The sequence below is a fragment of the Streptomyces sp. NPDC007808 genome, from assembly GCF_042868655.1.
Taxonomy (GTDB): Bacteria; Actinomycetota; Actinomycetes; order Streptomycetales; family Streptomycetaceae; genus Streptomyces.
Genome location: NZ_JBIAEQ010000002.1, coordinates 31334 through 89004, shown reverse-complemented (window position 1 = coordinate 89004; position 57671 = coordinate 31334). Strand labels below are relative to the sequence as shown.

52 protein-coding genes and 1 pseudogene (1 of these 53 cut by a window edge) are annotated in these 57671 nt (G+C 71.5%); 36 read left to right on the top strand and 17 right to left on the bottom strand.

Annotated features, from left to right (window positions below; translation table 11 throughout):
• Positions 1–345, bottom strand: the 5' portion of a protein-coding gene (locus tag ACFYNL_RS06635; RefSeq protein WP_388797703.1) for a DUF2252 domain-containing protein. Its footprint begins 981 nt before the window's first position; only the first 345 of its 1326 coding nucleotides appear in the window; the start codon lies at positions 343–345; its stop codon lies off the left edge, out of view.
• Positions 346–580: 235 nt separating this feature from the next.
• On the opposite strand from ACFYNL_RS06635, the gene dnaE reads away from it, so the two are divergent.
• On the top strand, positions 581–4120 hold the full coding sequence (gene dnaE / locus ACFYNL_RS06630) for a DNA polymerase III subunit alpha (RefSeq protein WP_388797700.1): 3540 nt from the start codon (positions 581–583) through the stop codon (positions 4118–4120).
• Positions 4121–4211: 91 nt separating this feature from the next.
• Here dnaE and ACFYNL_RS06625 read toward each other — a convergent pair whose 3' ends face one another.
• The gene (locus tag ACFYNL_RS06625; protein ID WP_388797697.1) at positions 4212–4379 is read right to left on the bottom strand and encodes a hypothetical protein; all 168 of its coding nucleotides are present in this window, start codon (positions 4377–4379) and stop codon (positions 4212–4214) included.
• A gap of 245 nt (positions 4380–4624) precedes the next feature.
• On the opposite strand from ACFYNL_RS06625, the gene ACFYNL_RS06620 reads away from it, so the two are divergent.
• The 4 genes from ACFYNL_RS06620 to ACFYNL_RS06605 all read left to right on the top strand — a co-directional run bounded on the left by ACFYNL_RS06620 (position 4625) and on the right by ACFYNL_RS06605 (position 8653).
• Positions 4625–5848 carry an NYN domain-containing protein gene (locus ACFYNL_RS06620; protein WP_388797694.1) on the top strand — a complete coding sequence of 408 codons (1224 nt, stop codon included), beginning with the start codon at positions 4625–4627 and terminating at the stop codon, positions 5846–5848.
• 127 nt (positions 5849–5975) lie between these two features.
• The gene (locus tag ACFYNL_RS06615; protein WP_388800469.1) at positions 5976–6950 is read left to right on the top strand and encodes an ABC transporter ATP-binding protein; all 975 of its coding nucleotides are present in this window, start codon (positions 5976–5978) and stop codon (positions 6948–6950) included.
• A 106-nt stretch (positions 6951–7056) separates the two neighbouring features.
• Entirely contained in the window at positions 7057–7881 is an 825-nt protein-coding gene (locus tag ACFYNL_RS06610) for an ABC transporter permease (RefSeq protein ID WP_388797691.1), read from the top strand.
• Positions 7882–7915: 34 nt separating this feature from the next.
• The gene (locus ACFYNL_RS06605) at positions 7916–8653 is read left to right on the top strand and encodes an AAA family ATPase (protein WP_388797688.1); all 738 of its coding nucleotides are present in this window, start codon (positions 7916–7918) and stop codon (positions 8651–8653) included.
• A gap of 194 nt (positions 8654–8847) precedes the next feature.
• Here ACFYNL_RS06605 and ybaK read toward each other — a convergent pair whose 3' ends face one another.
• The 4 genes from ybaK to ACFYNL_RS06585 all read right to left on the bottom strand — a co-directional run bounded on the left by ybaK (position 8848) and on the right by ACFYNL_RS06585 (position 12955).
• Positions 8848–9354: a Cys-tRNA(Pro) deacylase gene (gene ybaK / locus ACFYNL_RS06600; protein WP_019755795.1), complete on the bottom strand. Its 507-nt coding sequence runs from the start codon at positions 9352–9354 to the stop codon at positions 8848–8850.
• Between the two features lie 73 nt (positions 9355–9427).
• Positions 9428–10165, bottom strand: a complete 738-nt coding sequence (locus tag ACFYNL_RS06595; protein WP_388797683.1) for an LON peptidase substrate-binding domain-containing protein — start codon at positions 10163–10165, stop codon at positions 9428–9430.
• A gap of 11 nt (positions 10166–10176) precedes the next feature.
• Positions 10177–11217 carry a hypothetical protein gene (locus ACFYNL_RS06590; protein WP_388797680.1) on the bottom strand — a complete coding sequence of 347 codons (1041 nt, stop codon included), beginning with the start codon at positions 11215–11217 and terminating at the stop codon, positions 10177–10179.
• 160 nt (positions 11218–11377) lie between these two features.
• Positions 11378–12955 carry an oxidoreductase gene (locus tag ACFYNL_RS06585; protein ID WP_388797677.1) on the bottom strand — a complete coding sequence of 526 codons (1578 nt, stop codon included), beginning with the start codon at positions 12953–12955 and terminating at the stop codon, positions 11378–11380.
• A 177-nt stretch (positions 12956–13132) separates the two neighbouring features.
• On the opposite strand from ACFYNL_RS06585, the gene hisD reads away from it, so the two are divergent.
• The 10 genes from hisD to ACFYNL_RS06535 all read left to right on the top strand — a co-directional run bounded on the left by hisD (position 13133) and on the right by ACFYNL_RS06535 (position 20932).
• Positions 13133–14455: a histidinol dehydrogenase gene (hisD, locus tag ACFYNL_RS06580; RefSeq protein WP_388797674.1), complete on the top strand. Its 1323-nt coding sequence runs from the start codon at positions 13133–13135 to the stop codon at positions 14453–14455.
• Positions 14452–15561, top strand: coding sequence for a histidinol-phosphate transaminase (locus ACFYNL_RS06575; protein ID WP_388797671.1), 1110 nt, complete (start codon positions 14452–14454; stop codon positions 15559–15561). Before hisD ends, ACFYNL_RS06575 begins: the two co-directional genes overlap by 4 nt.
• On the top strand, positions 15558–16151 hold the full coding sequence (gene hisB / locus ACFYNL_RS06570; RefSeq protein WP_015661105.1) for an imidazoleglycerol-phosphate dehydratase HisB: 594 nt from the start codon (positions 15558–15560) through the stop codon (positions 16149–16151). The genes ACFYNL_RS06575 and hisB overlap by 4 nt, the downstream gene beginning before the upstream one ends.
• A gap of 88 nt (positions 16152–16239) precedes the next feature.
• Positions 16240–16404, top strand: a complete 165-nt coding sequence (locus ACFYNL_RS06565; RefSeq protein ID WP_388797667.1) for a hypothetical protein — start codon at positions 16240–16242, stop codon at positions 16402–16404.
• A complete protein-coding gene (gene hisH, locus ACFYNL_RS06560) occupies positions 16401–17039 on the top strand; it encodes an imidazole glycerol phosphate synthase subunit HisH (RefSeq protein ID WP_388797664.1) in 639 nt (212 codons plus the stop codon). The genes ACFYNL_RS06565 and hisH overlap by 4 nt, the downstream gene beginning before the upstream one ends.
• 4 nt (positions 17040–17043) lie before the next feature.
• The gene (gene priA, locus ACFYNL_RS06555; protein WP_388797661.1) at positions 17044–17769 is read left to right on the top strand and encodes a bifunctional 1-(5-phosphoribosyl)-5-((5-phosphoribosylamino)methylideneamino)imidazole-4-carboxamide isomerase/phosphoribosylanthranilate isomerase PriA; all 726 of its coding nucleotides are present in this window, start codon (positions 17044–17046) and stop codon (positions 17767–17769) included.
• On the top strand, positions 17766–18161 hold the full coding sequence (locus ACFYNL_RS06550) for a RidA family protein (RefSeq protein WP_388797658.1): 396 nt from the start codon (positions 17766–17768) through the stop codon (positions 18159–18161). Before priA ends, ACFYNL_RS06550 begins: the two co-directional genes overlap by 4 nt.
• 15 nt (positions 18162–18176) lie before the next feature.
• Positions 18177–18932 carry an imidazole glycerol phosphate synthase subunit HisF gene (gene hisF, locus ACFYNL_RS06545; protein ID WP_388797655.1) on the top strand — a complete coding sequence of 252 codons (756 nt, stop codon included), beginning with the start codon at positions 18177–18179 and terminating at the stop codon, positions 18930–18932.
• Between the two features lie 135 nt (positions 18933–19067).
• Positions 19068–19658, top strand: a complete 591-nt coding sequence (locus ACFYNL_RS06540) for an ArsR/SmtB family transcription factor (protein ID WP_388797653.1) — start codon at positions 19068–19070, stop codon at positions 19656–19658.
• A gap of 23 nt (positions 19659–19681) precedes the next feature.
• Entirely contained in the window at positions 19682–20932 is a 1251-nt protein-coding gene (locus tag ACFYNL_RS06535) for an MFS transporter (protein WP_388797650.1), read from the top strand.
• 4 nt (positions 20933–20936) lie between these two features.
• Here the strand turns inward: ACFYNL_RS06535 and ACFYNL_RS06530 are convergent, their stop codons facing one another.
• Positions 20937–21572: a TIGR03085 family metal-binding protein gene (locus ACFYNL_RS06530; RefSeq protein WP_388797647.1), complete on the bottom strand. Its 636-nt coding sequence runs from the start codon at positions 21570–21572 to the stop codon at positions 20937–20939.
• A gap of 74 nt (positions 21573–21646) precedes the next feature.
• Here ACFYNL_RS06530 and hisI point away from each other — a divergent pair, with 74 nt between their 5' ends.
• The 11 genes from hisI to lgt all read left to right on the top strand — a co-directional run bounded on the left by hisI (position 21647) and on the right by lgt (position 30626).
• Positions 21647–22054 carry a phosphoribosyl-AMP cyclohydrolase gene (hisI, locus tag ACFYNL_RS06525; protein ID WP_388797644.1) on the top strand — a complete coding sequence of 136 codons (408 nt, stop codon included), beginning with the start codon at positions 21647–21649 and terminating at the stop codon, positions 22052–22054.
• Positions 22055–22065: 11 nt separating this feature from the next.
• Positions 22066–23562, top strand: coding sequence for an anthranilate synthase component I (locus ACFYNL_RS06520; protein WP_388797641.1), 1497 nt, complete (start codon positions 22066–22068; stop codon positions 23560–23562).
• 174 nt (positions 23563–23736) lie between these two features.
• Positions 23737–24378, top strand: coding sequence for a TIGR02234 family membrane protein (locus ACFYNL_RS06515; protein ID WP_388797638.1), 642 nt, complete (start codon positions 23737–23739; stop codon positions 24376–24378).
• 113 nt (positions 24379–24491) lie between these two features.
• Positions 24492–24743, top strand: coding sequence for an HGxxPAAW family protein (locus tag ACFYNL_RS06510; protein WP_388797635.1), 252 nt, complete (start codon positions 24492–24494; stop codon positions 24741–24743).
• A 92-nt stretch (positions 24744–24835) separates the two neighbouring features.
• Entirely contained in the window at positions 24836–25282 is a 447-nt protein-coding gene (locus tag ACFYNL_RS06505) for a DUF2752 domain-containing protein (protein WP_388797632.1), read from the top strand.
• A 135-nt stretch (positions 25283–25417) separates the two neighbouring features.
• Entirely contained in the window at positions 25418–26227 is an 810-nt protein-coding gene (gene trpC, locus ACFYNL_RS06500) for an indole-3-glycerol phosphate synthase TrpC (RefSeq protein WP_388797629.1), read from the top strand.
• Positions 26228–26247: 20 nt separating this feature from the next.
• On the top strand, positions 26248–26454 hold the full coding sequence (gene trpM, locus ACFYNL_RS06495; protein WP_388797625.1) for a tryptophan biosynthesis modulator TrpM: 207 nt from the start codon (positions 26248–26250) through the stop codon (positions 26452–26454).
• Positions 26455–26523: 69 nt separating this feature from the next.
• Positions 26524–27810 (top strand): tryptophan synthase subunit beta, encoded by a 1287-nt coding sequence (gene trpB, locus ACFYNL_RS06490; RefSeq protein WP_388797622.1) that lies wholly within the window; start codon positions 26524–26526, stop codon positions 27808–27810.
• Positions 27807–28625: a tryptophan synthase subunit alpha gene (trpA, locus tag ACFYNL_RS06485; RefSeq protein ID WP_388797619.1), complete on the top strand. Its 819-nt coding sequence runs from the start codon at positions 27807–27809 to the stop codon at positions 28623–28625. Before trpB ends, trpA begins: the two co-directional genes overlap by 4 nt.
• A gap of 121 nt (positions 28626–28746) precedes the next feature.
• A complete protein-coding gene (locus ACFYNL_RS06480) occupies positions 28747–29523 on the top strand; it encodes a DsbA family protein (RefSeq protein WP_388797616.1) in 777 nt (258 codons plus the stop codon).
• A 101-nt stretch (positions 29524–29624) separates the two neighbouring features.
• Positions 29625–30626, top strand: coding sequence for a prolipoprotein diacylglyceryl transferase (gene lgt, locus ACFYNL_RS06475; protein ID WP_388797613.1), 1002 nt, complete (start codon positions 29625–29627; stop codon positions 30624–30626).
• A 79-nt stretch (positions 30627–30705) separates the two neighbouring features.
• On the opposite strand, the gene ACFYNL_RS06470 is transcribed toward lgt, so the two are convergent.
• The 7 genes from ACFYNL_RS06470 to ACFYNL_RS06440 are packed head-to-tail and all read right to left on the bottom strand — an operon-like array spanning position 30706 to position 38645.
• Positions 30706–31536 carry an HpcH/HpaI aldolase/citrate lyase family protein gene (locus tag ACFYNL_RS06470; protein WP_388797610.1) on the bottom strand — a complete coding sequence of 277 codons (831 nt, stop codon included), beginning with the start codon at positions 31534–31536 and terminating at the stop codon, positions 30706–30708.
• Positions 31533–32771, bottom strand: coding sequence for a CaiB/BaiF CoA transferase family protein (locus ACFYNL_RS06465; RefSeq protein WP_388797605.1), 1239 nt, complete (start codon positions 32769–32771; stop codon positions 31533–31535). The genes ACFYNL_RS06470 and ACFYNL_RS06465 overlap by 4 nt, the downstream gene beginning before the upstream one ends.
• Entirely contained in the window at positions 32768–33661 is an 894-nt protein-coding gene (gene rbsK, locus ACFYNL_RS06460; RefSeq protein ID WP_388797602.1) for a ribokinase, read from the bottom strand. The genes ACFYNL_RS06465 and rbsK overlap by 4 nt, the downstream gene beginning before the upstream one ends.
• On the bottom strand, positions 33658–35061 hold the full coding sequence (locus ACFYNL_RS06455) for an ADP-ribosylglycohydrolase family protein (RefSeq protein WP_388797599.1): 1404 nt from the start codon (positions 35059–35061) through the stop codon (positions 33658–33660). Before ACFYNL_RS06455 ends, rbsK begins: the two co-directional genes overlap by 4 nt.
• The gene (locus ACFYNL_RS06450) at positions 35049–36224 is read right to left on the bottom strand and encodes an ADP-ribosylglycohydrolase family protein (RefSeq protein WP_388797596.1); all 1176 of its coding nucleotides are present in this window, start codon (positions 36222–36224) and stop codon (positions 35049–35051) included. Before ACFYNL_RS06450 ends, ACFYNL_RS06455 begins: the two co-directional genes overlap by 13 nt.
• 7 nt (positions 36225–36231) lie before the next feature.
• Complete coding sequence (locus ACFYNL_RS06445) at positions 36232–37536, bottom strand: ADP-ribosylglycohydrolase family protein (RefSeq protein ID WP_388797593.1); 1305 nt, start codon at positions 37534–37536, stop codon at positions 36232–36234.
• Complete coding sequence (locus ACFYNL_RS06440) at positions 37533–38645, bottom strand: ADP-ribosylglycohydrolase family protein (protein ID WP_388797590.1); 1113 nt, start codon at positions 38643–38645, stop codon at positions 37533–37535. The genes ACFYNL_RS06445 and ACFYNL_RS06440 overlap by 4 nt, the downstream gene beginning before the upstream one ends.
• Positions 38646–38916: 271 nt before the next feature.
• Here ACFYNL_RS06440 and ACFYNL_RS06435 point away from each other — a divergent pair, with 271 nt between their 5' ends.
• From ACFYNL_RS06435 to ACFYNL_RS06425, 3 genes are all read left to right on the top strand, one after another.
• Positions 38917–39648 carry a VIT1/CCC1 transporter family protein gene (locus ACFYNL_RS06435; protein WP_388797587.1) on the top strand — a complete coding sequence of 244 codons (732 nt, stop codon included), beginning with the start codon at positions 38917–38919 and terminating at the stop codon, positions 39646–39648.
• Between the two features lie 371 nt (positions 39649–40019).
• Positions 40020–44615, top strand: a complete 4596-nt coding sequence (gene gltB / locus ACFYNL_RS06430) for a glutamate synthase large subunit (RefSeq protein ID WP_388800466.1) — start codon at positions 40020–40022, stop codon at positions 44613–44615.
• The gene (locus ACFYNL_RS06425; protein WP_388797584.1) at positions 44608–46071 is read left to right on the top strand and encodes a glutamate synthase subunit beta; all 1464 of its coding nucleotides are present in this window, start codon (positions 44608–44610) and stop codon (positions 46069–46071) included. Before gltB ends, ACFYNL_RS06425 begins: the two co-directional genes overlap by 8 nt.
• Before the next feature lie 109 nt (positions 46072–46180).
• Here the strand turns inward: ACFYNL_RS06425 and ACFYNL_RS06420 are convergent, their stop codons facing one another.
• Positions 46181–47089, bottom strand: coding sequence for a chitosanase (locus ACFYNL_RS06420; protein ID WP_388797581.1), 909 nt, complete (start codon positions 47087–47089; stop codon positions 46181–46183).
• The gene (locus tag ACFYNL_RS06415; RefSeq protein WP_388797579.1) at positions 47086–48033 is read right to left on the bottom strand and encodes a rhomboid family intramembrane serine protease; all 948 of its coding nucleotides are present in this window, start codon (positions 48031–48033) and stop codon (positions 47086–47088) included. The genes ACFYNL_RS06420 and ACFYNL_RS06415 overlap by 4 nt, the downstream gene beginning before the upstream one ends.
• A gap of 143 nt (positions 48034–48176) precedes the next feature.
• Between ACFYNL_RS06415 and ACFYNL_RS06410 the strand changes: the two genes are divergently transcribed.
• Together ACFYNL_RS06410 and ACFYNL_RS06405 are read left to right on the top strand one after the other, a co-directional pair.
• Positions 48177–48899: a vWA domain-containing protein gene (locus tag ACFYNL_RS06410; RefSeq protein ID WP_388797576.1), complete on the top strand. Its 723-nt coding sequence runs from the start codon at positions 48177–48179 to the stop codon at positions 48897–48899.
• Positions 48900–49008: 109 nt separating this feature from the next.
• Positions 49009–50655 carry a cytochrome bc complex cytochrome b subunit gene (locus ACFYNL_RS06405; protein WP_388797573.1) on the top strand — a complete coding sequence of 549 codons (1647 nt, stop codon included), beginning with the start codon at positions 49009–49011 and terminating at the stop codon, positions 50653–50655.
• A gap of 120 nt (positions 50656–50775) precedes the next feature.
• Here the strand turns inward: ACFYNL_RS06405 and ACFYNL_RS06400 are convergent, their stop codons facing one another.
• Complete coding sequence (locus tag ACFYNL_RS06400) at positions 50776–51675, bottom strand: hypothetical protein (RefSeq protein ID WP_388797570.1); 900 nt, start codon at positions 51673–51675, stop codon at positions 50776–50778.
• A 160-nt stretch (positions 51676–51835) separates the two neighbouring features.
• Between ACFYNL_RS06400 and ACFYNL_RS06395 the strand changes: the two genes are divergently transcribed.
• From ACFYNL_RS06395 to ACFYNL_RS06375, 5 genes and pseudogenes are all read left to right on the top strand, one after another.
• On the top strand, positions 51836–52633 hold the full coding sequence (locus ACFYNL_RS06395) for a S1 family peptidase (RefSeq protein WP_388797567.1): 798 nt from the start codon (positions 51836–51838) through the stop codon (positions 52631–52633).
• A gap of 509 nt (positions 52634–53142) precedes the next feature.
• A complete protein-coding gene (locus ACFYNL_RS06390) occupies positions 53143–53493 on the top strand; it encodes a chorismate mutase (protein WP_388797564.1) in 351 nt (116 codons plus the stop codon).
• Between the two features lie 140 nt (positions 53494–53633).
• Positions 53634–54179, top strand: a complete 546-nt coding sequence (locus tag ACFYNL_RS06385; protein ID WP_388797561.1) for a two-component system response regulator — start codon at positions 53634–53636, stop codon at positions 54177–54179.
• Between the two features lie 56 nt (positions 54180–54235).
• Positions 54236–56749 carry an aminopeptidase N gene (pepN, locus tag ACFYNL_RS06380; RefSeq protein WP_388797558.1) on the top strand — a complete coding sequence of 838 codons (2514 nt, stop codon included), beginning with the start codon at positions 54236–54238 and terminating at the stop codon, positions 56747–56749.
• 219 nt (positions 56750–56968) lie between these two features.
• A pseudogene (locus tag ACFYNL_RS06375) lies at positions 56969–57671 on the top strand (aspartate aminotransferase family protein); the annotation flags it as partial.

Here is a 57671-nt window from a genome sequence, read left to right as displayed (position 1 = left end):
CCAGGTGAAGGGGCCGACGTAGGCCTCGTCGAAGTCGTTGACGTTGAAGATCAGCCGGCCGTTGGCGTCCATGTACGTGCCGAAGTTCTCCGCGTGCAGGTCGCCGTGGATCCACACGCGCGAGGTGCGCTCGTCCAGGTACGGGCCGCCCCGCTTCTCGGCGTCCAGGTCGTGGTAGAAGAGGCACGCCGTACCGCGGTAGAACGCGAAGGCCGAGGCCGCCATCTTCCGGAACTTCACGCGGAACGCGGCCGGGTCGGCGGCCAGGAGCTCGCCGAAGGCGGTGTCGAAGACGGCGAGGATCTCGTCGCCGCGCTGCTCGTCGTTGAGCTGGGGGACCGACATCGCTGGGTGCCTCCTGGTGCAGGTGGTGCATGACATGGGGGGCGGAGCCTCCCCACTTCGGCAACGTACGGACGTGCGAGGGAGTGCCCGCCTGCTTCGCATGAAGGTACGCGGGGAAGCGGGCCGAGTGTCAGTGCCGAGGCATAGACTTCGACGCTGTCCCCCAGACTGTCCGCACTCCGTCGGTATCTGGTCCGGATCACGTCGAGAACTGTTCGCCTTGGAGGCCGCAACCGTGTCGAAGCCGCCGTTCACGCACCTGCACGTCCACACCCAGTACTCGCTGCTGGACGGTGCCGCGCGGCTGAAGGACATGTTCAACGCGTGCAACGAGATGGGCATGACGCACATCGCCATGTCCGACCACGGCAACCTCCACGGCGCGTACGACTTCTTCCACTCCGCGCAGAAGGCCGGAATCACCCCGATCATCGGGATCGAGGCGTATGTCGCCCCCGAGTCCCGGCGCAACAAGCGCAAGATCCAGTGGGGCCAGCCGCACCAGAAGCGGGACGACGTCTCCGGTTCCGGTGGCTACACCCACAAGACGATGTGGGCCGTGAACAGGACGGGTCTGCACAACCTCTTCCGGCTGTCCTCGGACGCCTACGCCGAGGGCTGGCTCCAGAAGTGGCCTCGCATGGACAAGGAGACGATCGCCCAGTGGTCCGAGGGCATCGTCGCCTCCACGGGCTGCCCCTCGGGCGAGGTGCAGACACGGCTGCGCCTGGGGCAGGAGGAGGAGGCCCTGAAGGCCGCCGCCGACTACCAGGACATCTTCGGCAAGGACAAGTACTTCCTGGAGCTGATGGACCACGGCATCGAGATCGAGCACCGGGTCCGCGAGGGCCTGCTGAAGATCGGCAAGAAGCTCGGCATCCCGCCGCTGGTCACCAACGACTCGCACTACACGTACGCGCACGAGGCGAGCGCCCACGACGCGCTGCTGTGCATCCAGACCGGCAAGAACCTCTCCGACCCCGACCGCTTCAAGTTCGACGGCACCGGCTACTACCTGAAGTCCACGGACGAGATGTACGCCATCGACTCCTCGGACGCCTGGCAGCAGGGCTGCGCCAACACGCTGCTGATCGCCGAGATGGTCGACACCACGGGCATGTTCGAGAAGCGCGACCTGATGCCCAAGTTCGACATCCCGGAGGGCTACACCGAGGTCACCTGGTTCAAGGAGGAGGTCCGCCGCGGCATGGAGCGCCGCTTCCCGGGCGGCATCCCCGAGGACCGCCAGAAGCAGGCCGAGTACGAGATGGACACCATCATCTCGATGGGCTTCCCCGGCTACTTCCTCGTCGTCGCCGACTTCATCATGTGGGCCAAGAAGCAGGGCATCGCGGTCGGCCCCGGCCGAGGCTCCGCGGCCGGCTCGATCGTCGCCTACGCCATGGGCATCACCGACCTCGACCCCATCCCGCACGGCCTGATCTTCGAGCGGTTCCTCAACCCCGAGCGCATCTCGATGCCCGATGTCGACATCGACTTCGACGAGCGCCGGCGCGTCGAGGTGATCCGGTACGTGACCGAGAAGTACGGCGCCGACAAGGTCGCCATGATCGGTACGTACGGCACCATCAAGGCCAAGAACGCGATCAAGGACTCCGCGCGCGTGCTGGGCTACCCGTACGCGATGGGCGACCGCATCACCAAGGCCATGCCGGCCGACGTCCTCGGCAAGGGCATTCCGCTCTCCGGCATCACCGACCCCAGCCACCCGCGCTACAGCGAGGCCGGCGAGGTCCGCGGGATGTACGAGAACGAACCGGATGTGAAGAAGGTCATCGACACCGCGCGCGGCGTGGAGGGCCTGGTCCGGCAGATGGGCGTGCACGCCGCCGGCGTGATCATGTCCAGCGAGACCATCACCGAGCACGTCCCCGTCTGGGTCAGGCACACCGACGGCGTGACCATCACACAGTGGGACTACCCGAGCTGCGAGTCGCTCGGCCTGCTGAAGATGGACTTCCTCGGCCTGCGCAACCTGACGATCATGGACGACGCCGTCAAGATGGTGAAGTCCAACAAGGGGATCGACATCGATCTCCTCAGCCTCCCGCTGGACGACCCCACGACCTTCGAACTGCTCCAGCGCGGCGACACCCTCGGCGTCTTCCAGTTCGACGGCGGCCCCATGCGCTCGCTGCTGCGGCTGATGAAGCCGGACAACTTCGAAGACATCTCCGCCGTGTCGGCCCTGTACCGCCCGGGCCCGATGGGCATGAACTCCCACACCAACTACGCCCTTCGAAAGAACGGCCAGCAGGAGATCACGCCGATCCACAAGGAGCTCGAAGAGCCCCTCAAGGAGGTCCTGGACGTCACCTACGGCCTGATCGTCTACCAGGAGCAGGTGCAGAAGGCCGCCCAGATCATCGCCGGCTACTCGCTCGGCGAGGCCGACATCCTCCGGCGTGTGATGGGCAAGAAGAAGCCCGAGGAGCTGGAGAAGAACTTCGTCATCTTCCAGGGCGGCGCCCGCAAGAACGGCTACAGCGACGAGGCCATCCAGGCCCTGTGGGACGTGCTGGTCCCCTTCGCCGGCTACGCCTTCAACAAGGCGCACTCGGCCGCGTACGGCCTGGTCTCCTACTGGACCGCCTACCTGAAGGCGAACCACCCCGCCGAGTACATGGCCGCGCTGCTGACGTCCGTCAAGGACGACAAGGACAAGTCGGCGATCTACCTCAACGAGTGCCGCCGCATGGGCATCCGGGTGCTCCCGCCGAACGTCAACGAGTCGGTGCACAACTTCGCCGCCCAGGGCGACGACGTGATCCTCTTCGGCCTCGAAGCCGTCCGTAACGTCGGTACGAACGTCGTCGAGTCGATCATCAAGGCCCGCAAGGCCAAGGGGAAGTACGCCTCCTTCCCCGACTACCTCGACAAGATCGACGCCGCCGCCTGCAACAAGCGCACCACCGAGTCGCTGATCAAGGCGGGCGCGTTCGACACGCTGGGCCACACCCGCAAGGGCCTCACCGCCCAGTACGAGCCGATGATCGACAACGTGGTCGCGGTCAAGCGCAAGGAGGCCGAAGGCCAGTTCGACCTCTTCGGCGGCATGGGCGAGGAGGAGAGCAACGAGCCCGGCTTCGGGCTCGACGTGCAATTCACCGACGAGGAGTGGGACAAGACCTATCTGCTCGCCCAGGAGCGGGAGATGCTCGGTCTGTACGTCTCCGACCACCCGCTCTTCGGTCTGGAGCACGTCCTGTCCGACAAGGCCGACGCGGGCATCGCCCAGCTGACCGGCGGCGAGCACGCGGACGGTGCCGTGGTGACCATCGGCGGCATCATCTCCGGCCTCCAGCGCAAGATGACCAAACAGGGCAACGCCTGGGCGATCGCCACCGTCGAGGACCTCGCCGGATCCATCGAGTGCATGTTCTTCCCGGCGACGTACCAGCTCGTGTCGACCCAACTCGTCGAGGACGCCGTGGTGTTCGTCAAGGGACGCCTGGACAAGCGTGAGGACGTGCCGCGGCTGGTCGCGATGGAGCTCCAGGTCCCCGACCTGTCCAACGCCGGCACCAACGCGCCCGTCGTCCTCACCATCCCGGCCACCCGGGTCACCCCGCCGATGGTCAGCCGCCTCGGCGAGATCCTCAGCCACCACAAGGGCGAGAGCGAGGTCCGCATCAGGCTCCAGGGTCCGACCAAGACCACGGTCCTGCGGCTGGACCGGCACCGGGTGAAGCCCGACCCGGCGTTGTTCGGTGACCTGAAGGTGCTGCTCGGGCCGTCCTGCCTGGCCGGCTGAGCGACGGCGCGGCACCCACGCGCAAGGGGCGCACCCGCACGGGTGCGCCCCTCTTCGTGTGCCTGGGTCTCAACAACCCGTTATGCAGATGTCAGTTGTGACCGAAGCGCTTCTGCCGGCCCTTGCGGGCCATGTCGCCGGGAGTCACCGGCGTGGCGTGCTGCTCGGGCTGCGGCTCCAGCATGGTCTGCTGGGCGGCCTGCTGCCCGCCACGTTCGGACTGCGGCTGCTTCCGGTCCTGCTTCTTGTTCTTGGCCATGGTGATGCCTCCTGTGGGGGATCTAGGGGCCAGGGCCGGGACCAGATTCACATAGGCTGACAAAGAGTGCATTTCGGATAATTACCGTGTGTAACGCCGGTTGTCGGGGCGCGAGGCATGGCGCGCCGTGGCGGCGATGCCCCGAAACGCCACGCCGAAGATCGAGTTCGGCCCGTTAACCCCCGCGCGGTCGGGCAGACTCGAAGGAAGCCCGAAGCAAACCTCCCAGGAAGAGGGTGAGTCGCGTGGACCGCTGCATCGTCCTGGTGGACGCCGGGTATCTGCTGGGGGCCGCCGCCAGCCTCCTCGCCGGGGAGCCCTCCCGGTCGCGGATCACTGTCGACCACACCGCCCTCATCCAGGGCCTGCGTGAACGCGCCGAGTCCGACACCCAGCAGCCCCTGCTGCGCATCTACTGGTTCGACGGCGCCCCCGACCGCGTCCCCCAGCCCGAGCACCGCAGGCTCCGCGTGATGCCCCGGGTCACCGTCCGGCTCGGCGCCCTGACCCGCAGCGACGGCCGCTGGGCGCAGAAGGGCGTGGACGCCGCGATGCACGCCGAGCTCACCGAGCTGGCCCGCAACCGCGCCTGCTCGGACGTGGTGCTGGTGACCGGCGACGGGGATCTGCTGCCGGGGATGATGGCGGCCAAGGAGCACGGTGTCGCCGTACACCTGTGGGCCGTGCAGGCCGCCGACGGTGACTACAACCAGTCCGAGGACCTGGTCGCCGAAGCCGACGAGCGGCGCGTGCTGGACCGCACGTGGATCACCAAGGCCGTACGCGCCAAGGAGCTCACCGGGGTGTGCGCGCCGCCGCCCGCGCCCCGGCCCGAGATCGCCGCGATCCTGTCCGCGCCGCTGCCCGACTCCGCGCTCGCCTCGGCGCCCGAGCGGACCGCCGAGGAGGGCGAGCACGCCCCGGCGGTCGCCGCCTCCGGCAACGGCAGCACGCAGGAGCGGGTGCCCTCGCCCAAGGGCGTGCCCACCCCGAAGGACCTCGCAGCCCTGCGCGCGCCCGGTGTCCAGCACGCCCAGCCCCCGGCGAGCGCGACGCTGCGCTGGTCCTCCGACAAGGGATGGGTCGACCGGCCCGGGGTCGCGGGCGAGTCGCCCGAGGCGGCCTCCATGCCGACGCTCGCGCAGCTGACCACGGCGGAGCAGCGGTGGGCCGACCGGGAGGAGGACATCACGACGGTCGGCGGCGATCCGTACGAGGTGGGCCAGGTCTTCGCGCGGCGCTGGATGGAGCGGCTGAGCGACCAGAGCCATCTGCAGCGGCTGTCCGGGATGTATCCCCGCATCCCCCATCGCATCGACGGAGAGCTGCTCAGGTACGCGGCTCGGTTCGGGTTGCTCGCGCACAAGGACGACCAGATCGACGAGCACGACCGGTACGCGATCCGGGCCGGGTTCTGGCGGGAGATCGATGTGCGGACGGCGGCGGAGCACGCGTCCGCCGGGGACTGAGCGCCAGGCGAGCGGTCGAATTGTGCCGACTGGTCGGACCCGAGGACGGCCGCGGGTTCCGGACCCCGTAGTCTCGTTCCTTGTGAGTACGCGCGTGACACAGGCACATCGGCACAGTGGTGATGTCGTGTGCGCCGTGCGCGGGCTGACGAAGACCTATCCGGCCGTACGGGGGCGGCGCGGGGCGCCGGGAACGCCCGAGGTCCGGGCCACCGACGACGTACGGCTGGACATCCGGCGCGGCGAGATCTTCGGGCTGCTCGGCCCGAACGGCGCAGGCAAGACCACCCTCGTCCGGCAGCTCACCGGGCTGATGCGGCCCGACACCGGGAGCGTCGAGATCCTCGGGCACGACATCGTCCGGCACCCGGAGCGGGCCGCACGCATCCTGGCCTACCTCGGGCAGGAGTCGACCGCGCTCGACGAGCTGACCGTCTCGCTCGCCGCCGAGACCACCGGGCGGCTGCGAGGCCTGGACGTACGGCAGGCGCGGGACGAGCGGGACGCCGTACTCGACGAACTGGGGCTCACACCGCTCGCCGGGCGGCCCCTGAGGAAGCTGTCCGGCGGGCAGCGGCGGCTGGCCTGCTTCGCCGCCGCCCTGGTCGGTGAGCGTCCGCTGCTGGTGCTCGACGAGCCGACGACCGCGATGGACCCGGTCGCACGGCGTGCCGTGTGGTCGGCCGTGGACCGGCGGCGCGCCGAGCACGGCACGACCGTGCTGCTCGTCACCCACAACGTCATCGAGGCCGAGACCGTGCTCGACCGGGTCGCGGTGCTCGACCGGGGCCGCGTCATCGCCTGCGACACGCCGTCCGGGCTCAAGGAAAGGGTCGCCGGCGAGGTGCGGGTCGACCTGCTGTGGCGGGACCGGGCACCCCTGGACGTGCCCGAGGTGGCCGCGCTGCGGGACCGGGTCGTGGAGTCCGGGCGGCGCTGGACGCTGCGGCTGGCCCCCGAGGAGGCCCGCGCGGTCGTCGCCACCGTCACCGGCGGGGCCGCCTTCGCCGCACTGGACGACTTCACGCTCGCCACGCCCAGCCTGGAGGACGTGTACCTGGCGCTGGGCGGGGCCGCGCAGCAGGGGCTGGTGAAGGCTTGAGCACGCAGACATCCGTATCCGTATCCGTGTCCGTGCGGAACAGGGCCACCCGACGGATCAGGGCCGTCTCCCCAGTGATCCCCCGTGTGAAAGGGAGCAGCGCCACGTGAGTGTCGTACCCGCCGAGGTTCTGCCGGGCAGCGCCCTGGCCGTGGACGAGTCGACCCGCCCGGTCGCGGCCGAGCTCGGCCCGCGCGCGCGGCTGTGGCCGTCGCTGTGCGCCGTGTACCGGGCGCAGCTGTCCCGGGCCCGGGTGGCGCGTATCCCGCTGCTGTTCGTGGCGACCTTCCAGTCGATCGGGATCATGATCCTGATGCGCGGGGTCGTGGACGGCGGTGCCGAGGCGCAGGCCGTGGTCGCCGGGTCCGCGGTCCTCGTGGTCGCCTTCGTCGCGCTGAACCTGCTCGCGCAGTACTTCGGGCAGCTGCGGGCCAGTGGCGGGCTCGACCACTACGCCACGCTGCCGGTGCCGCCCGCCGCGGTGGTGCTCGGGGCGGCGGGGGCGTACGCCTCCTTCACCGTGCCGGGGACCGTGGTGACGGCCGTCTTCGGGTGCGTGCTGTTCGGGTTGCCGATGGCGCATCTGTGGGTTCTCGTCGCGGTGATCCCGCTCGCCGGAGCGGCGCTCGCGGGGCTGGGGGCGGCGCTCGGGCTGCTCGCGCCCCGGCCGGAACTGGCCACCCTGCTCGGGCAGTTGGGGATGTCGGCCGCGCTGCTGCTGGGCGTGCTGCCGGCCGACCGGATGCCGGGCGTGGTGCGCTTCGCGCGGGATCTGCTGCCGTCGACGTACGGCGTGGAGGCCTTCGCGCGGACCTTCGGGGAGCGGCCCGACTGGGCTTTCGTCCTCGGTGACCTGGCGGTGTGCGGGGTGGTCGGCGTGGTCTCGCTGGCCGTCGCCACCTGGGCGTACCGCCGGGCGGCCGTCCGGTGACGCGCCGCACAAGGCGGTTTGGCACGATGGCAGGGTGACCGCTCCGCTGACTCCTCCTCCGCCGCCGCGTGACCAGTCCTCGAACCAGGCCTGGCGGCCGCCCGGCGCCGGGCACACGGCTTCCGCACCGGACCCGTACGGCGGGCCCGGCCCGCACGGCTCCCCCGACGCGTACGGCATATCCGGCTCGTACGGACAGGACGGTCCCGGTATGAAGACCGAAGTACGCGAAGCCGCCGTGGTCGGGGTGCTGGTCGCCCTGGGCGGGGCGCTGCTCGGGGTGCTGTGGTGGTGGCTGGCGCCGAGCGTGCCGCTGGTCGGGGACGTCGTCGGCAAGAGCTGGGTCGTCTACTTCAAGGAGACCGAGGGGGAGCAGGCGATCGGGGTGGACGGAACGTTCACCTTGCTCGCGCTCGCGTTCGGGCTGGTCAGCGCGGTCGCGGTGTTCCTCTGGCGGCGGCGCGGGGGCGTGCCGTTGGTGGTCGCGCTGGCCGTCGGGGGCTTTCTCGGGTCGTTGCTGGCCTGGCGGGTCGGGGTGTGGCTCGGGCCCACCGGGGATGTGATCGCCCACGCCAAGGACGTGGGCAGGGGAGTCACGTTCTCCGCCCCGCTGAAGCTGGGGGCCAAGGGGGCATGGCTGGCGTGGCCGCTGGCCGCCCTGATGGTGCACCTGGGGCTGACCGGGTTGTTCGGGCCCCGCGAGGTGGATCCGTATCAGCAGCATCCGCAGGGGCAGCCGCAGCAGGGGCCGTACGGGCCGCCGCCGGCGTAGGGATCGCGCCGCGTCACGCGCCGGCACCGTCGGCCGGGCCCTGCCAGGGGGCGGTGCCCCCTGGAGGCGGCCGGTGATCTATGCCGGGCGGCGTCCGTGGTTCGAGCGGCCCTTCTTGATGCGCCACTTGCGTTTCCGCGTCTTCTTCGACATGTCCCTGGTACTTAACCGAGGGCACGGGGTTCGTCGAGGGGTCACGCACGCCCGATGGGGGCCAGGGTCGCGTCGGTGAGCGCGCTGAGGTCGGTGGGGGAGAGCTCCACCTCCAGGCCGCGACGGCCCGCCGAGACACAGATCGTGGGGTGGGCCAGGGCCGACGCGTCCAGGACCGTCGGGAGCTTCTTGCGTTGGCCCAGGGGGGAGATGCCGCCCCGGACGTAGCCCGTGGTGCGTTCGGCCAGCGCCGGGTCGGCCATGGTCGCCCGCTTGCCGCCGACCGCCGCAGCGAGGGCCTTGAGGTCCAGTTGGCCGGCGACCGGTACCACCGCCACGGTCAGCTTCCCGTCCACGTCCGCCACCAGGGTCTTGAACACCCGGTCCGGTGACACCCCCATCGCCTCGGCCGCCTCCTCGCCGTAGGACGGGTGGGCGGGGTCGTGGTCGTAGGAGTGGGTCGTGTACGCGACGCCCGCCGCCGTGAGGGCGACCGTCGCGGGCGTGCCGCCCGACTGCTGCTGTTGCTTCTTCGACTTCTTCGCCATGCCCGCCAACTCCGCCGACCCTCTGACTTCGACTTCCCCGACTCCGCCCCCGTGTCCCGCGTGCGCCGGCCGCTCAGTTGAGGCTCGTGGGCCCGCGCGTGAGGTCGGACGCCGGCAGCGACGGCAGCGTACGGATGATCGAGGTCTCGGCGCGAAGGAGTTTCAGTTCGTCGCGCAGCCGGGACGCGGTGTCCGGTGCCTGGAGCAGGCGCTGCTTGGTCGGCGTGTCCAGCATCATCGCGGCCGCCACCAGGTAGGAGACGACCGCGGGCTGGTCCGGGAGGTCGGCCGTGGTGGACAGGGAGCGCTCGCGGGCACCCGCCAGGCGCTTCTGGTACTGGCGGAACGCGCGCAGCACCCCCTCCGCCAGAGCCCCCGCCTCGTCGCCTGGCTCCTCCGGCAGCTCCTCGAACTCCGCGGTGAGGAACGGGCCCGACGCGTCCACCGAGAGCAGACGCACGCGGGTCGTCCCCGTGGCCAGCACCTCGAAGGTGCCGTCGGCCCGCTCCCGGATCGTGGCCGCGTCCGCCACACACCCCACCTGGTGGAACGCCTTGACCGGGTCCTGGCCGAAGCCGGCGGCGGGGCCGCGTTCGGGCACGGCAGTGGGGTCCGGCATGCCGGGGGCGCTCGGGGCCACTTCGTGGCCGTCGCGGATCGCGAGCACGGCGAAACGGCGCGGTTCCTCCTCGGGTGTCTTCAGCAGTTCGCGCATCATGGCGCGATACCGCTCCTCGAAGACGTTCAGCGGCAGCACGAGTCCCGGGAACAGCACCGAGCTCAGGGGAAAGAGCGGAAGGCGGACGGTCACGGCGCCAAAGCCTAGTGGTCACCGAGGTGAACGCGTTCGGCGAGCCCATGTCGTGGATGGTCGGCACCTGCTCCGCCCGCTCGCGTCGCGCGGAGCCGCACCTCCTCGCGCACCTGAAGGAACCCGTCGAGCGGGTCCTGCGAGAAGCGGTTCCACGGGAAGGACGTGGCGTACGGGCCGATGAGGCGCAGCTGCTCCAGGGCGTCCTCCCAGCGGCCCAGCCGCACCAGGACGTACGTCAGCTTGTTGCGGACCCCGGCCGGCCACAGGTCGGCCGCCGGGAAGCGGGCGGACAGCGCGATCGCACGGTCGGCCGCCTCGTCCAGGCGCTCCGGCGGCACGCCCGGACCGCAGCCGTCGGTGAGGTAGGCGAAGGCGGCCCGGGTGGGCAGCGCCTGCACGAGGGAGTCGGCGGGGGCGTCCTGTGCGGCCCGGTCGGCGAAGTCGAAGCACTCCCGGTGGGAGCCGTGCCAGGACGAGGCCAGATAGCGCAGGGCCGCCACATGGCAGCCGTAGTGCAGCGGGGCCCGGCGCAGCGCCGCCTCCCACACCTCCCCGAAGTAGGTGTGCCCGGCGCGCGAGCCGCGGGCGTGGTCCAGCGCGATCCGCCAGGGCACCGGGTCGCGGTCGTCGGCGCGGGCGGCGGCCGTGATCAGAGGGCTCAGGCCGCGCAGCAGTTCGGCCCGGGCCGGCGACTGCCAGGCGCGGTCCACCGCGAGCTGGGCCTTGACCAGCAGCGCGTCCGGGTCGTGCGGGGCGGCCGCGCTCCAGCTCTGCAGCCACTCCGGCCGCGAGTGCGCGAAGGCGGCGAGGCGCAGTACATATCCGTCCCGGCACTCCCACTGCGAACGGAGCCGGGTGGCGGCGAGAAGTTCGGCGGCGGCGTCGTACGCGCCCCGTCCGGCCGCGACCAGCGCGGGCCCCAGGTGGTCGTCGGGCGCGTCGAGGAGCACCTCGGAGTCGGCGGGAAGCCCGTCGGCCGGGTGATCTACGGTCCTTGGCGTCCGGGGGGTGCGGCCGAACGGGAGCAGCAGAGCCATGGTGCCGACCATTGAAGGACGGGTGGTCGGGCCCGCGCCAGAGGGAACGGGCAACCCATGAAAAGTTGTATCCGGATGGGTCAAGAAGCAGTAAAGGTAAAGTGTTCAACCACTGTCGGACATTCATGAGTTCAGCCCGGCTGCGTCACCGGTTCTTCACGACCCGGCGGTGTCAGCTCCGTCGCAGCAGCCGCGTCGCCCCCGCCGCCACGGTGGTCGCCAGTATCCAGCCGAGCAGGATCATCGCCGCGGCCAGCCACTGCCGGCCGCCGCTCAGCTGCCAGAACCCGACCTGGCCCAGGTCGATCACCGGGAGCAGCAGATCCAGGGTGAACAGGGCCGGGCTCCAGGCCGGATGCTCGCCGCCCTTGAGCGGCGGAGGCTGGGCGCGCGCGAACGCCAGCGATCCCGCCGCCCACAGCACCGCCATCCACACCGCCGCGCGGCCCGGCCGATAGCCGTAGGCGACCGTCCAGTCCTGTGCGTAGCCCCACAGCTTCGCCGCGAGCGGCAGGGTCTCGCGGCGGCGGCGCTGCTTGGCGAGCAGGACCTCGCGCGCGTCCTCGTCCTCGCCGCCGGCCCGCAGCACGGTGGCCAGCAGCTCGTACGGCTCCGGGGTGTACTCGGCGGTCGCGGCGGACACCCACTCCAGCCGCTGCTCCAGCGGGAACGGGCCGCGCGGCACCAGGTTCTCGTAGGTGAAGCCGCCCATGTGCAGCCGGCCGGGGCCCGGCCAGGCGTCCGCCCGGTCCATCAGGTTGACGACCCGTGCCCCCGACAGCACCACCCCGCCGCGCTCCGGCCGCTCCCCGAGGAAACGCAGCTCGGGCGTCTGGATGCGGCGCAGCGACAGCTCCTGCTCGTCGGTGAAGGCGAACCGGGCCCGCTCCAGGTCGACCGCGTCGCCGAACCGCCCGTCGTCCAGTCGCACCCCGCCCTGGCACTCGAAGCGCTGGATGCGCGTCCCGCGCGCCGGGGTGCGGCCGCTCAGCATCGGACTGCCGACACCGGCCGGCGTCAGATACAGCGTGCGCCCGACGGTCAGCTGGGGGGCGTTGAGCGCGAGCCGTGTGTACGGGTTGACGAGCCTCGCGCCCCGCATGCTCAGCGACACGCCGATGGTGGCGGCGCGCAGACTCAGCTCGCCGTGCGACTCCAGCATCTCGGCCTGCAGGTCCTGCCCCACGGTGATGCCGTCCGCGGCGATCGAGCGACCGCTGCGGTCGCGGTAGACGATCGCCTGGTTGAGCAGCAGGTCGGTGCCGATCTGGGCGTCGGTGAGCCGTACCCCGTTGTGGAAGCGGCAGCGCGGCAGATGCAGGTCGCCCTCGGTGTGCACCCGGGCGGCCTCCAGACGCGGCACCGCGCAGTCCACCATCCGTACGGTCGTGAAGCGGGCCTCCGGCAGCCGGACCTCTTTGTCGAAGCGGCAGCCGCGCATCTCGACGTACGGCACCACGGTGCCGCCCGCGAGGTCCATCGTGCCGCTGATCCGCACGCCGACCAGCTTCAGCGAGGACACCCGGCCCGCGAGGGCGGGCGGCCCGTCCAGCAGCAGCCAGCACACGATCCGGGCGCGTACGGTCCGCTCGTCGCCCCAGGGGTGTCCGCCGTGCGGATCGTCGACGACCGTGTCCCCGCTGCTCAGGTCGTACACGCTGCCGTTGCGGAAGGCCTGCCACATGCCGGCCTCCGCCGCGCTCAGGCCGTCCGGCAGATCCCCGCACGGGATGCCGGCCCCCTCGGTCACGGTTTTCCCTTCCTCCCCGGCTACTCGCGAGTCGTTGCCTCGTACACCTGTTCATGCCCGCTGGGTAACGCCCCGAACACTAGACGTGAAGCGGATCTTCCGGGTTCCGCGAGCGCCGCGTATCAGCCATTGGAACGCGCGGACGGTCCACGACCCGCGTCTGAGAGAATTGAGTCCGTGATCTCCCGAATCGATCTGCGCGGCGACGCCCTCCCCGAGGGCCCCGCCCTGCGCGACCTGCTGCCCCGAGCCGACTTCGACGTCTCGGCCGCCCTGGAGAAGGTGCGTCCGATCTGCGAGGCCGTGCATCATCGGGGCGACGCGGCGCTGATCGACTTCGCCGAGAAGTTCGACGGCGTCAGGCTCGACCAGGTGCGGGTGCCCCCCGCGGCGCTCACGCGCGCCCTGGAGGAACTCGACCCGGCCGTACGCGCGGCCCTGGAGGAGTCCATCCGCCGCGCCCGGCTCGTCCACCGCGAGCAGCGCCGTACGACGCACACCACGCAGGTCGTGCCGGGCGGGTCGGTCACCGAGAAGTGGGTGCCCGTCGACCGGGTCGGGCTGTACGCGCCCGGCGGCCGGTCCGTCTACCCCTCCTCCGTGGTCATGAACGTCGTCCCGGCCCAGGAGGCCGGCGTCGAGTCGATCGCCCTCGCCTCCCCGGCGCAGGCCGAGTTCGGCGGGCTTCCGCACCCGACGATCCTCGCCGCGTGCGCGCTGCTCGGCGTCGACGAGGTGTACGCCGCCGGTGGCGCCACCGCCGTCGCGATGTTCGCCCACGGCACCGAGTCCTGCCCGCCCGCCAACATGGTCACCGGCCCCGGCAACATCTGGGTCGCCGCCGCCAAGCGCTACTTCACCGGCAAGATCGGCATCGACGCCGAGGCCGGCCCGACCGAGATCGCGATCCTCGCCGACGCCACCGCCGACCCGGTGCACGTCGCCTCCGACCTGATCAGCCAGGCCGAGCACGACCCGCTCGCGGCCGCCGTCCTCGTCACCGACTCCGTGGAACTCGCGGACGCGGTGGACAAGGAGCTGGAGCCGCAGGTCGCGGCCACCAAGCACATCGACGACCGGATCGTCCCCGCCCTCAAGGGCCGGCAGTCCGCGATCGTCCTGGTCGACGGCGTCGACGAGGGCCTCAAGGTCGTCGACGCCTACGGTGCCGAGCACCTGGAGATCCAGACGGCCGACGCGGCCGCCGTGGCCGACCGGGTCCGCAACGCCGGCGCGATCTTCATCGGCCCCTGGGCGCCGGTCTCGCTCGGCGACTACGCCGCCGGCTCCAACCACGTGCTGCCCACCGGCGGCTGCGCCTGCCACTCCTCGGGCCTGTCGGTCCAGTCCTTCCTGCGCGGCATCCACATCGTCGACTACACGAAGGACGCGCTGGCCGAGGTCGCGCACCACGTGGTGACGCTGGCGGAGGCGGAGGACCTGCCGGCGCACGGCGCGGCGATCAAGGCAAGGTTCGGTTGGAAGGTGCCCGGTAAGTGACTTTCGGTATCGACGATCTCCCCGTACGGGACGAGCTGCGCGGCAAGTCCCCCTACGGCGCGCCCCAGCTGGACGTACCCGTACGGCTGAACACCAACGAGAACCCCTACCCGCTGCCCGAGCCGCTGGTCGAACGGATCGCCGAGCGCGTGCGGGAGGCGGCCCGCCACCTCAACCGCTATCCGGACCGGGACGCCGTCGAACTGCGCACCAGGCTCGCCGAGTACCTGACGAGGACCTCCGGCCACGAGGTGGGCCTGGCCAACGTCTGGGCGGCGAACGGCTCCAACGAGGTCATCCAGCAGCTGCTGCAGACCTTCGGCGGGCCGGGCCGTACGGCGATCGGCTTCGAGCCGTCGTACTCGATGCACGGCCTCATCTCGCGCGGCACCGGCACCGGATGGATCTCCGGCCCCCGCAACGACGACTTCACGATCGACCTCACCGCCGCCGAGAAGGCGATCACCGAGAACCGGCCGGACGTCGTCTTCGTCACCACGCCCAACAACCCCACGGGCACCGCGGTCCCGCCCGAGACGGTCCTCGCGCTGTACGAGGCCGCGCAGGCGGCGAAGCCGTCGATGGTCGTGGTCGACGAGGCGTACATCGAGTTCAGCCACGGCGACTCGCTGCTGCCGCTCATCGAGGGCCGGCCGAACCTCGTCGTCTCCCGGACGATGTCGAAGGCCTTCGGCGCGGCCGGCCTGCGCCTCGGCTACCTCGCCGCGCACCCGGCGGTGGTCGACGCCGTCCAGCTGGTACGGCTGCCCTACCACCTGTCGGCCGTCACCCAGGCGACCGCCCTCGCCGCGCTGGAGCACACCGACACGCTGCTCGGCTACGTCGAGCAGCTGAAGTCCGAACGGGACCGGCTGGTGAGCGAACTGCTCGCCATCGGCTACGACGTCACGGCCTCGGACGCCAACTTCGTGCAGTTCGGACGGTTCGACGACGCCCACGCCGTCTGGCGGCAGATCCTCGACCGGGGCGTCCTGGTCCGGGACAACGGCGTGCCGGGCTGGCTGCGGGTCACCGCCGGAACCCCCGAAGAGAACGACGCGTTCCTCGACGCGGTACGTGAGTTGAAGAAGGAGCAGAGCACATGAACCGCGTAGGACGCGTGGAGCGGGTCACCAAGGAGACGTCGGTGCTCGTCGAGATCGACCTCGACGGCAGCGGCAAGGTCGATGTGTCGACAGGCGTCGGCTTCTACGACCACATGCTCGACCAGCTCGGCCGGCACGGTCTGTTCGACCTGACCGTCAAGACCGAGGGCGACCTGCACATCGACTCGCACCACACCATCGAGGACACCGCCCTCGCGCTGGGCGCCGCCTTCAAGCAGGCCCTCGGCGACAAGGTCGGCATCTACCGGTTCGGCAACTGCACGGTCCCGCTGGACGAGTCCCTGGCCCAGGTGACCGTCGACCTCTCCGGCCGCCCCTACCTCGTGCACACCGAGCCCGAGAACATGGCGCCGATGATCGGCGAGTACGACACCACGATGACCCGGCACATCCTGGAGTCCTTCGTCGCCCAGGCGCAGATAGCGCTGCACGTGCACGTCCCGTACGGGCGCAACGCCCACCACATCGTGGAGTGCCAGTTCAAGGCCCTGGCACGGGCACTGCGGTACGCGTCCGAGCGCGACCCGCGCGCGGCCGGCATCCTGCCCTCCACGAAGGGTGCCCTGTGAGCGACGCACGCGCGGCCGCCGGGCCGCAGACGACCACGATGGCCGCACCTCTGCGCCGCGCGGGCGGAGAAGCGAACGGAAGGGCACAGTGAACGGCACGTCGACCGTCCTGATCGTCGTCGGTCTCTTCCTGGTCGGCGGGATCATCTCCTTCGTCAAGCAGCAGATGCCCAGGAGCCTCGTCGTGCTGCTCTCCATCGGCGCCGCGATGTGCCTCGTCGCCGGCGTCATCCGGCTGGAGGTGTGGAATTGACCGCCAAGAACGTCGTGGTCTTCGACTACGGCTTCGGCAACGTGAGGTCGGCCGAACGCGCCCTCGCGCGCGCGGGAGCCGACGTCGAGATCACCCGTGACTTCGACAAGGCGATGAACGCCGACGGCCTGCTGGTGCCGGGCGTCGGCGCCTTCGCCGCCTGCATGCAGGGGCTGAAGGAGGCGCGCGGCGACTGGGTCGTGGAGCGGCGGCTGGCCGGCGGGCGTCCCGTGATGGGCATCTGCGTCGGCATGCAGATCCTGTTCGCGCGCGGCATCGAGCACGGCGTCGAGACCGAGGGCCTAGGCGAATGGCCGGGCTCCGTCGAGCCGTTGCAGGCCGACGTCGTGCCCCACATGGGCTGGAACACCGTCGACGCACCGACCGGCTCCGAGCTGTTCGCCGGCCTGGACGCGGACGCCCGCTTCTACTTCGTGCACTCCTACGCCGTCCACGACTGGGCCCTTGAGACGCACAACCCGACCATGACCGCCCCCAAGGTCACCTGGTCCACGCACGGCAAGCCCTTCGTGGCCGCCGTCGAGAACGGCGCCCTGTGGGCCACGCAGTTCCACCCCGAGAAGTCCGGCGACGCCGGAGCGCAGCTGCTCACCAACTGGATCGGAACCCTGTAGAGACATGGCCAAGCTCGAACTCCTCCCCGCCGTCGACGTCCGCGACGGCCAGGCCGTCCGCCTCGTGCACGGCGAGTCCGGCACCGAGACCTCCTACGGCTCCCCGCTGGAGGCCGCCCTCGCCTGGCAGCGTGCGGGCGCCGAGTGGCTGCACCTGGTCGACCTGGACGCCGCGTTCGGCACCGGCGACAACCGTGAGCTGATCGCCGAGGTCGCGAAGGCGATGGACATCAAGGTCGAGCTGTCCGGCGGTATCCGCGACGACGCCTCCCTGGCCGCCGCCCTCGCCACCGGCTGCACGCGCGTGAACCTCGGCACGGCAGCCCTGGAGACCCCCGAGTGGGTCGCCAAGGTCATCGCCGAGCACGGCGACAAGATCGCGGTGGGCCTGGACGTACGGGGCACCACGCTCCGCGGCCGCGGCTGGACCCGCGACGGCGGTGACCTCTACGAGACGCTGGAGCGCCTCAACAACGAGGGCTGCGCCCGCTACGTCGTCACCGACATCGCCAAGGACGGCACGCTCCAGGGCCCCAACCTGGAGCTGCTGAAGAACGTCTGCGCGGCGACGGACCGCCCGGTGGTCGCTTCCGGCGGCGTCTCCTCCCTGGACGACCTGCGGGCCATCGCCGAGCTCGTGCCGCTCGGTGTCGAGGGCTCCATCGTCGGGAAGGCCCTGTACGCGAAGGCGTTCACCCTGGAAGAGGCCCTGGAGGCTGTGTCGTCATGACGTCCGATGCCGTACGGCGTGCGCAGAGCGGAAGTCCCTGGGAAGAGTCCTTCGGTTTCGCGCGTGCCGTCGCGGCGGGCGATCGTGTGCTGGTGGCGGGCACCACGTCCTTCAAGGGGCCGGTGCTGTACGGGGAGGGCGACCCGTACGAGCAGGCCAAGGTGGCCTTCACCGGCGCGCTGGAGGCGATCGCCGAGTTCGGGCTCGGGCCCGAGTCGGTGATACGGACCCGGATGTACCTGTCCCACCAGCGGGACGTCGAAGCGGTCGCCCGGGCGCACAAGGAGCTGTTCGACTCCGTGCGCCCGGTGGCGACGCTGCTGGTCGTGGAGGGTTTCGTCGACCCGCGCATCCTGGTCGAAGTGGAAATAGAAGCATTCAGAGGACGTTAGAGGAGCCGTGGATTCATGACCCTGGCGGTCCGAGTCATCCCCTGCCTGGACGTGGACAACGGCCGGGTCGTCAAGGGTGTCAACTTCCAGAACCTGCGCGACGCGGGCGACCCCGTCGAGATGGCCAAGGTGTACGACGCCGAGGGCGCCGACGAGCTGACGTTCCTGGACATCACCGCCTCGTCGGGCAACCGGGAGACGACCTATGACGTGGTGCGCCGCACGGCCGAGCAGGTGTTCATCCCGCTGACCGTCGGCGGTGGTGTCCGCACGGCCGAGGACGTGGACAGGCTGCTGCGCGCGGGCGCGGACAAGGTGGGCGTCAACACGGCGGCCATCGCCCGCCCCGATCTGATCCGCGAGATCGCCGAGCGCTTCGGGCGTCAGGTCCTGGTCCTGTCCGTCGACGCGCGCCGTACCGCGTCGGGGTCCTTCGAGGTCACCACCCACGGGGGCCGCAAGGGCACCGGCATCGACGCCGTCGAGTGGGCGCACCGCGCCGCCGAGCTGGGCGCGGGCGAGATCCTGCTCAACTCGATGGACGCGGACGGCACGAAGGACGGCTACGACCTGGAGATGATCCGGGCGGTGCGCAAGCACGTGACGGTCCCGGTGATCGCCTCCGGCGGCGCCGGCAAGCTCGGCGACTTCGCTCCGGCCGTCGAGGCGGGGGCGGACGCGGTGCTGGCGGCCTCGGTGTTCCACTTCGGGGATCTGCGGATGGGCCAGGTGAAGGACGCGTTGCGAGCCGCCGGGCACCCCGTCAGGTGACAGGGCACCCCGTCGGGTGACAGGCGAGCGAGCCCCGGCCGCGAGGGTGGCCGGGGCTTTGTCGCGGGAAGAAGCGAAAGGAAAATTGCGCAAAATCTATTGTGCAAGTTTTCTTTCGTATCTAGGGTCGGTGGCATGACAGGCAAGGAGAGGGACCGCCGGATCAAGGACCTCGGCACGCTCAAGGCGCTGGCCCACCCCCTGCGGATGAACCTGCTCAGAGCGCTGACGATCGGACGCGTGGCCACCGCCTCCCAGCTCGCCGAGCAGGTCGACGAGGCGGTCTCCCTGGTCAGCTACCACCTGCGCAAGCTCGCCGAGCACGGGCTCATCGAGGAGGCCGAGCCGCAGAGCGCCGACGGCCGCGAGCGGTGGTGGCAGCCCGCCTCCGACGGAGTGAGCATCCGGGACGAGGACTTCCGTGACGCCCCCGAGAAGGCCGCCGCGCACACGGCGGCGAGCAGGCTGTTCGCCGAACAGCGCACCGACATGTACCGGCGCTGGCTCGACGAGCGGTCCCACTGGTCGCCCGAGTGGAACCGGGTCGCCTCCTCCACCGAGTCCAACCTGCGTCTCACGGCGGACGAACTGGCCGAGCTGAACCAGGAGTTGCTCGCCCTCCTGCGCAGGTACGACGAGCAGGGCCGGGCCGCCGAAGCCGCCGGCGGCACCGAGGGCCGCGAGAACGTCGCGGTGCACACGTACACCTTCCCGTTCCGCGCCTGAGACGCCCGAGAGGACATGACACCGTGACCGCCACGCTCACAGCCGCGGCCGACGTCGTCGAGCGGCCCGCTCACCGCGACGGGAACGTCCTGCGCTGGCTCACCGCCTACACCGCCTCGATGATGGGCGACAGCGTCTACTACATCGCCCTGTCCTGGGCGGCCGTCCAGACCGGATCGCCCGCGCAGGCGGGAGTGGTCATGGCCGTGAGCGCGCTGCCCAGGGCCCTGCTGATGCTGGGCGGGGGAGTGATCGCCGACCGGCTGGGGCCGCGCAGGGTCGTCATAGGCAGTGACGTGGTGCGCTGCGCGGCCGTGCTCGCGGTCGCGGCGCTCCTGTTCCTCACCACGCCCGGACTGTGGCCGCTGGCCCTGCTGGCCCTCGTCTTCGGCACCGTCGACGCCGTGTTCATGCCGGCCGTGGGGGCGCTGCCCGCGCGCGTGACGAGCCGCGGGCAACTCGCGCGCGTGCAGGGCATGCGCGGGCTCGGCATCCGCTTCGCGAGCGTCGTGGGCGGCCCGCTGGGCGGGCTGGCCGTGGCGGTCGGCGGTGCGGCGACCGCGTTCGCCCTCGCGGGCCTGCTGATCGCCGTGTCGGTGCCGCTGCTGGTCTGCGTACGGGTGCGGGAGCTGCCCGCCGACGACACCGCCGCCCCGCACAAGGGCACTGCCTGGCGCGACCTGACGGCCGGCCTCGGCTACATCCGCCGGCACCCGGTGCTGGCCCCGTTGATGGTGGTCATCGCCCTCGGAGACCTCGGGTTCGTCGGCCCGCTCAACGTCGGTCTGACCCTGCTCGCCGACGAGCGCGGCTGGGGTGCCTCCGGGATGGGCTGGGTGCTCGGCGGGTTCGGCGTCGGGGCGGGCGCCGCCTCCCTGCTGCTGACCGTGCGCGGGCACCTGCCGCACGCCGGGCGGGTGGCGGCGTACGCGATCGTCGCCGGGTCGGTCGCGATCGGCGGCCTCGCCTTCGTCCCCACCGTCGTCGGCGCCGTCGGCGTGGCCCTGCTCATCGGACTGCTCGCCGGACTCAGCGGGGCCGTGTGCGGCGCCCTGCTCCAGACCCAGGCCGACCCCGCGTACCTGGGCCGCGTCACCGCCGTCTCCTCGCTGGTCAGCCTCGGCTTCGCCCCGCTGAGCATGCCGCTGTCCGCCGCGGCCGTCGGGGTCTGGGGCACCGGGCCGGTCTTCGTGGTCAGCGCGGCGGTCTGCGGTCTCGGCGGGGTGATCGCCCTGTGCGTGCGCGACCTGCGGCGCGCGGAGCTGCCGAGGTGACCCCTCAGATCCCCAGCTGCTTCGACTCGTGCAGCCGGGCGATCGCCTCCTTGTCGCCGTCCAGTTCGACGTCGGCGGCGCTCTGACGGCCGTAGGAGAACAGCAGCAGCTCCGACGGCTCGCCGGTCACCGTGACGACCGGTGTGCCCCGGTGGGCCACGACCGTCTGGCCGTTCGGGCGGCGCAGCACCAGACCCGTGGGCGCGCTGCGGCCCATCAGACGGGCCGTGCGCTCCATGCGCGACCAGAGGGCGTCCTGGAAGACCGGATCGAGTTCGCGTGGCGTCCAGTCCGGCCGGGCGCGGCGGACGTCCTCCGTGTGGACGTAGAACTCGATCGTGTTCGACGCCTCGTCGATCTGCTTGAGCTGGAAGGGCGAGAAACGCGGTGGGCCGGTACGGATCAGCTGGATCAGCTCCTCGTACGGCTTCGCCGTGAACTCCTCCATCGCCTTGTCCAGGCGCGGCCCGAGCTGCTTGATCAGCAGGGCGGCGGCAGCGTCGGGACGGCGCTCGCGCACGACCACGTGCGCGGCGAGATCACGGGTCCGCCAGCCCTCGCAGAGGGTGGGGGCGTCGGGCCCCTCGGCCTCCAAGAGGTCGGCAAAAAGAAGTCGTTCACGCTTGGCGAAGGTCGACATGAGGCAAGCCTACGACCACGTATCGGGTCCGCCCAGTGGACGGTCACCCAGCGTTGTCGGTCGCGCGCGGCACAATGGCAGGCATGACCACGAGCACGCCCCGTCAGCCCAGCCGGCTGGACCCCGAGATCGCCGCGCGCCTCAAGCGCAGCGCGGACGGGCTCCTCCCCGCCATCGCCCAGCAGTACGACACCGGAGAGGTGCTGATGCTCGGCTGGATGGACGACGAGGCGCTGCATCGCACGCTCACCACCGGCCGCTGCACCTACTGGTCACGCAGCCGCCAGGAGTACTGGGTCAAGGGCGACACCTCCGGCCACTTCCAGTGGGTCAAGTCCGTCGCCCTCGACTGCGACGCCGACACCGTGCTCGTCAAGGTCGACCAGGTCGGCGCCGCCTGCCACACCGGGGCGCGCACCTGCTTCGACGTCGACGTGCTGCTCAAGGACGGCGAGGGCGCCGTCCCGGGCCGGGATCAGTAAGGTCACCCGCCATGGACCTTGAGACGTTCCGCAAGCTGGCCAAAGACCGCCGCGTCATCCCGGTCACCCGAAAGCTCCTCGCCGACGGCGACACCCCGGTCGCCCTCTACCGCAAGCTCGCCGCCGAACGCCCCGGGACCTTCCTGCTGGAGTCCGCGGAGAACGGCCGCACCGCGTTTCAATGGTCTCGCTACTCGTTCGTGGGCGTCCGTTCCGCGGCGACCCTGACCGAGCGCGACGGCCAGGCCCACTGGCTCGGCACCCCGCCCGTGGGCGTCCCCGTCGAGGGCGACCCGCTCGCGGCCCTGCGCGCCACCATCGAGGCCCTGCACACCCCGCGCGACCTCGCGCACGACCTGAATCTGCCGCCCTTCACCGGCGGCATGGTCGGCTACCTCGGCTACGACATCGTGCGCCGCCTGGAGAAGATCGGCCCCGGCGAGCGGGACGACCTGAAGCTGCCCGAGCTGACCATGCTGCTCACCAGCGACCTCGCCGTGATGGACCACTGGGAGGGCTCGGTCCTGCTGATCGCCAACGCGATCAACCACAACGACCTCGACACCGGAGTCGAGGAGGCCCACGCGGACGCGGTCGCCCGCCTCGACGCGATGGAGGCCGACCTCTCCCGCCCGGTCGCCCAGCCGCCGGCGGTGCTGCCGCCGTCCGAACTCCCGCAGTACACCGCGCTGTGGGGCGGCGAGGACTTCCAGGAGGCCGTCGAGGACATCAAGGAGCGCATCCGGGCGGGGGAGGCCTTCCAGGTGGTTCCCTCCCAGCGCTTCGAAACACCGTGCACGGCAAGCGCGTTGGACGTCTACCGGGTCCTCAGGGCCACCAACCCCTCGCCGTACATGTACCTGTTCCGCTTCGACGGCTTCGACGTGGTCGGCTCCTCCCCGGAGGCGCTGGTCAAGGTCGAGGACGGGCGGGCCATGGTCCACCCCATCGCCGGCACCCGGTGGCGCGGGGCGACCCCGCAGGAGGACCAGGCCCTCGCCGAGGAACTGCTCGCCGACCCCAAGGAGCGCGCCGAGCACCTCATGCTGGTCGACCTCGGCCGCAACGACCTGGGGAGGGTCTGCGAGCCCGGTTCGGTCGAGGTCGTCGACTTCATGTCCATCGAGCGGTACTCCCACGTGATGCACATCGTCTCGACGGTGACGGGCCGAGTGGCGCCGGGCCGTACGGCCTTCGACGTCCTGACGGCCTGCTTCCCGGCCGGCACCCTCTCCGGCGCCCCCAAGCCGCGCGCGATGCAGATCATCGACGAACTGGAGCCGTCCAGGCGCGGCTTGTACGGCGGCTGCGTCGGCTACCTCGACTTCGCCGGCGACTCCGACACGGCCATCGCGATCCGTACCGCCCTGCTGCGTGACGGCACCGCGTACGTCCAGGCGGGCGCGGGCATCGTCGCCGACTCGGACCCGGTCGCCGAGGACACCGAGTGCCGCAACAAGGCGGCGGCGGTCCTGCGGGCCGTCCACACGGCGAACCGGCTCGGGTGAACCCGGGCGGACGTATGGCGTGAACCCGGGCGGACGCACGGCGTGAACCCGGGTGGCCCCTCGGCAGGGGGCCCGGGTGGCCGCCGTGCGGCAGCGCGGGTGGCCGCCCGGCGGGGGCCGCGAGTCCGGCCCACCCGAACCCCGGGTGACTGATCGTTCGGGGTTCGGGTGATAGTGGAGTACGTGACTGCCGTACCTCACCCCCGTTCCGAAGCCCCCGGCCGCGCCCGGGCCGGCCGCACGAGTCTCGCCCTCACCCTGCTGTGCGGTGCGCTCGGCGCGGCCGTCGCGCTGCTCGCCACCCGGCAGCGCTGGTCGGCGGGCACCGTGACGGTGGCCGGCGGCCCGTTCCCCCTGACCGCCAAGGGCAGCGACGTCACGGGCGTGCCCGCGGCCCTGGCCATAGTGGGGCTCGCCGCGCTCGTCGCCGTCTTCGCCGTCCGCCGGGCCGGCCGCTTCGCCGTCGCGGGCCTGCTCGCCCTCTCCGGCGCCGGCATCGTCGCCGCGGCCCTGCTCGGCGCCTCCGACAGCTCCGCGCTCGACGAGCAGGCCGCTCGGACCTCCGGCGACACCGCGGCCACGGTCGACGCCCTCACCCATACCGCCTGGCCGTACGTGGCGGCCGTCGGCGGCGTCCTCATCCTGCTCGCCGGGTTGCTGGCCCTGCGCTACGGACGGCTGTGGCCCGCCATGTCCGGCCGCTACGAGCGCGGCGGCGCCCCCCGCCCGCGCCGCACGGCCCGCGCCGCCGACCCCGACCGCCCCGAGGAGCTCTGGAAGGCCCTCGACCGGGGCGAGGACCCGACCGGGGCCTGACACCCGGGGGCGCGCCACGACCCCCGATCACCGCACGCGCGGGCGTGCGGGACAATGACAGCGAGCGACCGGCTCACCCACGTACACACGTACACAGCAATGAGGAGCAAGCAATGGCGGGCAGCAGCCACGGTCACACCCCGGCCGCCTGGACCGGTGTTTCGATCGCCTTCATCGGTTTCTGCGTCGCGGGAGCCTTCATGGTGATGGACCAGCCCGCGGGCTTCTGGGCCGGCATGGGCGTCGTGGTCATCGGCGGTGTCGTCGGCTGGATCATGCGGGCGATGGGCATGGGGCAGCCGAAGGACGCTCACGACACGCTGCTCACGACGCACGAGCGCGAGACCGCGCCCGCGCAGAGCTGAGGCGCGCGACTTCCGCGAACGACTTCGACCTGAGGGGCGACCCGGCGCCGGTGGGATGCCGGGGGCGCCCCTCACGCGTGTGCGGGGGCACAATGCATGACGTGAACGCCGACAGTGAGCGGGCGGCCCGGCCCGGTGCCGGCGCCCTGGCGAGGCGCGTGGCCGTTCCGGCGGGGGTCCTCGCGGCCGTCGTCGGCGCCTTCGCCTACGTGGGGACCGTCGACCCGAACGAACCCGGCCACTACCCGGCCTGCCCCCTCCTGCGCTACACCGGCATCTACTGCCCCGGCTGCGGCGGACTGCGCAGCGCGCACGCCGTCGTCCACGGGGACGTCCTCGCGGCACTCCAGGACAACGCCCTGGCCGTGGTCGGCTACGTGCTCTTCGCCGTGCTGTGGACCGTCTGGGTGGTCAGGGCGGTGCGCGGGCGCCCGTTCAGGCCGGAACCGGGTCCGGTACAGCTGTGGGCGGCGGGCGCGTTGCTGCTGGTCTTCACCGTCGTCCGGAACCTGCCGTTCGGTGGCTGGCTGCACCCTTGATCGACGGAGAAACGTCCAGGTACTGGGACCGGCGTCAACCGGATGCGGGGCCTACGCCCAGCTCCGGATACCATCGCAGAGACCGTAGGTTTTGAACCGCTTTCACAGTCAACCGTCTGGAAGGGGGCCGCTCGCGTGAGTGTGCTCGACGAGATCATCGACGGAGTCCGTGCCGACCTCGCGGAGCGGCAGGCGCGCGTCAGCCTCGACGAGCTCAAGGAGCGCGCGGCGAAGGCTCCCGCTGCCAAGGACGGGGTCGCCGCGCTGAAGGGCGACGGCGTCAAGGTCATCTGCGAGGTCAAGCGCTCCAGCCCCTCCAAGGGCGCGCTCGCCGCGATCGCCGACCCGGCCGGGCTCGCCGCCGACTACGAGGCGGGCGGCGCGGCCGTCATCTCCGTGCTGACGGAGCAGCGACGCTTCGGCGGCTCGCTCGCCGACCTGGAGGCGGTCCGCGCCCGCGTGGACATCCCGGTCCTGCGCAAGGACTTCATCGTCACGTCGTACCAGCTGTGGGAGGCCCGGGCCTACGGCGCCGACCTCGCGCTGCTGATCGTCGCGGCCCTCGACCAGCCGGCCCTGGAGTCGCTGATCGAGCGCGCCGTCTCCATCGGCCTGACGCCGCTGGTCGAGGTGCACGACGAGGACGAGGTGGAGCGTGCCGTGGACGCGGGCGCGAAGATCATCGGCGTCAACGCCCGCAACCTGAAGACCCTGGAGGTCGACCGGGGCACCTTCGAACGGGTGGCACCGGAGATCCCCGGCAGCATCGTCAAGGTGGCCGAGTCCGGCGTCCGCGGCCCGCACGACCTCATCGCCTACGCCAACGCCGGCGCCGACGCGGTCCTGGTCGGCGAATCCCTGGTGACCGGCAAGGACCCCAAGTCCGCCGTCTCCGACCTGGTCGCGGCCGGCGAACACCCGGCACTCCGCCACGGCAGAGGCTGATCACCGCTAGGCTGACCCCGATGACTCTCACCGTGACCACCGTGGACCGGCACCAGCGCCTCGCGCGCGGCTGCCGTCCCCGGGGCTGCCGCGCGCCGGCACGCCGTGTGCACGGCCGCAGGGTCAGGTACGTCATCGGCGACGAGCCCGGCCAGGTCAACGGCCGCCGATGGCAGCGCGCCCCCCAGGGGCGCGGGGAACTGCGCGACCGGCCGCACCCGGCCTGACCTCGCACGACAGGCTCCGCCCCCACGGCGATCAGTGTCTTTTTCACGCACTCACCGTGAGGTATCCGCATGCCCAGCGACTTCTTCATCCCCGACCCGGAGGGTCAGGTCCCCAGCGCCGACGGCTACTTCGGCGCCTTCGGCGGCAAGTTCATCCCGGAGGCCCTCGTCGCCGCCGTGGACGAGGTGGCCGTCGAGTACGACAAAGCCAAGAACGACCCGGAGTTCGCCCGAGAGCTCGACGACCTGCTGGTCCACTACACCGGCCGTCCCAGCTCCCTCACCGAGGTCCCGCGTTTCGCCGAACACGCAGGCGGCGCCCGCGTCTTCCTCAAGCGCGAGGACCTCAACCACACCGGCTCCCACAAGATCAACAACGTCCTCGGCCAGGCCCTGCTGACCAAGCGCATGGGCAAGACCCGCGTGATCGCCGAGACCGGCGCCGGCCAGCACGGCGTCGCGACGGCCACCGCCTGCGCGCTGTTCGGCCTGGAATGCACCATCTACATGGGCGAGATCGACACCGAGCGCCAGGCCCTCAACGTGGCCCGGATGCGCATGCTCGGCGCCGAGGTCATCGCCGTGAAGTCGGGCTCGCGCACCCTCAAGGACGCCATCAACGAGGCGTTCCGCGACTGGGTCGCCAACGTCGACCACACCCACTACCTCTTCGGTACGGTCGCCGGCCCGCACCCCTTCCCCGCCATGGTCCGCGACTTCCACCGCGTGATCGGCGTCGAGGCCCGCCGCCAGCTCCTGGAGCGCGCCGGACGCCTCCCCGACGCCGCGATCGCCTGCGTCGGCGGCGGCTCCAACGCCATCGGCCTCTTCCACGCCTTCATCCCGGACACGGACGTACGCCTCATCGGCTGCGAGCCCGCCGGGCACGGCGTCGAGACCGGTGAGCACGCGGCCACGCTGACCGCCGGTGAGCCCGGCATCCTGCACGGCTCCCGCTCCTACGTCCTGCAGGACGAGGAGGGCCAGATCACCGAGCCGTACTCGATCTCGGCCGGTCTGGACTACCCCGGCATCGGCCCCGAGCACTCCTACCTCAAGGACAGCGGCCGCGGCGAGTACCGCGCGGTCACCGACGACGCCGCCATGCAGGCCCTGCGCCTGCTGTCGCGGACCGAGGGCATCATCCCGGCGATCGAGAGCGCGCACGCGCTCGCCGGCGCGCTGGAGGTCGGCCGTGAACTGGGCAAGGACGGCCTGATCGTCGTCAACCTGTCCGGCCGCGGCGACAAGGACATGGACACGGCCGCCCGCTACTTCGGCCTGTACGACACCGACGCCGAGGTCCCCGCCGACGCGGACACCGACGCCGCCGAGATCGAGGGGGACGCCAAGTGAGCGGCAACATCCAGCTGTTGAGCGACACCCTGCACGCCGCCCGGGCCGAGGGACGCTCCGCTCTCATCGCCTACCTCCCGGCCGGGTTCCCGACCGTGGACGGCGGCATCGAGGCGATCAAGGCCGTGCTCGACGGAGGCGCGGACGTCATGGAGGTGGGTCTGCCGCACAGCGACCCCGTCCTCGACGGGCCCGTCATCCAGACCGCCGACGACATCGCCCTGCGCGGCGGGGTCAAGATCGCGGACGTCATGCGCACGGTCCGTGCGGCGCACGAGGCCACCGGCAAGCCGATCCTCGTCATGACGTACTGGAACCCCATCGACCGCTACGGGGTCGAACGCTTCACCGCCGAGCTGGCGGAGGCGGGCGGCGCGGGCTGCATCCTGCCCGACCTGCCCGTCCAGGAGTCCGCCCGGTGGAGGGAGCACGCCGAGAAGCACGGCCTCGCCACGGTCTTCGTCGTGGCTCCGAGCAGCAAGGACGAGCGGCTCGCCCAGATCACCGCGGTGGGCAGCGGCTTCGTCTACGCAGCCTCGCTGATGGGCGTCACCGGCACCCGTGAGTCGGTCGGCGCGCAGGCCCAGGACCTGGTCGAGCGCACCCGGGCCACCGGCACCGACCTGCCCGTCTGCGTCGGACTCGGCGTTTCCGACGCCGAGCAGGCCGCCGAGGTCGCCGGCTTCGCCGACGGAGTCATCGTCGGCTCGGCGTTCGTGAAGCGGATGCTGGACGCGCCGGACGACGCGGCCGGTGTCGAGGCCGTGCGCGCGCTCGCCGCCGACCTGGCGAAGGGCGTGCGCGCACGGGCGTAGACACCGTCACGGCCCGGACGTCGCAAGTAGTCGGAAGAAGGGCCTTCCGTACGACTCGCTCGAACGGGTGGACCTGAGGCCGGGGAGGCGCGCTGCGCCTCCCCGGTTCGTTCTGGCGGGTGTGAGCGAAAAGAATCCTGAGGGAAAGCGGACCGCCCGGGAGCGGCTGGCGGTCGAGCGGGAGAAGCAGAAGGCCGCGGACAGGCGGCGTCGTGCGCTGATCGTGGGTGCGAGCGTCGTCTGTGTCCTGGGCCTCGCCGCGGTGATCGGAGTCGTCGCGGCGAACGCCGGCAAGGACGACGGAAGCGAGGCGTCGGGGCCGGTGGTGGGCCCTTCGGGGGCGCAGGGCAAGGACGGCCTCGCGATCCCGGTCGGTGAGGAGAGCGCCAGGTCGACGCTCACCATCTGGGAGGACTTCCGCTGCCCGGCCTGCAAGAGCTTCGAGGACGCGTACCGGTCGACGATCCATGAGCTGACGGACTCCGGGAAGCTCAAGGTCCGGTACCACCTGGCGACGATCATCGACGGCAACATGGGCGGCTCGGGCTCCCGCAACGCCGCGAACGCCGCGGCCTGCGCCCAGGACGTCGGGAAGTTCGTGCCCTACCACGACGTGCTCTACCAGAACCAGCCGCCCGAGATCGACGACGCCTTCGCCGAGAACAGCAAGCTCCTTCAGCTCGCCGGCAAGGTCGACGGCCTGGACACGCCCGCCTTCCGCAAGTGCGTCGAGGACGGCACCCACGACAGCTGGGTCGACAAGTCCAACGAGGCGTTCAAGAAGGGCGGCTTCAGCGGTACACCGACGGTGCTGCTGAACGACAAGGACATCTACCAGGACCAGACGATGACGCCGGCGAAGCTGAAGCAGATGGTGGAGGCGGCCGCCAAGGGCTGAGCCCCGGCGGGCGGGGTCGCGGCTCGGACACGGCCCGTTATGGACCCGTAGCCGGGCCGCCCGCCATCGGTCCCGCCCGGCAGGGTAGCGTCGACCTTGCCATGGAACTTGCCTACATTCCCAGCCCGTCGCGCGGGGTGATCCACCTCGGTCCCATTCCGCTGCGCGGCTACGCCTTCTGCATCATCATCGGTGTCTTCGTAGCCGTCTGGCTCGGCAACAAACGCTGGATCGCCCGCGGCGGGCGGGCCGGCACGGTGGCCGACATCGCGGTGTGGGCCGTGCCGTTCGGCCTGATCGGCGGTCGGCTCTACCACGTGATCACGGACTACCAGCTGTACTTCAGCGAGGGCCGTGACTGGGTGGACGCCTTCAAGATCTGGGAGGGCGGACTCGGCATCTGGGGCGCGATCGCCTTCGGCGCGCTCGGCGCGTGGATCGGCTGCCGGCGCCGTGGCATCCCGCTGCCCGCCTATGCCGACGCCGTCGCCCCCGGCATCGCCTTCGCGCAGGCGATCGGGCGGTGGGGCAACTGGTTCAACCAGGAGCTGTACGGGCGGCCGACGGACCTTCCGTGGGCGCTGGAGATCACGTCCTCGACGGACGGACGGGTGCCGGGCACCTACCACCCGACGTTCCTGTACGAGTCGCTGTGGTGCATCGGCGTCGCCCTGCTGGTGATCTGGGCGGACCGCCGCTTCAAGCTGGGTCACGGACGGGCGTTCGCGCTGTATGTCGCCGCGTACTGCTCGGGCCGGGCATGGATCGAGTACATGCGGGTCGACGACGCCCACAAGATCCTGGGCGTGCGGCTGAACGTCTGGACCGCGCTGATCGTGTTCCTGCTCGCGGTGACGTACATCGTGGTGTCGGCGAGGAAGCGGCCCGGCCGCGAGCCCGTGGTCGAGCCGGGTGCCTCCGACGCCGAGGCCGACGACAAGGCTTCCGACGACAAGGCTTCCGACGACGAGCCTTCTGACCGGAAGGCCGCCGACGGCAGCGCTGCGGACAGCGACGTCGAGGTCTCCGACGACGAAGCCGGGGCCGACGCCGAGGTGAAGGACGACGCCAAGGACGAGGCCGGGTCGACGAAGAAGACGTGAGACCCGGCAGTACGACGACGAGGGCGCCCGGACGGATCCGGGCGCCCTCGTCGTGTGCGGGGCGGGGTCAGGGGCCCGGTCACGTCCGCTGGGCCAGGGACAGGGTCCTGCGCGCCGCCGCCACCACCGCCGCGTCGATGAAGGTCCCGTCCTGCAGCGCCTGGGCGCCCCGCTGGGCCGTGGCCGCCTTGACGATCGTCTCCGCCTGCTCCAGCTCGGCGTCCGTGGGCAGGTAGGCCCGCTCGATCACCGGGAGCTGGCGGGGGTGGATGGCCGCCCGGCCCAGGAAGCCCAGGGTACGGCCGTGGGCGCAGGAGGCGGCGAGGCCCTCCAGGTCCCGGATGTCCGGATGGATGGACTGGGAGGGCGGGGGCAGTCCGGCCGCCCGGGCCGCGACCACGACACGGGAGCGGGACCAGTCGAGGCCCGCGTCGCCCCGTACACCCAGATCGGTGCGCAGATCCGCCTCGCCCAGGCAGATGCCGCGCAGCGCGGGGTGGGCGCAGGCGATCGGGTACGCCCGCTCGACGGCGAGGGCCGACTCCAGCAGGGCGTACAGCGCGGGTGCGCCGCCGCCGGCCGCGGGTGTGGTCTCGGCGAGGTGGGTGATCTGCCCCGGCGCCGTCACCTTCGGAAGGCGAAGGCCGCAAAGGCCCGGCAGGGCGGCGAGGGCGCGGAGGTCGGCTGCCGCGGGCGGGGTGTCCAGGGCGTTCACCCGGACGTGCACCGGGACCGGGTGCGGGGTGGACAGGAGCTCGGCGGTGGCCGCGCGGGCGTAGTCCTTGCGGTCGGGGGCCACCGCGTCCTCCAGGTCGACCACGACGACGTCCGCGCCGGCCGTGAGGGCCTTCGCGACCACCTTCGGCCGGTCGCCCGGGGCGTACAGCCAGGTCAGGGGATACGGCCTCACAGGGCGCCCTCCTCACGCAGGGCCGCCAGTTCGGCGCGGGTCAGGCCCAGGTCGGTGAGGACCTCGTCGGTGTCCGCGCCGTGCGGGCGGCCGGCCCAGCGGATGGCGCCGGGGGTGGCGGAGAGCCGGAAGAGGACGTTCTGCATGCGCAGCGGGCCCAGTTCGGGGTCCTCGACGGTGGTGATCGTGTCGAGTGCCGCGTACTGGGGGTCCGTCATCACGTCCCGCACGTCCTGGATCGGGGCCACCGCGGCCTCCGCCTTCTCGAAGGCGGCGAGGACGTCGGCGCGGGTGTGGCGGGCGATCCAGTCGCCGACCGCGCGGTCGAGGACGTCGGCGTGGCGGGCCCGGTCGGCGCCCGTCGCGAACCACGGCTCGTCGATCAGCTCCGGGCGTCCCACCAGGTGCATCACGCGCTCGGCGATCGACTGGGCGGAGGTGGAGACGGCGACCCAGGTGCCGTCCGCGGTGCGGTAGGTGTTGCGCGGGGCGTTGTTGGCGGAGCGGTTGCCGGTGCGCTCCTGGACGTAGCCGAGCTGGTCGTACCAGGTCGGCTGGGGACCGAGCGCGAGCAGCATCGGTTCGATGAGGGCCATGTCGACGACCTGGCCCTCGCCGCCGCGCTCGCGGGCGGCCAGTGCCGTCATCACCGCGTACGCGGTGGCGAGGGCCGCGATCGAGTCGGCCAGGCCGAACGGCGGGAGCGTCGGGGGCGCGTCCGGTTCGCCGGTGAGCGCGGCGAAGCCGCTCATCGCCTCGGCGAGGGTGCCGAAGCCGGGGCGGTGGGCGTAGGGGCCGAACTGACCGAAGCCGGTGACGCGGGTGAGGACCAGGCGGGGGTTGACGGCGGACAGCTCCGGCCAGCCCAGGTCCCACTTCTCCAGGGTGCCGGGGCGGAAGTTCTCGATGACGACGTCCGCGGTCGAGGCCAGGCGCAGCAGGGTGGCGCGGCCGCCGGGCTTGGAGAGGTTCAGGGTGATCGTGCGTTTGTTGCGGCCCAGCACCTTCCACCACAGGCCCACGCCGTCCTTGGCCGGGCCGTGGCCGCGGGAGGGGTCGGGCTTCGCGGGGTGCTCGACCTTGATGACCTCCGCGCCGAAGTCGCCGAGCATCGTGGCGGCGAGAGGTCCGGCGAAGAGGGTGGCCAGGTCGAGGACGCGCAGGCCCGCCAGCGGGGCCGGGCCGGCCTGCGCCGTACGGGGCGCCGTCGGCGCGGTCCGGGTCGCCTCGGTCATGACGCGTACCGTGCCTCGATCTCGGGGCGGTACGGCATCGACGCCGAGGCGCCCTCCCGCTGGACCGACAGTGCCGCCGCTGCCGCCGCCCAGGCCAGTGCCTGAGGCATCGGCCGTCCCTCGCCCAGGGCCACCGCGAGCGCGCCGACGAAGGTGTCGCCGGCGCCGGTCGTGTCGACGGCGGTGACCTTCGGCGCGGGCACGGTCAGGGGTTCGGCGCCGCGGGCGACGTACAGGCTGCCGTCCGCGCCCAGGGTGACGACCACCTCGGGCACCAGGTCGAGCAGCCCGATGGCGGCCTCCCGGGGGTCGGTGCGGCCGGTGAGGGTGGTGGCCTCGTGCTCGTTGGGGACCAACAGGTCCACGGCGGCGAAGAGTTCGTCCGGGAGCGGTTGGGCGGGGGACGGGGTGAGGACCGTACGGACGCCGTGGCGGCGGGCCGCCTGGGCGCCGGCGACGACCGCGGCCAGGGGGATCTCCAGCTGGAGCAGCAGGGTGTCGGCGGCGGCGATGACGCCCTCGTCGCCGGGGCTGAGGTGGTCGAGCGTGCCGTTCGCGCCGGGGATCACGACGATCGCGTTGCCGCCCTCGTCGTCCACGACGATGTGCGCGGTGCCGGAGGGCCCCTCGGCGGTGCGCAGGTCGTCGGTGTCCACACCGGAGTGTTCGAGGGTGGAGCGCAGATGGGCGCCGAAGGCGTCGTTGCCGACGGCGCCGATCATCATGACGTCACCGCCGGCGCGCGCCGCAGCGATCGCCTGGTTGGCGCCCTTGCCGCCGGGGATCGTGCGGAACTCCCGGCCCGTCACGGTCTCGCCGCGCTGCGGGGCCTTCTCGACGTAGGTGACGAGGTCCATGTTCGTGCTGCCGAGCACGACGATGTCGGTCATGGGCGGGTGGCCTCCAAGTGGGTGCGACCGTGGGCGAGTCGGTGGGTGAGCCGGGCCGGCGCGTCGAAACCGCTGCCGTCGAAGTCGGCGACGGAGGTGGCCAGGCGGTTCTTGAGGGGGGCCGTCCAACGGTCGGGGAGGGCGGCGGGGCTGCCGGCGAGGAGGGCGGCGACGCTGCCCGCGGTCGCGCCGTTGGAGTCGGTGTCCCAGCCACCGGACACGGCACGGCAGACGGAGCCCGTGAAGTCGCCGTCGGCGTGGGTGAGCGCGGCGGCGATCAGGGCCGTGTTGGGGATCGCGTGGACCCAGTGGTGGGTGCCGGAGTGGACGGCGTGCAGTTCGTCGACGACCGTGTCGAAGTCCTCGTGGGTCTTCGCGAGGCGGACGGCGTGGTGGATCGCCCGGGACAGGCGGGAGGCCGCGGGGATCACCGTCAGGCCGGTGCGCAGGCAGGCGTGGATGTCGTGGGGGCCGGTCGCCGTCGCCGCCCGTGCGATGACCGCCGCCGTGAACATCGCCGCGTAGACGCCGTTGGCGGTGTGCGTCAAGGTGGCGTCCCGGTGGGCCTGTTCGGCCGCCGCGGCCGGGTCACCGGGGTTGGTCCAGCCGTGCACGTCGGCGCGGATGAGGGCGCCGATCCATTCGCGGAAGGGGTTGCGGTGGCGGGCGGTGTGCGGGGGTTCGATGCCGGTGAGCAGGTTGCGGTAGGCGATGCGTTCGGCGGTGAAGGTCCGGCCGGCGGGGAGTTCGTCGAGCCAGAGGCGGGCCACGTCGGTCGTGGTGAAGCCCTTGCCGTGGTGCCGCAGCAACAGCAGGTTGAGCAGGGGGTAGTTGAGGTCGTCGTCCTCGGGCATGCCGTCGATGTTCTCGGCCAGGGAGGTGGCGGCCGAGCGGCGGTTCCAGGGGTGGCGGCGGGTGAGGTCCTTGGGGACGCCCTTGGCCGTGAAGTACGTGGTGAGGGGCCAGTTGCCGGTGGCGCGGGCGAGTTGCCTGATGCCGTCGAGCGGGAGCTTCTCCACGGGCTTGCCGAGCAGGCAGCCGACGGCGCGGCCCAGCCAGGCGGCTTCGTAGCGGTCCGCAGCGGGGATCGCCGTGGGGGTGGGGTCGCTCGCCGGCGCGGGCCAGGACGGGCAGCAGGCCTTGATCTTCGCGAGGTCGGTGGGTTCCTGTTCCGCCAGCCGGCTCGGCAGGTCCGCCAGTTCGTCCAGCAGGTCGTCCGCCAGGGTCCGCAGATATCTCGACGCCGGTTCGGAAGACGCCCCCGCCCGCAGCGGGGTCTCCGGGCCGCCCGCCGCCCTCCACCGTTGCGCGATCCTCGACGGCTCCCGGCCGTCCAGGGCCGCCTGGCGCAACTCGTGGCCGATCAGGTCCTCCGGCTGGACCCAGGTCAGTCGGAGCATCCCCGGCCCTCCAGTGCGCAGAAGGCCGCCTCGTGGGCGCGGCGCCGACGTACGTCCCGGGCGTGGATCTCCCTGGTCACCTCGGTCAGCTCGCGGGGCGGTTCCCACAGGTCGAGACGGCTGGCTTCGGCGACCGCCTTCGACCAGTCCTCCGGGACGGGGGAGCCGAGGGCGCCGGCCAGCGCGCCCGCCATCGTCGCGATGGAGTCGCAGTCGCGGCCGTAGTTCACGGCGCCCAGGACCGAGGCGCGGTAGTCGCCGTCGGCCACCACCAGCATCCCCAGCGCGACGGGGAGTTCCTCGATGGCGTGCAGGCGGGACGGGCGACGGGCGCCCAGGGAGGGCTGCCGGTAGTCGGGGCCCACCGTGTCGTAGGGCGTGACCGCCTCCCGCAGGGGGGCCAGCGCCGACTCGAAGTCCCGGTGGGCGCCGGCCACTTCGCAGACCTTCTCGATCGCCGTCCTCGTGCCGTCCTTCGCCAGCGACAGACAGGCCGAGACGACCGAGTCCGGTGTGGCCCCGGGTGCGCAGGCCGCCGCCACCGCCGCCGCGAAGACACCCGCGGCCTCACGGCCGTACGACGACTGGTGGGCGCCCGCGATGTCCAGTGCCTCGGTGTACGCGGCCCTCGGGTCGGCGGCGTTGACCAGGCCGACCGGGGCCATGTACATCGCGGCGCCGCAGTTGACGATGTTGCCGACGCCGGCTTCCCGTGGGTCCGCGTGGCCGTAGTGGAGGCGGGCCACCAGCCACTTCTCCGCGAGGAAGATCCGGTGCAGGGGGAGTGCCTCCGACTCCAGTTCCGGGATCCAGCGCGGGTTGGTCATCAGGTCCGGGACCAGGTGGTCGGCGATCGCGTACGCGTCGAGGTGGTCGCGGACCGTGGCGTAGACGCGGATCAGCGCGTGCGTCATCAGGGTGTCGTCGGTGACGTGGCCGTCGCCCTTGTGGTACGGCGCGATGGGGCGGGCCGTACGCCAGGCGTCGCCGTTCCAGGGGCCGACGATGCCGTGGACGCGGCCGCCGTGGCGCTGCAGGATCTGGTCGGGCGAGTAGCCCTCCACCGGGCCCCCGAGCGCGTCGCCGACCGCCGCGCCGACCAGGGCGCCGGTGATCCGCTCGTCCAGACGCGGGCCACTGCTTTCTTCTGCTTTGGGCGTCATGCCCGAATCATCCTCCTGGTCGGGCCGGTTGTGTGGCTTCGAGGAGTCCGGCGAGTTCCACCAGGTCGGTGCCGGTGAGCCGGGGGAGCACGCAGCCCGAGAGGGTGCGGCAGGTGTCGCGCCAGCTCGCCGGGATCGCCGCCCCACCTCCCAGGGCGCCGGTCAGGGCGCCGGTCAGTGCGGGTGCCGAGTCGGCGACCCGGGACAGGCACGCGGAGGCGGGCACCGCCTCGGCGATACGGCCGTGCGCGGCGACCGCGAGGGCCAGGGCGACCGGGACCGTTTCGGCGGCGGCGATGCCGTAGCTGTAGACGTGGTCGACGATCTGGTGTTCGAGGAGCGGGATCAGAGCGAACGCGCCGTCGGCGTCCCGCGCGAGCCTCAGCGCGTGGCGGGCGTTGCGCCCGATCTCCGTCTCCTCGGGGAGTTCGGCGAGGGCCGCGTCGACGCAGGCCCCGGTCTCGGCGCCGGCCAGGGCCAGTGAGAGGGCCGCCGCCATCGCCCGCGCGCCGTGCACGCCGTCGCCGTCCTGGGTGTAGCGGGCGTCGAACTCGGCGAGGTCGGCGGCACCGCGGGGGTCCCCGGGGTGGGCGACGGCGAGGACACAGGCCCGTACGCAGGCCGCGTCGTCGAAGTAGTGCGGGTTGTCGTGGCCGGTCGCGGGCGGGCGCAGGCCGGTGGCCAGGTTGCCGAGGCCGGCGCGGACGGAGATACGGGCGCGCAGGGGGAGGATCGCCGACTCGATCTCCGGGGCGCGGTCGGCCGCCGCGGCGATCTCGTCGGCCAGGGCGCTCCATGTCAGGTCGATCGCGGTGCGGGTGCGGCGCTCCCGGCTCAGGTCGCCGAGGGCGGTGTCGTCGCCGGCACGCAGGAGTGCCTCGGCCGTGAAGGCCGCCCATTCCGTGTCGTCGGAGGGGCCGAGGAGGAGGGGTTCGGGAGGCTGGTTCAGGGCGATGGGGACGGGGAGCGTGGTCGTCGCGTTGTGCTCGGCGAACGTGTCCAGCTCGCGGGTGAGGCGGCGGGTCCAGTCGGGCATGCGGGCGGCCCGGTGGCGGGCGGCGGGCCAGCCTGAGGCGTCGCCCGCGGCGAGGCCCAGAAGGAGGCCGAGGACGCGCTGACCGGCTTCGCCTTCGGCCTCCCGGCTCCCGCCGGCACGTCGCGTGCGGCTCGCCCCGCCGGGGGCGGGGGGCTCGTGCCGGAGTGCCTCGCCATCGGTGGGCGCGGGCTCGGCCGGGTCCTTCAGGCCTGCGTGGCCGGGCTCCGGGGGTGCCGGAGCCACGGCCCCCTCGTCCCACGGGACCGGCGGCGTCACGGTCGGCCCTCCGCCTCTTCAGCCGCGACCAGGGCGAAGGAGCCGCGCGGGGCCAGCTCCTGCCGCGCCCGGACCTCGCCGGGTACGAATCCCCCCGCACCCCACTTGCCGCCCTCCCCCGGCACCAGCAGCTCCGCCACGTCCAGCACATGGTGTCCGGCCATCGACGGCAGGCAGCTGCCTCGCGCCGGGCCGATGGCACACGCCCAGTCCGTCGGGATCGCCGAGGCTCCCTGGGCGGCCCCGGCCAGGGCTCCGGCCACCGCGGCCGTGGTGTCCGCGTCGCGGCCCATGTTCACCGCCGTCAGCACGGCCTGGACGAAGTCGCCGTCCGCGGACGCGTACGCCCCGAAGGCCAGCGCCACCGCCTCGGGCGCCAGATCGGTCCAGGGGTAGCCGCCGATGACGACCGCGGAGCGGACCGCGCGTTCGCCGCGGTGGGCGACCGCGACCGCGCGGCGCAGGGAGCGGGCCGTCCAGGAGTCGTCCGGGACCACCGCGAGGGCCGAGGCGACCACGGCGATGGTGGGCGCGCCGGCCATCGCGGCAGCCACGCCCGCCGCCACCGCCTGGCCGCCGTAGATGCCCTCGCCGTCATGGCTGACCGAACCGTCGATCGCCACCAGGCGGGCGGCCTCCGCCGGACGGCCCGCCGCGAAGACACCGAAGGGGGCCGCGCGCATGGCGAGGCCGTCGCTCCAGGCGTGGCGGTGCTGGGCGGAGATGGGGGCGGCGAGGCCCCGGCGGAGGTTCTCCAGCGTGCCTCGCTCACTGAACCCCGCGCCGCGGAAGGGACCCTCCGCGCGGTCCGCGATCCACTCGTGCCAGGCCGCCTCCACATGCGCCGGGGTGAGGGCCGAGCCGTGGCGGGCGAGGAGGAGGCCCGAGAAGATCGCGTACTCGGTGTCGTCCGTCCCGGAGGGGTTGTCGGTGACGAAGCCCGTGATGCGGCCCCAGCGGGCACGGATCTCGGAGGGCTTCATGTTCTCCGCGGGGGCGCCCAGCGCGTCGCCGACCGCGAGGCCCAGGAGCGCGCCGCGGGCCCGTTCGCTCAGTTCGGCGGCCTCCCCGGGCACCGGGACCGAGGGGATGCAGGCGATCGATGCCATACAGGGCCTTCCTCCGGGGGCTCCGCCCAGGGCGCGGAGCCCTTTGCGGATATGTCCCACCGTCGGCGGTTGACCCGAGCCTCGGACGCCCCAGAGTCACCCGGTCGACATCTGTGCGGAGCCCGCTACGAATGAGCGTTCTACGGCAAAACCGCAGGTAAGCCCAGCCTTTCCTTGCTGGAAAGCCGGAATGATCAGGGGTAGATTTTGTGTTGTCCAAGAGTGGAACTTGTCTAAAGACAGCCTTACCTCAGTTCAACGGGAGACCCTCATGGCCATCATCGAGATCGAAGCGGCGCTGCACGAGGCGCACCGTGACAACCACACGCACCGCGATGTGAACGGTGGCTGGCTGCGCCCCGCGGTCTTCGGTGCGATGGACGGGCTGGTCTCCAACCTCGCCCTGATGACCGGTGTCGCGGGCGGCGCGGTCAGTCACCAGACCGTCGTGCTGAGCGGGCTCGCCGGGCTCGCCGCCGGCGCCTTCTCCATGGCGGCCGGCGAGTACACCTCCGTCGCCTCGCAGCGTGAGCTCGTCGAGGCCGAGCTGGACGTCGAGCGGCGGGAGCTGAGAAAGCACCCCGAGGACGAGGAGGCCGAGCTGGCGGCCCTGTACGAAGCCCGGGGCGTCGAGCCGAAGCTCGCGCGGGCCGTGGCCCAGCAGCTCTCCCGCGACCCCGAACTGGCGCTGGAGATACATGCCCGCGAGGAGCTGGGCATCGACCCCGGTGACCTGCCGTCGCCGCTGGTCGCGGCCGTCTCGTCGTTCGGCTCGTTCGCGCTGGGCGCCCTGCTGCCCGTGCTGCCCTACCTGCTCGGTGCCACCTCGCTGTGGCCGGCCGTGCTGCTCGCGCTCCTCGGCCTGTTCCTGTGTGGCGCGGTCGTGGCCAGGGTGACGGCGCGGACCTGGTGGTACAGCGGGCTGCGGCAGCTCGCGCTCGGCGGCGCGGCGGCCGGTGTGACGTACGCCCTGGGCAGCCTGTTCGGAACGGCCGTAGGATAGTGCGACTGGAACTTATGCGTTGGGCCGCATAAGTAGCCGTTACTTGCTGGTTTCGAGTGGTTAACCACCGGGCATGAGCCGTAAGCGCTGTGGGCAATGACGCCTGGGGCGCACTCGCGGGGTGGGCGACGACGCCCGCCCTGCCTCTGGACCGACGGACACAGACCTGTCACGCTCGGTCCCCACATACTTCCGGCCAGGTGCGCGGGACCCCCGCCGCACACCCATGGCGTCCACATGTTGGAACGGAGTATCCCGGTTCCCGAGAACCGCTCCATCATGTAACCTGCACGAAATTTTGCGATCACGCAGAGGGCCAACGTCGTCCCTCGGCACTTTTCACATGCCACATGACGACGACGGGAGAGCCGATGCGTACGCCGCGCCAGCCGTCCCAGCATTCCGAGAATGGCCAGAACTGGTCGTTCATGGATGCTCGCCCTGCTGCGCAGGGTATGTACGACCCCCGCAACGAGCACGACGCCTGTGGCGTCGGCTTCGTGGCGACCCTCACGGGCGAGGCGAGCCACACGCTGGTCGAGCAGGCGCTCACCGTTCTGCGCAACCTCGAACACCGCGGCGCCACCGGCTCCGAGCCCGACTCGGGCGACGGCGCGGGCATCCTCTCCCAGGTGCCGGACGCCTTCTTCCGCGAGGTGGCCGAGTTCGAGCTGCCCGCGGCCGGTGGCTACGCCGTCGGCATCGCCTTCCTGCCGGAGGACGGCACGACCGAGGCCGTCTCACGCATCGAGACGATCGCCGCCGAGGAGGGCCTGACCGTCCTCGGCTGGCGCGAGGTCCCCGTCGCACCCGAACTGCTCGGCGCCACCGCCCGGTCGACGATGCCGGCGTTCCGCCAGATCTTCGTGACGGACGGTGCCAGCACGGGACTCGCCCTCGACCGCAAGGCCTTCGTGCTGCGCAAGCGCGCCGAGCGCGAGGTCGGCGTCTACTTCCCGTCGCTGTCGGCCCGCACGATCGTCTACAAGGGCATGCTGACCACCGGCCAGCTGGAGCCCTTCTTCCCGGACCTGTCCGACCGCCGCTTCGCCTCCGCGATCGCGCTCGTGCACTCCCGGTTCTCCACGAACACCTTCCCGAGCTGGCCGCTCGCCCACCCGTACCGCTTCGTCGCCCACAACGGTGAGATCAACACCGTCAAGGGCAACCGCAACTGGATGGTCGCCCGCGAATCCCAGCTGGTCTCCGACCTGTTCGGCCCGCAGGACAAGCTGGAGCGGATCTTCCCGGTCTGCACGCCGGACGCCTCCGACTCCGCCTCCTTCGACGAGGTCCTCGAACTGCTGCACCTGGGCGGCCGCTCCCTGCCGCACTCCGTGCTGATGATGATCCCGGAGGCGTGGGAGAACCACGACTCCATGGACCCGGCCCGCCGCGCCTTCTACCAGTTCCACTCCACGATGATGGAGCCCTGGGACGGCCCGGCCTGCGTCACCTTCACCGACGGCACCCAGGTCGGCGCCGTGCTCGACCGCAACGGCCTGCGCCCCGGCCGCTACTGGGTCACCGACGACGGCCTCGTCGTCCTCGGCTCCGAGGTCGGCGTCCTCGACATCGACCCCGCCAAGGTCGTCCGCAAGGGCCGCCTGCAGCCGGGCCGGATGTTCCTCGTGGACACCGCCGAGCACCGCATCATCGAGGACGACGAGATCAAGGCCCAGCTCGCGACGGAGAACCCGTACGCCGAGTGGCTGGAAGCCGGCGAGATCGAGCTGTCCGACCTGCCCGAGCGCGAGCACATCGTGCACACCCACGCCTCGGTCACCCGTCGCCAGCAGACCTTCGGCTACACCGAGGAAGAGCTGCGCGTCATCCTCGCGCCGATGGCCAAGGCCGGTGCCGAGCCGATCGGTTCGATGGGCACCGACTCGCCGATCGCCGCGCTGAGCGAGCGCCCGCGCCTGCTCTTCGACTACTTCACCCAGCTGTTCGCGCAGGTCACCAACCCGCCGCTGGACGCCATCCGCGAGGAGCTCGTCACCTCCCTGCGCTCGTCGCTGGGCCCCGAGGGCAACCTGCTGGAGCCCACGGCCGCCTCCTGCCGCTCGGTGACCCTGCCCTTCCCGGTCATCGACAACGACGAGCTGGCCAAGCTCATCCACATCAACGCCGACGGCGACATGCCCGGCATGAAGGCCGCGACCCTCTCCGGCCTCTACCGGGTCTCCGGCGGCGGCGACGTCCTCGCCGCGCGCATCGAGGAGATCTGCGCCGAGGCCGACGCCGCCATCGACAACGGCGCCCGCCTGATCGTGCTGTCGGACCGCCACTCCGACGCCGAGCACGCGCCGATCCCGTCGCTGCTGCTCACCGCGGCCGTCCACCACCACCTCATCCGCACCAAGCAGCGCACCCAGGTGGGCCTGCTGGTCGAGGCCGGTGACGTCCGCGAGGTCCACCACGTCGCCCTGCTCATCGGCTACGGCGCCGCCGCCGTCAACCCGTACCTGGCCATGGAGTCCGTGGAGGACCTGGTCCGCGCGGGCACGTTCCTCCCCGGCATCGAGCCCGAGCAGGCCATCCGCAACCTGATCTACGCCCTCGGCAAGGGCGTGCTGAAGGTCATGTCCAAGATGGGCATCTCGACCGTCGCCTCCTACCGCGGCGCCCAGGTCTTCGAGGCCGTCGGCCTCGACCAGGAGTTCGTCGGCAAGTACTTCAACGGCACGGCCACCAAGATCGGCGGCGTCGGCATCGACGTCATCGCCAAGGAGGTCGCCGCCCGCCACGCCAAGGCGTACCCGGCCAGCGGCATCGCGCCCGCCCACCGCGCCCTGGAGATAGGCGGCGAGTACCAGTGGCGCCGCGAGGGCGAGCCGCACCTGTTCGACCCGGAGACGGTCTTCCGCCTCCAGCACTCCACGCGCACCGGCCGCTACGACATCTTCAAGAAGTACACGGACCGCGTGAACGAGCAGTCCGAGCGCCTGATGACGCTGCGCGGCCTGTTCGGCTTCAAGTCCGACCGGCAGCCGATCCCCCTCGACGAGGTCGAGCCGGCCAGCGAGATCGTCAAGCGCTTCTCCACCGGCGCCATGTCGTACGGCTCCATCTCCAAGGAGGCGCACGAGACCCTCGCCATCGCCATGAACCAGCTGGGCGGCAAGTCCAACACCGGTGAGGGCGGCGAGGACCCGGAGCGCCTGTACGACCCGGCGCGCCGCTCGTCGATCAAGCAGGTCGCCTCCGGCCGCTTCGGCGTCACCTCCGAGTACCTGGTCAACGCCGACGACATCCAGATCAAGATGGCCCAGGGCGCCAAGCCCGGCGAGGGCGGCCAGCTGCCCGGCCACAAGGTCTACCCGTGGGTCGCCAAGACCCGTCACTCGACGCCGGGCGTGGGCCTGATCTCCCCGCCGCCGCACCACGACATCTACTCCATCGAGGACCTCGCCCAGCTGATCCACGACCTGAAGAACGCCAACCCCCAGGCGCGCATTCACGTCAAGCTGGTCTCCGAGGTCGGCGTCGGCACGGTCGCCGCGGGTGTCTCCAAGGCGCACGCGGACGTCGTGCTCATCTCCGGCCACGACGGCGGCACGGGCGCCTCCCCGCTGACCTCGCTGAAGCACGCGGGCGGCCCCTGGGAGCTCGGTCTCGCCGAGACCCAGCAGACCCTGCTGCTCAACGGCCTGCGCGACCGCATCGTCGTACAGACCGACGGCCAGCTGAAGACCGGCCGCGACGTCGTCATCGCCGCCCTCCTCGGCGCCGAGGAGTTCGGTTTCGCGACCGCGCCGCTCGTCGTCTCCGGCTGCGTCATGATGCGCGTCTGCCACCTGGACACCTGCCCGGTCGGCATCGCCACCCAGAACCCGACCCTCAGGGACCGGTTCTCCGGCAAGGCCGAGTACGTCGTGAACTTCTTCCAGTTCATCGCCGAAGAGGTCCGCGAGATCCTCGCCGAGCTGGGCTTCCGCTCCATCGAGGAGGCCGTCGGCCACGCCGAGACCCTCGACGTGACCCGCGCGGTCGACCACTGGAAGGCGCAGGGCCTGGACCTGGAGCCGCTGTTCCACGTGCCCGAGCTGCCCCAGGGCGCGGTGCGCCACCAGCTGATCGAGCAGGACCACGGCCTGGAGAAGGCACTCGACAACGAGCTCATCAAGCTCGCCGCGGACGCCCTGGCCGCGTCCGACGCGACCGAGGCCCAGCCCGTGCGCGCCCAGGTCAAGGTGCGCAACATCAACCGCACGGTCGGCACCATGCTCGGCCACGAGGTGACGAAGAAGTTCGGCGGCGCGGGCCTGCCCGACGACACCATCGACATCACCTTCACCGGCTCCGCCGGCCAGTCCTTCGGCGCCTTCCTCCCGCGCGGTGTCACGCTGCGCCTGGAGGGCGACGCCAACGACTACGTCGGCAAGGGCCTCTCCGGCGGCCGCGTGATCGTCCGTCCCGACCGGGGCGCCGACCACCTCGCCGAGTACTCGACGATCGCGGGCAACACCATCGCCTACGGCGCGACCGGCGGCGAGCTGTTCCTGCGCGGCCGGACCGGCGAGCGGTTCTGCGTCCGCAACTCCGGCGCACTGGTCGTCTCCGAGGGCGTGGGCGACCACGGCTGCGAGTACATGACCGGCGGTCACGCGGTGGTCCTCGGCGAGACGGGACGCAACTTCGCGGCCGGTATGTCCGGCGGCATCGCCTACGTCATCGACCTCGACCGGGACAACGTCAACGTCGGCAACGTGAACGCCGTCGAGGCTCTCGACGAGGCCGACAAGCAGTGGCTGCACGACGTGGTGCGCCGCCACCAGGAGGAGACCGGCTCCACGGTCGCCGAGAAGCTCCTGGCCGAGTGGGACACCGCCGTGGACCGCTTCAGCAAGATCATCCCCAGCACGTACAAGGCAGTGCTCGCCGCCAAGGACGCCGCCGAGCGAGCCGGTCTCTCCGAGACCGAGATCACCGAGAAGATGATGGAGGCGGCGACCAATGGCTGATCCCAAGGGCTTTCTCAACCACGGCCGCGAGGTCGCCAAGTCCCGCCCCGTGGACGTCCGGCTGAAGGACTGGAACGAGGTCTACGTCCCCGGTTCCCTGCTGCCGATCATCAGCAAGCAGGCCAGCCGGTGCATGGACTGCGGCATCCCGTTCTGCCACAACGGCTGCCCGCTGGGGAACCTGATCCCCGAGTGGAACGACTACGCCTACCGCGAGGACTGGGCCGCGGCGAGCGAGCGCCTGCACGCCACGAACAACTTCCCGGAGTTCACGGGCCGCCTGTGCCCCGCTCCGTGCGAGTCGGCGTGCGTGCTCGGCATCAACCAGCCGCCGGTCACCATCAAGAACGTCGAGGTCTCCATCATCGACAAGGCGTGGGAGACCGGTGACGTCGCCCCGCAGGCGCCCGAGCGGCTGTCCGGCAAGACGGTCGCCGTCATCGGCTCGGGCCCCGCGGGTCTCGCGGCCGCCCAGCAGCTGACCCGGGCCGGCCACACCGTGGCGGTGTACGAGCGCGCGGACCGCATCGGCGGCCTCCTGCGCTACGGCATCCCCGAGTTCAAGATGGAGAAGCGGCACATCAACCGCCGTATCGAGCAGATGCGCGCGGAGGGCACCCGCTTCCGTACCGGCATCGAGATCGGCCGCGACCTCAAGGCGACCGACCTGAAGAAGCGCTACGACGCGATCGTCATCGCCGCCGGCGCGACGACCGCCCGCGACCTCCCGGTCCCCGGCCGCGAACTCAAGGGCATCCACCAGGCCATGGAGTACCTGCCGCTGGCCAACAAGGTGCAGGAGGGCGACTTCGTGGCGCCCCCGATCTCGGCCGAGGGCAAGCACGTCGTCGTGATCGGCGGTGGCGACACCGGCGCCGACTGCGTGGGCACCGCCCACCGCCAGGGCGCCGCCTCGGTGACGCAGCTGGAGATCATGCCCCGCCCGGGCGACGAGCGGAACCCGGTCTCCCAGCCGTGGCCGACCTTCCCGATGCTCTACAAGGTCACCTCCGCGCACGAGGAGGGCGGCGAGCGGGTCTACTCGGTCTCCACGACCCACTTCGAGGGCGACGAGGACGGCAACGTCCAGTGGCTGCACCTCACCGAGGTCGAGTTCATCGACGGCAGGCTGACCCCGAAGCCGGGCACGGAGCGCAAGATCCCCGCCCAGCTGGTCACCCTCGCGATGGGCTTCACCGGCACCGACCGGGACAACGGCCTGGTCGACCAGTTCGCCCTGGAGCTCGACGAGCGCGGTAACATCGCCCGCGACGCCGACTTCCAGACCAACGTGCCCGGCGTGTTCGTCGCCGGTGACGCGGGCCGCGGCCAGTCGCTCATCGTGTGGGCGATCGCGGAGGGCCGCTCGGCCGCCCGCGGCGTCGACCGCTTCCTGACCGGCGCGAGCGAACTGCCCGCCCCGATCCGCCCGACGGACCGCGCGCTGATGGTCTGACCCTTCAAAGACGTCCCGTACAACGGCGTACGGAACACTGACGGCGCCTGCCCCACAGTCCCCGACCGGACGACTGGGCAGGCGCCGTCGCCTTGCCGTCGGACCCCCCTCAGGGCACCCGGTACGTCTCCCCGTACACCTGCCACACCAGCGGCGTCCGCAGCCGGAGGTTGCCGTCGGCGAGGAACCGCCGCTGGGCCGTGTCGATGCGGGTGGTGTCGGCGTTCGGGCGCTTCGCCAGCATCGCCGCGCGGCGCACGTCGAGGAAGGCGTCCAGGTACGCCGTCTCGGAGCCGCCCTCGGACGGGGCCTGAGCCTTGCGCAGGGCGCGTTCCCGCAGGACGTAGAAGCCGTCCTCGTCGATGCCGGCGCCGTGGAAGACCATCGCGTCGTAGTACACGAACTGGCCCAGCGCGCCGAGCCCGTCGAGCTTGGCCAGCCGGACCGCCGGGTCGAAGTAGACGCGGTCGCGCTCGGCGTCCTGCGCCGCACGGAAGGCCGGCTCCCGGGCCTCGGCCTTCCAGGCCGCGGTGAAGCCCGGGTCCAGCCCCTCGTGCGAGTCGGTGCCGTCCACCTCGCGCAGCGCCGGCAGGTACGCGGCGAGCCGGTTGTCCGGGTGGTCCTTGGTGTAGTTCTCGACCAGGGCGAGCAGGTCGTGGGTGCCGGTGCAAAAACCGATGGTGCCGGCCGTGTACCCCTGGCCGTCGTCGAGGTCCTCGATGGAACCGTAGGTGCCGCGCCAGTCGAGCGTCGAGTTCTCGGCGCTGGAGACGAGCCGGTGCGCCAGCTCCCTCTTCGCCGGGGCGGCCAGCCCGGCCGGCAGGCTCGCGATCAGCTTGTCGTCCGCCGACCGTTCCTGCTCGGCACGGCTCTTGGCCTCCTGGCGGGCGGCCTGCTGCGCGGTGGCGACGGTGGGTGCCGCCGGGCTCTCGGCGGAGTCCGTGGGCACGAGGAAATAGGCGCCCGCGGTGAGCGCGACGGGGACCGCCGCGAAAAGCAGGATGCTCGTACGTCTCACTGGGCCATCCCTCCGCCCGTCAGTTCCGACACCTTCACCGCGGTGGCCGCCACCAGCAGCACCAGCACACCCACGCAGGCCGCCGCCTGGACCGGCGTCCGGCGCGTACCCCGCGGAGCGTACGCGTAGGCGAACGTCACCGCGGCCCCCGTCAGCAGCCCGCCCAGGTGGCCCTGCCAGGAGGTGAGGCTCGCGGACAGGAGCAGCCACAGCAGCAGGAACACCATGAAGCGGTTGACGGGGCGCATGTCGGCGCCGACCCGGCGGGCCAGGACGTAGTAGGCGGCCCCGAGTCCGAAGATCGCGCCGGACGCGCCGACCGTCTCCACGTGCGCCTCGGTGAGCAGCAGCTCGGCCACCGAGCCGCCCAGCGTGGCCAGCAGGTAGAGGGCGAGGAACCGGATCCGGCCGAGCATGGGCTCCACGATCCGGCCGAGCTGCCACAGCGCCAGCATGTTCATCACGATGTGCAGCAGCCCGAACGTGCCCTCCGTGGGCGGCGTGTGGAGGAACCCGCTGGTCAGCATCCGGTCCCACTGCCCGGCGACCAGGCCCTCGGCCTGGAAGTCCGCCGGGTGGCCGGACACGTAGAGGTAGGAGGCGCCGTCCGGGCCGATCAGCCGGGCGCCGACCATCGCGAACCGGTCCAGGATCTCGGGTCGCACCACCTCGGCCAGGTAGGCGAGCGCGTTGAGCCCGATGAGCACGCAGGTCACGAGCGGTGTGGTCGAGATCCGGCCCCCGACGATCGTCCGAGCCTGCCGCATCGACCGGGCGCCCTGCTTCACGCACTCCACGCACTGGTGGCCGACGGCCGCCTCCCGCATGCAGTCCGGGCAGATGTACCGCTCACATCGGGTGCAGCGGACGTGGGACTCCACTTTCGGGTGGCGGTGACATGTGGTGACCACGGCTTCGGTGGGCTTGGTGGACTCGGGTTCCACAGCCGGCTCCTAGGGGACTGGGCGAACGAAGAGCCGGTGGGGACGGCGGCGATCAAAATAGCGAACCCCTGGGGACGAGGGGAGAGGCGGGGTCAAAAGGTGACGTAACCTCAGCAGGCATCAACGGCGTGAGGGGGAGACACATGGCCGCGATCAGTCTCAGGAAGATCGAGGAGACCGCGCCCGCGCTGGTCGACCTGTACAAGAGCGCCGGGGTGTCACTCGGCAGGAACGGGCTGGACGGTGTGCGGGCCGCGGTCTACCTGGTGGTCGACTACTCCGGCTCGATGAAGCCGTACTACAAGGACGGCAGCGTGCAGGCGCTCGCCGACCGGGTGCTCGGGCTGTCGGCGCACTTCGACGACGACGGGACCGTGCCCGTGGCGTTCTTCTCCACCGACGTCGACGCCGAGACCGAGATCGCGCTGGCCGACCACCAGGGCCGGATCGAGCGGATCGTGGCCGGGCTCGGTCACATGGGCAAGACCAGCTACCACCTCGCCATGGACGCCGTCATCGACCACTACCTCGACAGCGGCACGCGGGAGCCCGCCCTGGTCGTCTTCCAGACCGACGGCGGGCCGATCAACAAGCTCGCGGCGGAACGGTACCTGTGCAAGGCGGCACGGCTGCCGCTGTTCTGGCAGTTCATCGGCTTCGGGGACCCCGGCAGCAGACAGTTCGAGTACCTGCGCAAGCTCGACGAGCTGTCCGTCCCGGACAAGCGGGTCGTCGACAACGCCGGCTTCTTCCACGCCGGCCCCGAGCCGCGGAAGGTCCCCGACTCCGAGCTGTACGACCGCCTGCTCGGCGAGTTCCCGAAGTGGCTGGTCGCGGCGCGGGCGCAGGGGATCGTACGCGGGTAGCGCCCGCCCCGGGGCCCCGCCTCGGCGGCTCACCCGGCTGCTCGCCCCGTTGGCCGACCGGGCACGGCCGTGTCACCCTGTGGTTGATCCGACGGGGAGGCGACGACGTATGCACGGCGCACGATCGGAGAACGAGCAGGCGGCGACGCGGCGGTCGGCTCCGCCCGGCAGGGGCGAGCGGGTCGCCGACTGGGCCGACGGACGACTCGGCCTGTACGCGCTGGCCAAGGCCAACATGCGCAAGGTCTTCCCGGACCACTGGTCCTTCATGCTGGGCGAGGTCTGCCTCTACAGCTTCCTGGTGCTGATCCTGACCGGTGTCTACCTCACCCTGTTCTTCGAACCGAGCACCGCCGAGGTCGTCTACAACGGCACCTACGAGCCCCTCAACGGCGTCCTGATGACCAGGGCGTACGAGTCCACCCTCGACATCAGCTTCGACGTGCGCGGCGGGCTGCTCATCCGGCAGATCCACCACTGGGCCGCCCTGGTCTTCGTCGCCGGCATGCTCGTGCACATGATGCGGGTGTTCTTCACCGGCGCCTTCCGCAAGCCGCGCGAGCTCAACTGGGTGTTCGGCTGGACGCTGCTGATGCTCGGCATCATCACCGGCCTGACCGGCTACTCCCTCCCCGACGACCTGCTCTCCGGCACCGGTCTGCGGTTCGCCCACGGCGCGATCCTGTCCATCCCGATCGTCGGGACGTACGTGGCGTTCTTCCTCTTCGGCGGGGAGTTCCCCGGCGAGGACTTCATCGCCCGGCTCTACCCGATCCACATCCTGCTGCTGCCCGGGATCATGCTCGGGCTGGTGGTCGCCCACCTGATCCTGGTCTTCTACCACAAGCACACCCAGTACCCGGGCCCCGGCCGCGACCAGAAAACGGTCGTCGGCATGCCCTTCCTACCGGTGTACATGGCCAAGGCGGGCGGCTTCTTCTTCCTCGTCTTCGGCGTACTGGCGATCATGGGCGGCATCGCCAGCATCAACCCGGTGTGGGCGTTCGGACCCTACCGACCGGACCTGGTGACCACGGGCGCCCAACCCGACTGGTACCTCGGCTTCTCCGAGGGACTGATCCGGGTGATGCCGGGATGGGAGATCAACGCCTGGGGCCACACCCTGGCACTGGGCGTCTTCATCCCCTTCTCGCTCTTCCCGCTGATCCTGCTGGCCATCGGCCTGTACCCGTTCCTGGAAGCGTGGATCACCGGAGACAAACGGGAGCACCACATCCTCGACCGGCCGCGGAACATGCCCGTGCGCACCGGCCTGGGCGCGGCCTGGCTGAGCCTGTACGCCGTGCTGCTGATCGGTGGCGGCAACGACATCGTGGCCACCCATCTGCATCTGTCCATCAACGCGATCACATGGTTCGTGCGGATCGCGGTGTTCGTGGCGCCGGTCGTGACCTTCATGGTCACCAAGCGCATCTGCCTCGGGCTCCAGCGCCGCGACCGGGAGAAGGTACTGCACGGCAGGGAGACAGGCACCATCAAACGGCTGCCGCAGGGCGAGTACGTCGAGGTGCACGAGCAGCTCTCGCAGGCGCAGCTGTTCACCCTCACCCAGCACGAACAGCTCCAGCCCTACGAGACCGGCCCACGCGTCGACGCGAACGGCGTCCGGCGCCGGATCAAACCGTCCCACCGGGTGCGGGCCAGGCTGGCGCGCGCCATGTTCGGACCGACCACGTACATCGCCAAGCCCACGGTGGAGGAACACCGCGAAATCACCGGCGGGGACCACCACTGACGTCGGCGAGCGGTGCCCGGGGCCGGTCGTTCGGATCAGCTCGGCCGACAGCAACTGCGCCTCTGAGCCCACCCGAGCGCGCCGCACCCCGCGACGCCGGCATGATCCGGACGACAGGCCCTAGGTGTCGCACTCCAGCACCGTCCGGCACAACCCGCACCGCGCCCTGACCCTGCCCCGCACCGGCACCCGGATCCGCTGCTGACAGGTCGGGCAGCGGAACGACACCCGCAGCGGGCCCCGCCCTTGTCCGCCCGGCGCAAACGCGTACGGAACCCCCTCGCGGGGGCCGACCCCGTGGTCCTGGGCGTGGCGCCGGTCGCGGGCATAGCGGCGGCGGCCCGCCCAACCCGCCGCCGTCAGCGGGGGCTGCTCCTCGTCACGGCGGGCCTCGGCCATGCCCTTGCCGTACGCCGTGTACGCCTGCGGGCTGGTGAACCACACCGACGGGTCCTCGCCGAAGGCCAGCGCCCGCTTGGCCAGCACGTACCCGAACTCCTCCGGCGTCAGATACCCCAGCTTCTGCGAGGAGGCCGCGTCCTCCCGGTAGGCGTCCAGGAGCAGCCAGCCCGCGCCCAGGTACGTCGTCGCCGTGTCCGTGAGGATCTCGTTGTCCCGCGTCCCCGCGAAGGACAGGTCCAGGCGGTGCAGGTACACGTGCATCACCTCGTGGGCGAGCGCCGCCCCGATGTCCCGCCGATGGGTGCGGAAACGGTCGTTCAGCTCGACGAAGTACTCGGGCCCGGCGGCCAGTTCGACGTTCGCGGCATGCGTCATCTCACGGAAGCTGACGATCATCCGGGCGTCCGGGAGACGGTAGTGCCGCACCAGCTCGTGGGCCACCCGCTGCGAGCCCAGATACAGGTCGTCGGTGTCGCAGAACGCCACATCGGCCGGCGCCACGCTGGTCGCGAACGTGCGAACGGTGTCGTACGACAGCCGCCGGTAGAGCGCGGTGATCGAGGCCCGCACCGTCTCCAGGTGCGGGAAGCCGTGCTGGACCGGTCCGCCGTTCGCCACGGCCGTACCCCCAAGGCGCCTTGAACCCGATTCCACTCTACGGGGAGGGGAGGGGAAATTCCCCGGCGAGGTTCCACACCCGGAACGTGAGATCGGTCCTTGTCAGACATGCCACCTGATCTTCATACTGCGGGCCGCTCAACACGCCATGAAAGGACGTATGTTGACACACAGCCTGCCGAAGAGAAGCGGCACGACCCTGGCCAAGAGAGCGGCGGCCGTCGGTGCCGTCGCCCTCGCGGTCGCCTCCCTCCAGCCCCTCAGCGCGAACGCCGCGTCCACCCGCATCGTCGGTGGAACGCCCGCCGCGCAGAGCGAGTTCCCGTTCATGGTCCATCTCTCGATGGGCTGCGGCGGGGCGCTCTACAAGAAGGACGTCGTCCTGACCGCCGCCCACTGCATGAACGGGTCCGGCAACGACACCAGCATCACCGTCACCGCCGGCGTGAACGACCTCAACTCATCCTCCGCGATCAAGGTCAGGTCGACCAAGGTCAAGATGGCCCCGGGCTACAACGGCGAGGGCAAGGACTGGGCGCTGATCAAGCTCGCCCGGCCCATCGACAAGCCGACGCTGAAGATCGCCACCACGGACCGCTACAACCGCGGCATGTTCACGATCGCCGGGTGGGGCGACATGAAGGAAGGAGCCAACACGGGCACGACCAAGCTCCGCAAGGCCACCGTTCCCTTCGTCACCGACCGCACCTGCAAGCGCCACTACGGAAACCGGCTGGTGTCGAAGGAGGAACTGTGCGCCGGCTGGCAGCGCGGCGGCATCGACACCTGCCAGGGCGACTCCGGCGGCCCCATGTTCCGCAAGGACGACGCGAACAAGTGGATCCAGGTCGGCATAGTCAGCTGGGGCGACGGATGCGCCCGCACCGGCGTGCCCGGCATCTACACCGAGGTGAGCCACTTCGCCAAGGACATAGCCCGCGCGGCGAGCGCCCTGTAGGCGACCGCCGCACCAGGGGTGCGTCAGACGGCCCGGCGGACAAGGGCACCGGCCTCGCCGGCCCCGCACCGGGCCGTCTTCCGTACCCGCGGCCTGAGCGCCTCGCCGACCGCCTCCCGCGCCACAGGGCCCCGGTACGCACGGCGAGCACAGCGGGCCCGCGGACCCGTGACGGCCGAACCGGAAGCCGCCGACCGCACCAACTCGCTCGTCCGGCCCGGTAGTTCACACGGCCGTCACCGGCACCCCACACCGTGACGGTGCCCCCGGCACGGCCTCGGGGCACCGTCCGTTCCCAGCCGCCACTGCGACACGCCACCCGGCGCCCTGGGCGGACGGCTGCCCCTTCCACCGCTGAGGCACGGCTTCCATCCGCTTCCCCACCGCACCCCGCCACCCCCCGGCCTCCCCGACCCGGTGAGCCGAAACACCCACACCCCGGCCCCGACGGTCCTGCCCTGATCGGCGGGAACGACCAGCTCACCAAGGCTCCCGTAGGCTGAACCCCCATGACCACCAGCAACCCGTCCGGCGGTGACATCGACCCCGCCGTCCGCGACGAGCTCGCCCGGCTGCGCGACAGCATCGACAACATCGACGCGGCCGTCGTCCACATGCTCGCCGAACGCTTCAAGTGCACCCAGCAGGTCGGCCACCTCAAGGCCAAGCACCAGCTCCCGCCCGCCGACCCGGCCCGCGAGACCCGGCAGATCGCCCGCCTGCGCACCCTCGCCGAGAACGCCAAACTCGACCCGGCCTTCGCCGAGAAATTCCTCAACTTCATCATCGGCGAGGTGATCCGGCACCACGAGAGCATCGCCGAGGAGACGATCAACGGCGCTGCGCCCACGGCGAAATGAACCGGGCAACCCTCCCGAAGGAGTGACACGGCGGCCCGTGCCGGGCATGCTGCGCTGTGCACTCCATGTCAGCTGACACGCACTCCCCGTCAGCGCCCCCGGACATACCCTGGATGTCCAAGCGGGAGGGACGTCGGGCCATGCCGTCGGATGCCAAGATCCTCATCGTCGACGACCACGAGGACACGCTGTACGCCCTGGAGAGCGCCCTGGCCCCACTGGGCTACCGGCTCGCCCGAGCCACCAGCGGCGACGAGGCGCTCAAACACGTGCTGCGCGGACAGGTCGGCCTGCTGCTCCTGGACGTCCGCATGCCCGGCGTCAGCGGCCTGGACGTCGTGCGCTACCTGCGGCGCCTGGAACAGACCCAGCACATCCCCGTGATCCTGCTCACCGGTTTCGGCGCCGACCACGAACTGACCTCCGCCGCCTTCCGGCTCGGCGTCGCCGACCTCGTCATGAAGCCCACCGACCCCTGGGCGCTGCGCACCAAGGTCCGCTACCTCTACGACTCCTACCAGCGCCAGCGCGCCCTGGCCCAGGAGGTCCGAGAGCTGCGCGCCCTCGTCAAGGACGAACCCGGCACCGGGAAACCCGGCCCCGGCCCCGCCCTGCCCCACCCCGACGTCCGCGTCCCACCACAGCGCGACAGCCCGGCCCAGACGTCGGCCACGGACCGGACATAACGTACGTACTGATCCACCCCTGTGCGCCGTGACCCCCATCAGGCAGCATGTCCTGCATGTCCGTACTCACGCGCGACGAAGCGCAGATCCGTGCCCGTCTCCTCGACGTCCACCGCTACACGATCGAACTCGACCTGACCACCGGGGACGAGACGTTCGACTCCCGCACCGTCATCCAGTTCACCAAGCGCGCGGACCAAGCGGACACGGACACCTTCGTCGAGATCAAGCCGGCCGAGCTGCGCTCCGTCACGCTGGACGGACAACCCCTCGATCCGCAGACCCTGGACGAGAACCGGCTGCCCCTGAAGAACCTCACCCCCGGCGAGCACGAACTGCGCGTCGACGCCGCCATGCGCTACTCCCGCACCGGCGAGGGCATGCACCGCTTCACCGACCCCAGCGACGGCGAGACCTACGTCTACACCCAGCTGTTCATGGAGGACGTACAGCGCGTCTTCGCCGCCTTCGACCAGCCCGACCTCAAAGCCGTCTTCGACCTGTCCGTCAAGGCCCCCGAAGACTGGACCGTCCTCGCCAACGGCATCACCGAACACCTCGGCGACGGCCACTGGCACGCCGCACCCACCCCGCTGATCTCCACCTACCTCGTCGCCGTCGCCGCCGGCCCCTGGCACTCCGTACGCACCGAACACCGCGGCCTGCCCTTCGGCCTGCACTGCCGCCGCTCCCTCGCCCCCTACCTCGACACCGACGCCGACGAACTCCTCGACGTCACCCGCGCCTGCTTCGACCGCTTCCACGAGAAGTTCGAGGAGCCCTACCCCTTCGACTCCTACGACCAGGCCTTCGTCCCCGAGTTCAACGCCGGCGCCATGGAGAACCCCGGACTCGTCACCTTCCGCGACGAGTTCGTCTACCGCTCCGCCGTCACCGACACCGAACGCCAGACCCGCGCCATGGTCATCGCCCACGAGATGGCCCACATGTGGTTCGGCGACCTCGTCACCCTGCGCTGGTGGGACGACATCTGGCTGAACGAGTCCTTCGCCGAGTACATGGGCTACCAGACCTGCGCCGAAGCCACCCGCTTCCACGACACCTGGACCGACTTCGGCGTCGCCCGCAAAGCCTGGGGCTACGACGCCGACCAGCGACCCTCCACCCACCCCGTCGCCCCCGAAGCCGTCGACGACACCGCCGCGGCCCTGCTCAACTTCGACGGCATCTCCTACGCCAAGGGCGCCTCCGCGCTGCGCCAGCTCGTCGCCTGGCTCGGCGAGAAGGACTTCCTCGCCGGCATCAACACCCACTTCGCCCGGCACAAGTTCGCCAACGCCACCCTCGCCGACTTCATCGACTCCCTGGCCGCCACCACCGACCGCGACGTCCACGCCTGGGCCGACACCTGGCTGCGCACCACCGGCGTCGACACCCTCACCCCCGCCGTCACACGCGGCGAGAACGGCACCTACACCCTCACCGTCGACCACACCGGCAGCCGCCCCCACCGCATCGCCGTCGGCCTGTACGACCTGGACCTCGGCGACAACGAAGGCCACCTCGTGCTGCGCGAACGCCTGGACCTCGACGTACCGCTCACGGCCCCGCAGCCCATCGGCAAGCGCCCCGCCCTGCTGCTGCTCAACGACGGCGACCTGACCTACGCCAAGGTCCGCTTCGACCCCGAGTCCTTCCAGAACCTCCGCACCAGCCTGTCCGGCCTGCCCACACCACTCACCCGCGCGGTCGTCTGGAACGCCCTGCGAGACGCCGTACGCGACGGCGAACTGCCCCCAGGCGCCTACCTGGAGACCGCCCGCACCCACCTGCCGCACGAGACCGACCTCGCCATCGTCGAGGGCGTCCTCGCCTTCGCCACGGCCTCCGTCGCCGACCGCTACCTCCCGGCCGAGACACGACCCGCCGCCCTGGCCACGCTTTCCTCCCTGTGCCGCGACCTCATCCGCCGCACCGAGGACGGCGACAACCCCGGCCTGCGACTGATCGCCGTACGACACTTCATCGACGTCGCCGCCCACCCCGAGACCATCGCCGCATGGCTGGCCGACGGCACCGTACCCGGCGGACCCGAACTCGACCCCGAACTGCGCTGGCGCGTCCTGAGCCGCCTCGCCGTCCTCGGCGCCGTCGACGAGGCGGAGATCGCCGCCGAACTGGCGCGCGACCCCAGCGCCACCGGCCAGGAAGGCGCCGCCCGCTGCCGGGCAGCCCTGCCCGACGAAGAGGCCAAGGAACGGGCCTGGAACGCCATGTTCACCACGGACGAGGCCGCCGACCTGTCCAACTACCTCTTCACCGCCACCGCGCAAGGCTTCTGGCAGCCCGAACAGGCCGAACTGGTACGCCAGTACGTACCGCGCTACTACGCCGACGCGGTCACCGTCGCCGCCCGGCGCGGCCCCGCCATCGCCGACGCCGCCGGCCGCTACGCCTTCCCCGCCCACGCCGTCGACGCCGACACCCTGCGACTGGGCGAGGAGTGCCTGCGCGACAGCGAGCCGATCCCCGCGCTGCGCCGCAAGCTCGTCGACCAACTCGACGACCTGGCACGGGCGCTGCGAGTACGAGGGGCCCAGGAGGTCTAGCCGCGCGACACCGAGGGGGGCGTCGCCACCCGGGCCGCCCCGGTCCGACGGACCCGCAACGACGCCCCCTACTCCGCCACTCCCGGCACACCGCCCCCGACACGCTTTCCCCGCACGCGAGTTCCCCCTTTCGGGTTCCAGTCGTTGGGCTTTTCGGGCGCCACGCCTCATCCGCGTACAAGCTGGAAGTCCTTCTTGCCCAGCGCCCGGGAGGACACGATGAGCACACCGCCGTCGCTCGCTTCAGGCCCTGAAGGCCCCCCAGCCCTGCGGCCATTGCTCGACACCGTCCTCGACGCGCTGACCGAGGGCGCCCGGGCACGCGGGGGACCGCTGCCCTCGGGCGGCCCGGAGGCGGTCGCCGCGCGCCTGCGGGCCGCGGTCGGTGACGTCCTGCCGGACCGCGGCGACCCGAACGCCCTCCACCACCTCGTCCGCGCCCTCGCCGAGGGCGCCGCCGACCCCGCCGACCCCCTGTGCACCGCCCACCTGCACTGCCCGCCCCTCGCCCTCGCCACCGCCGCCGACCTCGCCGCCTCCGCCCTCAACCCGTCCCTGGACTCCTGGGACCAGGCACCCGGCGCGGCAGAGCTGGAAGCCCTGGTGACGGACACCCTCGCCCGAGAGGTCTTCACCCCCACCCCCCAGCCCGGAGCGCTCCTCGACCCCTCCGCCCCCCGAGGCACCGCGACCGCTCCCCACGAGGGCCCGGCCCCCGACACGCCCGCCTCCGGGGTGGCTGCCGCTATGGAGGCGTGCTCGCTTTCCGACGCTGCCGCGCCTCGGGCGGCTGCGGACGCTTCCCAGGCGGGCCGGCCCTCCGATGCGCCCGCCTCCGGGGTGGCTGCCGCTATGGAGGCGTGCTCGCTTTCCGACGCTGCCGCGCCTCGGGCGGCTGCGGACGCTTCCCAGGCGGGCCGGC

Bases quoted from the DNA above. Each gene is read 5' to 3' on its own strand.
- ACFYNL_RS06405 (WP_388797573.1), top strand. From the start codon at position 49,009: ATGCACGGCGCACGATCGGAGAACGAGCAGGCGGCGACGCGGCGGTCG.
- priA (WP_388797661.1), top strand. From the start codon at position 17,044: ATGGCCAAGCTCGAACTCCTCCCCGCCGTCGACGTCCGCGACGGCCAG.
- trpB (WP_388797622.1), top strand. From the start codon at position 26,524: ATGCCCAGCGACTTCTTCATCCCCGACCCGGAGGGTCAGGTCCCCAGC.
- ybaK (WP_019755795.1), bottom strand. From the start codon at position 9,354: ATGGCGAAGAAGTCGAAGAAGCAACAGCAGCAGTCGGGCGGCACGCCC.
- lgt (WP_388797613.1), top strand. From the start codon at position 29,625: ATGGAACTTGCCTACATTCCCAGCCCGTCGCGCGGGGTGATCCACCTC.
- ACFYNL_RS06465 (WP_388797605.1), bottom strand. From the start codon at position 32,771: ATGACCGAGGCGACCCGGACCGCGCCGACGGCGCCCCGTACGGCGCAG.
- rbsK (WP_388797602.1), bottom strand. From the start codon at position 33,661: ATGACCGACATCGTCGTGCTCGGCAGCACGAACATGGACCTCGTCACC.
- ACFYNL_RS06390 (WP_388797564.1), top strand. From the start codon at position 53,143: ATGACCACCAGCAACCCGTCCGGCGGTGACATCGACCCCGCCGTCCGC.
- ACFYNL_RS06395 (WP_388797567.1), top strand. From the start codon at position 51,836: ATGTTGACACACAGCCTGCCGAAGAGAAGCGGCACGACCCTGGCCAAG.
- hisF (WP_388797655.1), top strand. From the start codon at position 18,177: ATGACCCTGGCGGTCCGAGTCATCCCCTGCCTGGACGTGGACAACGGC.
- ACFYNL_RS06385 (WP_388797561.1), top strand. From the start codon at position 53,634: ATGCCGTCGGATGCCAAGATCCTCATCGTCGACGACCACGAGGACACG.
- hisI (WP_388797644.1), top strand. From the start codon at position 21,647: ATGGCAGGCATGACCACGAGCACGCCCCGTCAGCCCAGCCGGCTGGAC.
- ACFYNL_RS06425 (WP_388797584.1), top strand. From the start codon at position 44,608: ATGGCTGATCCCAAGGGCTTTCTCAACCACGGCCGCGAGGTCGCCAAG.
- ACFYNL_RS06530 (WP_388797647.1), bottom strand. From the start codon at position 21,572: ATGTCGACCTTCGCCAAGCGTGAACGACTTCTTTTTGCCGACCTCTTG.
- ACFYNL_RS06520 (WP_388797641.1), top strand. From the start codon at position 22,066: ATGGACCTTGAGACGTTCCGCAAGCTGGCCAAAGACCGCCGCGTCATC.
- ACFYNL_RS06540 (WP_388797653.1), top strand. From the start codon at position 19,068: ATGACAGGCAAGGAGAGGGACCGCCGGATCAAGGACCTCGGCACGCTC.
- ACFYNL_RS06550 (WP_388797658.1), top strand. From the start codon at position 17,766: ATGACGTCCGATGCCGTACGGCGTGCGCAGAGCGGAAGTCCCTGGGAA.
- ACFYNL_RS06410 (WP_388797576.1), top strand. From the start codon at position 48,177: ATGGCCGCGATCAGTCTCAGGAAGATCGAGGAGACCGCGCCCGCGCTG.
- pepN (WP_388797558.1), top strand. From the start codon at position 54,236: ATGTCCGTACTCACGCGCGACGAAGCGCAGATCCGTGCCCGTCTCCTC.
- ACFYNL_RS06590 (WP_388797680.1), bottom strand. From the start codon at position 11,217: ATGGTCGGCACCATGGCTCTGCTGCTCCCGTTCGGCCGCACCCCCCGG.
- ACFYNL_RS06435 (WP_388797587.1), top strand. From the start codon at position 38,917: ATGGCCATCATCGAGATCGAAGCGGCGCTGCACGAGGCGCACCGTGAC.
- gltB (WP_388800466.1), top strand. From the start codon at position 40,020: ATGCGTACGCCGCGCCAGCCGTCCCAGCATTCCGAGAATGGCCAGAAC.
- ACFYNL_RS06625 (WP_388797697.1), bottom strand. From the start codon at position 4,379: ATGGCCAAGAACAAGAAGCAGGACCGGAAGCAGCCGCAGTCCGAACGT.
- ACFYNL_RS06450 (WP_388797596.1), bottom strand. From the start codon at position 36,224: ATGACGCCCAAAGCAGAAGAAAGCAGTGGCCCGCGTCTGGACGAGCGG.
- ACFYNL_RS06440 (WP_388797590.1), bottom strand. From the start codon at position 38,645: ATGGCATCGATCGCCTGCATCCCCTCGGTCCCGGTGCCCGGGGAGGCC.
- ACFYNL_RS06505 (WP_388797632.1), top strand. From the start codon at position 24,836: ATGCATGACGTGAACGCCGACAGTGAGCGGGCGGCCCGGCCCGGTGCC.
- ACFYNL_RS06510 (WP_388797635.1), top strand. From the start codon at position 24,492: ATGGCGGGCAGCAGCCACGGTCACACCCCGGCCGCCTGGACCGGTGTT.
- hisB (WP_015661105.1), top strand. From the start codon at position 15,558: ATGAACCGCGTAGGACGCGTGGAGCGGGTCACCAAGGAGACGTCGGTG.
- trpM (WP_388797625.1), top strand. From the start codon at position 26,248: ATGACTCTCACCGTGACCACCGTGGACCGGCACCAGCGCCTCGCGCGC.
- ACFYNL_RS06455 (WP_388797599.1), bottom strand. From the start codon at position 35,061: ATGCTCCGACTGACCTGGGTCCAGCCGGAGGACCTGATCGGCCACGAG.